This window comes from Pseudomonadota bacterium, assembly GCA_039193195.1.
In the GTDB taxonomy this organism is placed as follows: Bacteria; Pseudomonadota; Gammaproteobacteria; order Steroidobacterales; family JBCBZW01; genus JBCBZW01.
The window spans coordinates 57,672-115,342 of record JBCCWS010000006.1; the positions used below are offsets into that span (position 1 = coordinate 57,672).

Genomic DNA, 57,671 nt, shown 5'->3' on the forward strand with positions numbered 1-57,671 from the left:
CATTCGGGTGAACCGCGAAGCCGACATCCATCGCCGCGACGATGCACTCGATCGCGAGATCACCGGTGCTGGAGACGCTAACCTCGATGGCGTGTGCCGCGTAACCACCGAAGGTGAAATGGGTCGCGATACCGACGCCGCGCCCGGCGCCTCGCGCCCGCCCGTAATCGATGCGCTCAGCAACGAATCGGGTGAGCCTGGCAAGGCGCCCCGGATTGAAGGTAGGCCCGCCGTGGTTAGCACAAGGCAGCTCGCGAGGCTCGCCGAGCAAACGTAGCCTCAGGGCGAGCGGGTCCTCCCCGATCTCATGGGCGAGCTCATCCAGGAAGCTCTGTACGACAAACGCATTCGCCGTGTGGGCCGGCGCACGCCAGGATCCTCGCGGTACGCCGATCGTGTTGTGGTGATACTCGAGCTGGAGGTTCGGCACGATGTGACGGGGGAAGTCATCGGAGTACAGCTCCGCTTGCCAAAGGCGCTCATCAGGCATATCGGGGCGCCGGTAGTACTTCGAGGCGCTGACCAAGCGATGGGCCCAGGCGGTGACCGCGCCGCGCTCGTCGAGCCCGACCTTCAATTCGTGGGTGCCCGCCGGTCGGTAGAAGTCATTCTTGATGTCGTCCTCGCGGGTCCACTGCAGCTTGATCGGCCACCCCGTGCGTTTGGAGATCATGGCCGCTTCAGCCACGTAGTCGTTGGTCAGGCGTCGTCCGAAGCCGCCGCCCACGCGGGGGAACTCCACGTGGATCTGATCTCGCTCGAGCCCCGTCACCGCGGCGGCGGCGCGCGAGGCACCGCTCGGTGACTGCGTTGGCGCGATGATATGACAGCGATCCTCCTGCACGTGGGCGAAGGCGTTCTGTGGCTCGAGCGGCGCATGGCTCACGAAGGGCACTTGGTAGCGCCGCACCAGCTGCGTGCTCGCCGCGGCGAAGGCTTGTTCGAAATGGCCGTCGTCGAGGGCGAGCTGACCTCGGGTGGCAAGCATGCGATCGTTCTCTGCCCAGAACCGTTCTGAGCTATCTTGCGCACTAGGTCCGGGCTCCCATTCAACACGGACCGCGGCCCTTCCCTTGATAGCCGCCCAGGTAGACTCGGCCACCACGGCAACGCCGCTCGCGAGGATCTCGTAAGGCTCGCCCATGGCGGGCCCTTCGATCTCGAACACGTCCAGCACACCGCGCACCTGACGTGCTGCCGTGTCGTCGAAGGACCGCACACTGCCGTTGAGCCAAGGGCTTCGTGCGATCACCGCGTAGCGCATGCCGGCGACCCGCGTGTCGACCCCGTAGCGGGCCTGACCGGTGACGATCTCCCGCGTCTGCACGTTGTGCTGACGCTTGCCGATGATGCGGTACTCGTCGGGCGACTTGAGCTCAGCGGGCGCCTTGGCCTCCGGCAACTCGGCGGCGTCCGCGACCAGCGCGGCGTAAGGTAAGGACGTATCGAGGCGCTCGCAAACCACGATTCCATCCTCGGTGTGACACTCGGCAACGGGGACGCCCAGGCGGGCAGCACCAGCCCGCACGAGTCGTTCTCGTGCCGCCGCACCTATCTTTTTCATTAGCTCGAGGTTCGCCGTAAGACCGGTGCTGCCGCCCACGCCTTGGACGCCGTACTTCCAAGTGAATCCATCGTTAGTGCGCACCAGACCCAACGGCATCGGCGTCACCTCGACCTGCGCCCAGGGTACATCCAGCTCCTCAGCCACGACCATCGGCAATGCCGTGCGCACCCCCTGACCGATCTCCGGTTGGGACGACCCGATGCGCACGCGGTTGTCCCGGCCGATCTCGACAAAGAAGCCTAGCTGCCGCGCATCGTGCGCATCCCCGAGCACCGGTATGCCGAGCACGAGTGCCCCGCTCGCGCTGGCCCCAGCGATGAGAAACGCTCGGCGCGTCAATATGGGCGAGTGATCAAGGGCCATCGGTCGTCTCCGCTGGTCGAGCAGCAGCGGGGGACCGTTCAGTCTCTGCCGCCATCAGGGCAGCAGCTCGATGAATGCCCTCGCGGATGCGCGGATAGGTGCCGCAGCGACATCGATTGGTGAAGTGGCGATCGATGTCGCCATCGGTGGGCGTCGGCCACCTCGCGAGAAAGTCCGCCGCCGCCATGATCTGACCTGCCTGGCAATAGCCGCACTGAGGCACGTCCAAGGTCAGCCACGCCTCCTGCACGGGGTGAAGTGCGCCTTCCTTGGGGGCCAGGCCTTCAATAGTGGTCACGGCGCTACCTGCCACCTCGCTCACCGGCACCGTGCAGGCCCGCTGCGCCCGTCCGTCGAGATGGACCGTGCAGGCACCGCACTGCCCGATGCCGCAGCCAAATTTAGTGCCCGTGAGCCCCAGGGAGTCCCGCAAGACCCACAGCAACGGCGTGTCGCCGTCCCCGCTGAAGGTGATTGGAACGCGGTTGACGGTGAACGCAATCATCGGTGAGCCTCCGAGGCGACGCTGACGCAACCTGGTGTTGGACTTGCCCCTCAAGTGCCTGGTTCGCTTCCATTCACCCGCTTCGGCGTGCGTCAGTTGCCGCTTGGCCCGTCCGCTGCCGCGGTTAACCTGGTTGCTTAACGAGGCTAGCGCGAGGCTGAAGGAGGAGGGGTAGAGAAACCAACCACTGGCTTGCGCGCTAGATGCGCCGGATCAAGCTCATCCAAGCGCTTGCATTAGACGTCCTCGCTCATAGAACACGTGCACTGGGCGCCGGGGATCAGAACACACGCCGGTGATCTGACTCACATCTTCACTACTCTCGTAGGTGATCTCCATTGCCCTCACCATCGGAGTGCTTCTGCAGAAGAGCGCGTGTTTGCGCAGGGCCGAGGTACATGCCAACCGTGTATGAGATTGGATTCGAGGCCATCGCAGTTGGAGTCCAAGGCTCACGAGAGTTCCCAGACCCAGCAAACCCCACATCTTGGACTAGCCGGCTCTGCCTACCAAGCAGAGTCAGCGCTCCCTGCTTGCTGCAGCTGCTTGAGCTCCAGTGCGCACCAACGTCTCCCCCTGACCCAAACGGGAGAAGTCGAATACGATCGGTTGCTGATCGCGCCAGTCAATCGTATCCACACGCGCACCGGGAAGAGGAGTCGGCGGATCATTCCCCTCCTCCCCAGCCATCTCGACTCCACGACCGGCTACCCCCGTTTGCGTAGTTGGGTCACTCAGTAAACGGGGAACGCGTGTCACCGGATACTGGAGCCACTCCTGCACCACGATGCGTCCATCCACAGGGCGATAATCCGCAGCTCCCTCCTGCAGGCCCTCCTTGATGAGGGAGTAGGTGAGCAATCCGTGCTCCAGGTCATCTGCCTCAATAGCTACCTGATCTTGCTGAGCAGCTGCCAGCACGCGCATGCCCTTATCGTAGGACAATTGCCCAAGCCCCTGACTGCCCAAAGGGCCGGGCTTGAAGCGCTCTTGCTCCACAACGCGAGCAGAGTAGCAAGCGTCTACGACCAGCAGCATCTCCCCGGCATCTACATCTCCAAGCCATAGGGTCAAGTCGGCGCTGGAGATGGCCTGCGGGCGGAGGTCAGCTAGGCTCCGGCTGGAATCGTCACCAACGTTGCTCGGTATCAAGTAGAGCTCACCGTCTTCATCAGCGTAGCCATGGCCGGAGTAGGTAATCACAACAAGGTCGTCGGGGGAGGCACGGCGCAGACCTTCGGCACCTGACACACCCCTCAGCCGATCGCGCGCACGCGCGTCCCCGGACAAGGCCCGCAAGGCGTCTCGCACCTTTTCCTTTGTCGCATCAGCTGCTCCGTTCACTTTTGAAACAAGGGAGACGCTTACTGCCTCGTCGAACGCTCCACTCTTGCGAGCTGCCTCTCTCAGGCCCCTCAGCGCCAAATCCGCATCGTTGGCGGCGTGCTTCAAGCGCAGCCCCGAGTGTTCGCTATCCGACACTCCGATCGAAATCACGAATAGTCGCCTAATGCCTGACGAGCGTGCCTTCGGTAGAGCAAGCCTAGCCTTCGCAGACACGCTCTTAACGTTGTCTGAATTCAGCGCGTACGCGCTGAATTCGACAGACGCCCCCTCCACCGACGCGGTTGGAAGCTCCACCTGAAACTCCTGCGTATAATTTCCCTTGGCATCAAAGTCAAGGTTGCCCAGGCCTGCGGGTGCGTATGCGACAAGTCGATGATCACGAAACAGGCGCAGTGCAGCACCACCTGATCGATACTCCCTCCCTCCCACGACTGTACTCGCCTCACGTACGCTAACCTTGATTCTCGCCTTGCCTTGCCCGATCACGACTGCCTCGTCGATAGTGACCACTGGCAAGGCGCGATTGCGATTGTGCAATGGCGGCACTGCCACTAAAGACTCGCCAGCGACCAACTTCGGGAGAAGCTGAGGTTCATAGTACTCCCGCATATACAGCTCTAGCGGCCGTGAGCGGAGCGGCTCGTCGCTGAGTACCCAATGAACTTCCTCGATATCTTCCAGCCACCTAGAATCAAAGTGTCCTTCGGGTGTCACCGCCAGCCAATCCTCATCGTTTGGCACGACCACGCTACCGAGCTCCATATCCGCGTCCACATCGAACACTCTTATGCGGTTCTCTGCACCGCCGAGTGCCAGCAGACGACCAGTCGCGCTGTAGGAGAGATTTCCCCAGAAATCCGTGTACTGGGTTGAGCGACGCACCGAATCCGAATCTAAGTCCCAATGCTGAAGAGATCGACTAGTCGTGATCGTGAGCACGTTGCTGGTTGGTCTAAAGATGAAATCGCTAAGTGACGCATCTCCCACTGGCAACTCCCAGCGCATCCGACCAGAAGCCAACTCCCATACTTTGATACTCTGTTCTTCTACAATCGCTAGTGAACCACTGTCCCCGCTGAACACCAGCTTATTGCTAGCGTAGCCAAGTTCTCCGCCCTTAACACTCTTGGAGAAGAGCTCGCGCCAGCTACTAGTGTCGAGCACGACAACACGGCTCTCTGCGCCACGCCGAAACGGGTTGAAGCCCCCCGGGCTCTCCCGCATACCGAGGCGACGCCCGTCGGGGCTGAACGCAGCAGAGAATACGTCTTTGCGCTCCAGTAGGACTGCCCCGGTGAGCGGATCAACGACACGGAATTGGTTCTGCTCCTGCTCGTTGGTGAACAGCGCAAGCAGCCCCCCACTGCGACTGAACTGGCCGGCAGCATAGGCCGCCTCCGGCTTTGACCTCGAAGCGCTCTCGAGAGGAAACTCCTGGGTAACGCGACCTGAATCGAGCTCGCTTACCACTACCTTGGAAGACCCGCCCTTGCTCTGCACCTCCGCCAACAAACGTGCGTCGGAACTCACTGGCGAATAATTGAAGAACGAGCTTACCTGCGACACCCGACGCGGAGGCAAGCCGCTACGCAAATCCCATACTGCGGTGCCCCCAGTTAGCGTTGCGGTGATCAGCGTACTATCGTCGTCACCGAACACCGGCACCGACCCCATCGGCAGCGGCACGGGGAATCCAAACGAGAGATCCCGTTTGGAGACAGCGAGGGAAGAAACACGTTCTCCCTCGCGGGCGTGCCAACGGGAAACCGTTTTGAAGTCCTCGACCATGTCTAGGGTAGAGCCATCACGGCTAAACTTCACGGGGGCATTTAGCATCGCGTACTGTGACGCTTCGCGGAGAGCGGCCAACACGCCGCCTTTTCCTTCCTCTCCCACCGCATCGACAGGACTATTGTCCTCCTCAATAATCCCGCCGACTTCATACAGTGGAGTTCCGCCCTCAAGAAGCGATAGTACCGAGACCTTGCCATCTCCACGACCATACGCTAGCAACTCTCCGTCCGGCGAGAGTGCGATACTGCGAATTCCCCCCAGCAGTAGGGCACCGAAGCCGCCGTCCAAGACCTGCTTCGCTCGCTGCCCGAGATCGCATACCCCCGCCACCTGGTTGCGCCCCTCAATCGCCGCGGTGACCTTACTGTTTGCGGTGAGGTCCCCAAGCGTGTCCAGCACCCCCGTTGCCTCGAAGGGTTTGTCGCACACATTGCTCACTGGCGGCTTCCCGAGCATCCTGCCGTCCAAACCGTAGAGCTGCACCGAACCGTTGTTGCTCCCCAAGGCGAGCGTCTGCCCATCTGGGCTGAATTGCAGTTCTGTCACCCGACCAACCTTCGCCGTAAAGGTTCGGGGTGACTTGGCACCAACGGGCTCGAACAGCTCGACTTTACGCTCCCCTACGGCCGCTGCCACCAGCGTTCCATCAGGGCTCATTGCTACTGCCGCCACCGCTGCCCCTTCCTCCGCGGGGCGCACTAGAGTGCCCGTAGCGACCTCCCAAACCGAAACCCCCCGCTTTCCGCCGTGTACCAAATAGCGGCCATCGCTTGAATACACGATCTCAAATCGTGCGGTCATGCCGCCAAGGGTACCGCTTGGATCAGCTTCCTTGCTCTTCAGCTTTGTGGAGGTGAGGCGGCGCACGAGGGTTCCCGTCCTAACATCAAACACGCGTACAATCCCCGTTGAGCTCAGCGCTGCTAGCCGCTGCCCTCTCGGATCGAAAGCGATGCCGGTTGATAGTGGTGCTACTATGGTATTTAGTTCCACGCCCGTGCGAACGTTCCACAGCTTTACGACACCGTCTGAGCCCAGCGTCGCGAGCATCTTGCCATCCGGCGGGTAGACGAACTCGCTAACCAACCATGAGTGCGAAGTCTGCACGACCAGGCGAGGACCAAAGCCAGGCAGTAGGTCCTCAGTGTGATCTGGAGCGACGCTTTCCCCCAAACGGCTTGTGACCTGGTGCCCAACGTCCTTCGCTAGAGCCGTCAAGAGCTCCACACTGCCCTTCTTCGGCGGCGCGATGCTCTCCCGAAACACCAACCCTGCCGCCTCGCCCCCACGGTAGAGTTCGTAGTCCACACCCACCCGAAGCGGTTCGGAGACTTTCATGTCCAATCGGTCAGGGGTAACTCGGTTCACGAGCTTCTTGATTCGCGGTCTCCGTCGCTTCTTCTCCGTGAGCTCGCTGACCAGGACGTAGTGAAAGCCAGCTCTTGCGGCGATCGCGCGCGCCTGGTCCGTGTTATCTACTCCCTCCAGGAGCTGCGCGTACACGCGAGGGTCGTCCTCGAGTGTCGCCAGCAGTTTGTCGGCAAAACTGAATCCGATCTGGTGCGACTCTGCCAGCGGCGTGGCTATGGCGATGCTAATCCCGGGAGCAGTCTCAGCCATAGCCCCTACGGGTGAGCCACAAAGACACGTAATCACCAACAATACCAACGGTACACAGTACGATCCTTTCACCCCTGCCTCCCGGTTACTTACAACTCTGGTTGTCCGTGCAGGCCCGCCCCTCGCTTGCCATCAATACGTCCTGCCAGCCCTTCATGTCTCTGAACGAGCCCTAGGGCCGGTGATCGATAGCGAACTTGAACGCAACGCCTTCCATGTCGCCCACTTTGCCGGCTGCCGCTGCCGACTGCCGGTCCGTGTTCGCCATTGTCAGTCCCTTAGCTCGGTACGCATCTTCGAGTACGCCGGCGGCGGAGCGTGCGGTGAAGCTAGCTTTGCTACCCGCGTCGAACTCATCAAGCGCCTCCAGATCCGCGCGCGGACCATCCTCGACAAAAACGTAAAGCAGCTCGATGCCGGGATTTCCATCCAGGCGCAAATACGAACTGGCTGGAATACGCGTCAGCTGCCCGCCAACTGGGTTGCTGCCACCGGTCGCTCCCGTCGGGTAGAGGCGGCTGTGCCTTCCCTGACTATCTACTAAGCCGACGTACACCCAGACACCTAGCGGTGACATCACCTCGAGGTAGAACTGCTCGCCGCTACGCATAACGTCCATGCTCTGGATCTCTTCCCCGCGTTCGGTAAGCAGGCGTAAGCTCCGCACGGGAACTTCCTCGGCATGCTCAGCTTCCACATCAGGCGAACGAGCGGTCCACACCAACAGCAGTCCGGCGCTAAGCGCGAGAAGCAAGCAACTCAACGCAATGGTGACGATGCGTCGGGCCCTGGCCTCGGCGACCGGCTCAACAACACTGGGCGGCCCATCCGAGTGCAACTCGAGTCGCTGCCGCAGCCGGTGCAGCAGCACTCGATACTGCTGGTGAGCTACGTCACCACCCCATCCAGACAGATCGCTTGTCAGGAGATCTCGAAACCTTGGCGGTGCCATCACCCCATCGATCCTGACGGGCAACAACACATCTAGGTCTTGCGCAAGCGAGGCTTCTCCAAGCACCCAATTCGACTGTTTGGCCGCCTTAGACCACAACACCAATACGAGATCCGCCTCTTGAATCTTCCGCTCAATGAGTTGGTTCAACGAGCCGGTGTGAAAGTCGCGATCGAACTCGACCGTGAAGCCATCGCCACGCAAACCATCCGCCAAGCGATTCGCCATCTCTTGGTCTTCACCGGCATAGCTGAGAAAGATCATCGCCTTCGCTGTCTTTTACTTGCGGCAGCTACATGAGATCGAGCTAAGGTTAAATTTTACCATAAGTGCGCACAGAGGATACCCCGAAAAATGCCTATCGAATATGTTTTTTACCCATCATTCTCCGACACTCGAGATTGGCTAGGGAGAATGCGAACAAGCTATTCGCAAGGATGGCAGCATCGGGACCCTACCGAAACACACTCACATGGGTCTTCATCAGAAGTACAAGTCACGAGATCAGAGGCGAGATCCTCCTAAGCTGTTGCAGTGATGGCGACCCAGCGCGCCAGGGAACTTGTCGGGACGATGTTCGCCCACCGCCCAATAGGATGCATGGCGCGAGCGATCCTGTCGCTCGCTTCGGAGAGTGCGAAAGGGCCACTGCACGTGCCTGTGCCCGCCCATCCGGAGGGTGGACGTTTCACTTGGTCAACCAAGCGGTGATAATAAGCAGTGGAAAGACTCTGCCCATCGATCCACTACCCGACACCCAACTAGTGCGCGCTGGGGTGCAGACTTCGCATGCTGTGCCAACTCCTAAAGGACACGACAGCTATCAATCCCCCAGCGTGCAGCCGAGGCGACATGACGAGTGAATATCACGTGACAGTGGTGACCAGCCGCGAGCTCACGCCCTATATGCGTCGGATCACCCTTCACGGCGAATCCCTAGCCGCTTTCCCGCAAAACCGCCAGGGAGACTACGTAAAGGGCCGCTTTGGAGGTCTCTTCAATCGCGTATTGCGCTCATTCACCGTGCGCGACTTCGACGCCACGGCGAAGCACATTGTGTTGGACTTCGTCGACCATGGGGACAACGGCCCGGCCAGTGCTTGGGCACGCACGGCCAGCCCCGGCGCCGCCCTGACGCTGCGTGGACCCGGGCAGGTTAAGCGCCTCGACCCACAAGCGGACTGGATACTGATCGCGGGGGATCTGAGCGCGCTCCCCGCGATCGCCGCCAACTTGGAGCTACTTGGTGCAGACGCCTGCGGCCACGCGCTGATCGAAGTGCCGAGCGCCGACGCTGCGCTGGAACTCGTGGCTCCGCCCGACGTCGAAATAGAGTGGATCGTCAACGAGGATACCAACGCGCCCAATCGCCTCCTCGTCGAGCGGTTGCGGCAGGTTCCGTGGCAATCGGGACGTACTTCGGTTTGGTTCGCCGGCGAGTTTGACGGCATGCGTGCCGCGCGCAGCTACTTGCGCGACGAACGAGGAATCGATCGCCGTGAGATGTACCTAAGTTGCTACTGGAAGCTAGGCGCCACCGACGAGGGGATGAAGCGTGCCAAGCGTGCGGACGCCCAGTCCTAGCGACGCAGCGGCCCACGTCAGGACCGAAGGCGCCGCAGGAGTTCCTCCTCAGACAGCGCTTCAACCTCCTTCACCAGCGACTGGTCATCGGCAGGCGACGACATCAGCGTCTCCATCACCGCACCAACAACCCCCTCCGGTGCCCGCGACGACACCTGCACTGCCGGGTCCGTTATCTCCTGATGCACATCGGGCCCGCGCTCGCGCCTATCAAGATGTTCAACGCTATCGGTGGCCATGCCACCGCCATCGTCAGCCACCTGCTCGCTCAGATACTCCACAAGCGCCTCGACGGTGGGATGGTCGAACAGCAAGGTCGTCTGCAGGGCAACGCCGAGACTGCGTTGCAAACGTGCACGCAGCTCAACCGCCATCAATGAATCCATGCCGAGGTCCATCAGGCGGCTGCGAGGCTGCACCTGCTCCGCCTCTGCCAACCCGAGCACGGCGGCGATCTCGGATCGCAGGTGTTCTTGAAGTACGGCCTTCCGTTCGTGCGCATCCAGGCCGGAGAAGTCGAGCGTGGGCATCCCGCCGGTTGCTTCACCGTCGGCTACTAACGCAGCCCTCAACCGCTCCTCGAAGAACGGTCGCTCGGCGAGCGTATGAGTGGCGAAGCGCCGCCAATCCACGGGCAGCACCGCCACGTAGGACGCGTCGCACACCAAGGCCTGCGCTAACGCCCGCAACCCATCCTCGGGGGCGATTTCGCCGATACCTACCTGCGCCAAGCGGTCACCGGCCCGTTTGCGCGCTGCCGCCCCGATCTGACTCCACGCGCCCCAGCCGATACTAAGCCACGGTGCGCCAGCCAGTCTCTGACGGCTGGCCAGGGCGTCGAGGACAGCGTTGGCGGCCGCGTGGTTGGACTGCCCCGGCGAGCCCAACAGCGCAGCGCTAGAAGAGAAGGCGACGAACACCTCTAGTCCATCGTCGCGCGTCTCCTCAGCGAGGTTGATCGCGCCGCCAAGCTTAGGCGCGAGCACCTCGCGAACGCGCTGCGCATCCATATTCTCCACCGCGGCATCCGCCAGCACACCCGCCGCATGGATCACGCCGCGGATGCGGCCCTGCGCAGCCCGCAGCTGCTCGAGCGCCGATGCCAGTGGCGCGCGTTCGGCAACGTCGACGCTCAGTACTTCCACACGCACCCCGCTACGCTGCAGCGCCGCGATCGCCTCAGCGGCATCATCGCCAGGGGGCCGTCGTGCCAACAGCGCCAGGTGGCTTGCCCCCTGTCCCGCTAGCCACTGCGCAACAGCTATGCCAAGCCCGCCTGTGCCTCCGCTGATTACGTACCAGCCTTCCGATTGAATACCCGCAGGCGCGCCGACGCTGGCCGGTGCGGGGCGCTCGAGCACCACCTTGCCGACGTGCCGACCCGCCTGCAGGGTTCGCATCGCCGCCTCGCCCTGATCGTGTGCGAACACGGTCGTCGGGAGCGACAGGCGGGTGGCCAGATCTGGATCACCTAGTCGATCTACTAGCGTATCCAACCGCGGATCACCGGCGATCGCCATCTGCCCGAGATCGAAGGCAAAGTGGCTGACATCCGGCCGCTCGCGCGCGGCCGTGTCCGCGTCGATGCCGTCCAGGCGCCCGAGCTCTACGAAGCGCCCGTCGTGCGCGGTGACCGCGAGACTCGCGCGTGCGAGGTCGCCGGTCAGGGAATTCAACACTACGTCGGCGCCGCGGTCATCCGTCCAGGCGCGCACGGCGTCCGCGAAGGCGTCATCGCGTGAGCTAGCGAGGTGGGTGATGCCCTCGGCGCGCAACGCTGGCCACTTGGACGGATGCGCAGTGGCCAGCACTCGCGCCCCGCGCGACTGGGCGTAGCGGACGGCGGCCAACCCGACACCGCCGGCCGCCGCGTGGATCAAGACCACATCGCCGGGCCCTACCCTCGCCAGGTCCTCCAACGCGAACCAGACCGTTAGCCACGCGGTGGGCGCTGCTGCCGCGTCGGTCCACGCCAGGCCCGGCGGTTTGGCGACTACGTAACGTGCCGGCAGCGTGACATGGGAAGCCAGACTGCCAGGCGTGAAGGCCCCGATCACCGCATCGCCCAACGCCACGTGCTCCACCCCATCGCCGACGGCGCTCACGCGGCCCGCGCACTCGAAGCCGAGGGGGATGTGCTCGTCCCCGAGGTCCCCGGCGTATCCGCCCTCGAGCAGCCCCAGGCACTGCAGCAGGTCGCGGAAGTTCAGGCCCGTGGCGTGCACGGCGATCTCCACCTCCTGCGGCCTCGGTGCGCGACGTTCGAGCGGCTGCTCTGCCAGGCTATCGAGGCGTCCCGGTTCGGTGACGATCAGTCGGCTTGGATCACTCGCCGCGCGGAAGGCCCGCAAGCGCGGCACGAAGCGCTGCTCCCCGCGCAAGGCCACCTCATCCTCAGGGTCGTCCGCGACGATCTCCCGGGCGAGGCTCTGCGTCGATACGCCGTCGTCCACGTCGATCCAACGTACGCGTAGGCCTGGCTGCTCCAGACGCAGGGTGCGCGCAAGACCAGTGAGCGTGGCCTCGGCCGCTGCGCCGTTGCCGTTCTCGAGCGCATCGCCGCGATCACCGGCTGCCACCGCACCCTTGGTCACGAAGGTGATCCGCTGGTCGCGGCTTGCCTCCGCGCGCGCATCGGCGTGCGTCGCGAGCCGATCCGCCAACCAGGCATGTGTACACTCAAGCGCGTCCGCCAGCACCGACTCACATTCCTCAGCGAACCCGCCAGAACCGTCCCGCGGGGCCGCCATCACCACTGCGCCATGGCTGGCAGCTCCTGGCAATGTGTCATCTGCCGCTGCCGACCCGGGAATGCCGGCGAGGGCCGCCTCCAGCTGCGGCCACAGCCCAGCAGCCGAGAGCATGTTCCACCTACACGAGGCACTCGCGACGCTCGATGGCACCTGCGCAACGATGATCGCCTGCTCCAAATCGCTAGCGCGCGCTCCGCCTAGGCGTGCCACGTTGGAGAACCCTGCATCGCGTAGCGCTCGGGTCCAGCCCTCGGCATCTACGAGCGGATGCGAATCACGGTACTGGTCAGGCTCGAAGCACCACCACCCATCGGTCAGCCCGAAGGTGAGATCCAGCCAACCGAGGCGACGGGTGCCTTCGAGCAGCACCAGCCAGCCGCCGGGCACCAACAGTTCACGGACGTTGCGCAAGGTCTCACCGAACGACGGTGTGGCGTGCAGGACGTTCGCGGCAATGACGATATCGGTCTGCCGCACAGCGAGGCGCTGGGCCTGGGGCTCTCGGCTGATGTCGAGTACCTGCCCCTGCACGCGCCTGTATCGGCGCGAAAGGCGCTCCACGGCTGCTTGCACCAGCGGCGCGCCGATGTCCGTAAGCGTGTAGGCGCCACGCGCCGCCGGGAGTGCCGCCAGCACCGGCTCGCTCGTCGCCCCGGTGCCGGCTCCAATCTCGAGCACGCGTAACCCCTCGTCAGGCGACAGGGCGCAGAGCGCCTGCGCCACCACGCCGGCCACCTGCGCGTTCATCAAGCGCGGCCCGGCGGCCTCGCCGTAAATCGCGCGCAACTCGCTGGCATCACCGCCGGGAAAGAGCAGTTCCGCCACGGGATCGCAGGCGCCCGACAGCACCTCGGGCACGCGTTCGGCACAGCGTTCCAGGAGGCGGGATTCGACCTCGACCGCCGGCGACGAGACCCTGTCCGCAGGCACCTCGGGCGCCTCCGCCGCGAGTACCCGCAGGCGATCCAGTAAGCGCTGCGTCTTGGTGGATCGCGCGTGCCCAAGCGCTTCGATCTGCGGTACTAGCTGCTGGGCGAGCGTGCGCGACCGCGTCTCGAGCGCCGCCAATCCTTCACGATAGGCAGCCACTCCTTCATCGTGCGACAGCTGGTACTCAAACCCTGGCGCCAGTTCGTCGCACGCCGTGGACGGCGCCGGCAGGCGCGATAGCGGCCCGGCGAAGCGGCCACAGCGGACCCAATCGACGCGGTGCATGGCGTCGCGCACCTCGTCGCCATCGGCCGAGTCACCGAGACCAGGCACCGGCGCCAACTGCAAGCCGTCGATGGCCAGGACGAGGGCACCGTGTGCGCTACGCACCTCGAGCGCTGCCTCGCGGGCAGCAGTGAGGCGCACCGTGGCCTCGATGTGGCCTGTCCAGGTCTGATCGTTGGCGGGTGGCCAGTAGCGCAGTCTTCGCCAGCCCACCGGCAGGAGAGTTGACCGTTCGCGCACGAGCGGCGCAATAGCCTGCAGACACGCATCGAGGCGCGTCGGCGGCACCGGGCAGCGGCGTTCACTGCGCTGCTCGCTCGGCGCGATGCGCGCCACGGCCACGCGATCGGCATCCCCTTGTGTGCCGTGCACCCGCAAGCGCTCAAGGCCCTGGAAGGCGGAACCGTAGCGCAAACCGAGGTCCGCGAGATCCCTCCACAATCGGCGCACATCGATGGTCTCTTCACTGCCCGTGTCATCCGGTGACGCCGACGGCGTGCTATCGCGATCGAGGCTTTGCGCCAACGCAAGCAGGCCCGAGGCGTGCTCGGTCCACGCCGTGCCCTCGCCCTGCGCGCCATCCACCAGGGATGAGAGTACGCGCACCGTGTAGCTTTGCTCTCCTTCCTCCTCGACCACCGTGTGGAGCTTGACAGGTTCAGTCTCCGAGAGCGTCAACGCCGCCGTTAGCATCACGTCACGAACTTCAACCGCAGCGTCCGCACCCAGAACCACCCGACCGGCGGCCACCATCAGATCGGCAAACCCAGCCGCCGGCATCACCACGGCGTCGGCGACCCGGTGATCGGCGAGCCACGCAGGCACCTGCGCACCGATCACCGCTTCGAAGCGCCGCCCCGCCACCAAGGGCAGGTCTAGGGGGGCTCCCAGCAACGGATGGCTATGCCCCTTAGTGCGCGTCGCCACGCCCGCGGGGACCGCACGTTCGGCGAACCAATGGCGTGCCCGGTGGAACCGCACGCCCGGGAGCCGCCAAGCGCCTACAGGTATCGCCGCCATCGCACGCTCGCCGGTAACCGGCGCCCCCCGCACGAAAAGCTCCGCGAGGGTCTGTGCGACGCCGACGTCCTCGCGCGTCCCCTCGGGCAAGGGCGCTAGCCAGGCCGTCCGTTCGTCTTGCGCCGCATCGATGATCCCGCGCGCCAGCGTGAGCGTGCTCGCCCCAGGCCCGCTCTCGACCAGCGCCTCGATGCCTTGTGTTGTGAGGGCGCAGAGGCCTTCGCGGAAACGTACCGTGCGGCGCAAATGATCCACCCAGTACGCCGGCGTGGCCATCTCCGCCCCGCCGATCGCACCGGTGACGTTTGAGTACACAGGGCGATCAGGCGCGTGTAGGGTGAGGCCTGCGACAACCGCCCCAAAATCGTCGAGCACAGGATCGAGCAGCGGTGAGTGAAACGCATGGGAGACGTCGAGCCAGCGGTGCCGAACGCCATCAGCCGCCAGCGTCGCCGCGATAGGCTCCAGCGCATCGCGAGCACCTGACAGGACCGTTTGCTGTGGTCCGTTGTCCGCGGCCAGCGCGACACGCGGCTCCTGAGCAACAACATGTTCGCTAGCTTGCGCAGCACTCAGTGCCACCGCCAACATGCCCCCACCGGACGGCAACGCCGCGACCAGCGCCGCCCGCCGCGCGACCAAACGCAGGCCGTCCTCCCAGCTGAAGACGCCGGCCAGACACGCGGCCACGTACTCGCCGACGCTGTGCCCGATGAGTGCCGCCGGCGGCACGCCACGCGCCATCAGCGTCTGCGCAAGACTCACTTCCACGGCGAACAGCGCTGGCTGCGTGTAGCGCGTATCCGCGAGGGCCTCGCGCCCTGCATCGCCCGCCGTACTCAGCAGTTTGATCAGCGAGAAGCCTGCGCACTGCGCCAGAATGGCTTCACACGCGTCTAGCCGCTGTCGGAAGGCGGCGTCGCGCGCGTAGAGATTCATCCCCATTCCCGCTCGTTGACTGCCCTGCCCTGGGAAGGCGAAGGCAATCCGTGGGCGGCCTGGATCGATCGCCGCCAGTGCCTCCGAGGCCGCGGGTGGGAGTATCACGCGCGTATCCGCTTCGCCATGAGCGAACTTGCGCAGCGCCGTGATCGCTGTGGCCTCGTCACGAGCCACCAGCGCCATGCGCGCATCGAATCGTGGGCGACCCTGGTTGGCTTGACGCGCGAGCGCTTCGAGTGTGACCTTCCGAGTACTCAGCGCCTCAGCCGCCGCCGCGGCAAGCCCGGCTAGTGCATCGCGATCACGCTCGCAAAGCCACACCCCCACGGCCGTTGCGACATCCGTGCTGATACCCGCGACCGAGGTGCCCGCTGCTTGATCGGCAGGCGCCACGCACGCGGCAGCCGGTGCTTCCTCCAGCACCACATGGGCGTTGGTGCCGCCGAAGCCGAAGGAACTCACGCCGGCGCGGCGCCGGCGCGGGCCCCGCGGCCAATCGGCACTGTCCGCCTGCACTTGCAACGCCCCATCGGAGCCCTCCCCCGGCGCTACCAAAGGCGCGTGGGGATTCGGTGCCTCGAAATGGCACTGCCCGGGCAACCGCTCCGTGGCCAAGCTAAGCACTACCTTGATTAGCCCAGCGATCCCAGCGGCTGCCTCCAGGTGCCCGATGTTGCTCTTGACCGAGCCAACGCGCAGGGGCGCCGGGCGGTCGCCTTCAGGCAGTCCGAACACTCGTGCCAGCGCATGCGCCTCGATCGGGTCGCCAAGGGACGTGGCCGTGCCGTGCGCCTCTATGTAGTCGAGCTGGTGAGGTTGCAGGCGGGCGCGGGTGAGCGCGGCGCGCATCACCGCTTCCTGAGCGTGACCATTCGGCGCGGTCATCCCGTTCGATCGGCCGTCCTGATTGACTGCGCTGCCACGGATGACCGCCATTACTCGATCACCGTCGGCCAGCGCCTTCTCAAGAGGCTTCAAGACCACCACGCCACAACCTTCCCCACGAACGTAACCGTCGGCGCGAGCATCGAAGGTGCGGCAACGTGCGCCGGGCGACAACATCCCCGCCTCGGCAAAGACCTCCGATAGGTCTGGTGATAGCAGCAGATTGACGCCACCGACCAGCGCAGCGGAACACTCGCCACGCGCCAGGCTCGCGCAGGCCTGGTGGACGGCCACCAGCGATGACGAACAGGCCGTATCCACCGCCAGGCTTGGCCCGCGCAGGTCGAAGCGATAGGACAGGCGGTTCGCGGCGACGCTCATGGCGTTGCCGGTACCGGCATGGACTGGCATGCGACCTTCCGCACCGCCGCCGTCGGCGACTAGCAAGCGGGCGTAATCCTGCGAACTGATGCCGATGAAGACACCCGTGTTGGTCCCGGCGAGTTCCTTGGGCGCAATCGCCGCATCCTCAAGGGCGCGCCAGGCTGTCTCCAGCAACAGCCGCTGCTGAGGGTCTGTGTGGCGTGCCTCGCGGGGCGATAGGCCGAAGAGCGCCGTTTCGGCCGCATCGATGTCAGGAAGAAAGCCGCCCTCTGCTAACGTCGGTGTTCGCTCCGCCGCATCCCGCCAGCGGTCGGCAGCGGGCCGTGTGCTAGGCACCGGTCCAATGGCATCGCGCCCTGCCACCAGCCCCTCGAACCACTGCCAGGCGTCCTCGCCCCCCGGAAAGCGCGCCGCCACACCGATGACCGCGACGGCATCCTCAGCCGCATCCGTACTTGGTGCGTCGGGTGTAGCGCTTTGGCGTGCTGCTCCAGTTAAAGACAGATGGGCAGCTAGGGCGTCGATCGTGGGAAAGTCGTAGAGCAGCGTGGGCGGCAGATGTCGTCCCACCCATGCGCCGAGGCGCTCCACGAGCCGCACACCTTCAAGGGAGTCTATCCCATACGCTGCCCAGGGTTCGCCCGCCGTAATGGCGCCGGGCGCTACGCCGCTCGCCTGCGCCACCTCTGCGATCAGGCGCTGGCGCAGGGCCGCCAGCGAGTGGGGTGCGTCGTGCGTAGGGAGCGGCCCGGTGTCCTGAGCGATGTCGGCTTTCGGTACCGTCCATCGAGCGAGCTCCCGGAGACCGCCATCCACCAATGCGTCGCGGGTCGCGAGGCGCATGACCTTGCCGCTGGAGGTCCGTGGCAGCGCGCCGGGACGCAGCAACACCACCGCGTGGCAATCCACCGCGTGGGCATCGACGACAGCCCGCCGGATCGCCTTACCGATACGTTCAGCGTCCGTGTTGCGCCGGGCGGTTCGGGTCACCTCGGCCACGACCACGAGCCGCTCCCCGTCGCCGCTGGCACCTTCGCCCGACTCACCAGCAGCTGCATCGTCGAGCGCACCCTCGGGCACGGCGATCGCCGCCACAGCGCCTTGCTGAAGCGCCTCATCTACGCCCGTCACGCTCTCCTCGATGTCCGCCGGATAGAGATTGCGACCCCGCAGGATGATCAGATCTTTGCAACGTCCTGTGAGGAAGAGTTGCCCATCGTCGAGAAACCCGAGGTCCCCTGTGCGCAAGTATGGCCCGTCGGCGCTCGCCAGGATGGCGCCGAAGGCCTCCTGCGTGGCCTCGTCATCACCGTAGTAGCCGTTGGCGACCTGCGGACCACGCACCCACACCTCGCCCACACGCCCTTCACCGAGAATCTCCTTGCCCCACGGCGCCACGATCAATAGGTCATCGACGGCGGGCAGCCCGCACGCGACGACCTGTCGCCCCCCCTCAGCGATGGTGTTGACACGGCCCTGCTGCAGCTCCTGTGCGTCCACGCGCAGTACATTAGCGCCTGCGCCGCGCCGGCCACCGCTCACGAACAGGGTGGTCTCGGCCATGCCGTAGCAGGGGTAGAAGGCACTGGCATCGAAGCCCGCGGGGGCGAACGCCCGGGCGAAGCGTGCCAGTGTCGACGCGCGCACCGGCTCGGCGCCCGTAAATGCCAGGGTCCAGGAACGCAGATCGATCCCCTCGACCGACACGGACTGCGCTGCCTCGGCGCACAGGGCGTAGCCGAAGTCCGGCCCCCCGCTGGTCGTGGCGCCGTAGGTGGAGATCGCCTCCAGCCAGCGCAAGGGCCGCTGTACGAACGCGTTAGGCGACATGATGACCGTCTGCGCGCCGAGATAGATGGGCTGCAGGATGCCACCGATGAGGCCCATGTCATGGTACGGCGGCAGCCAGTTGACCGAGATCGTCTCCTCGGTGTCGCCAAAGCGCTCCGCTAGGGCGCGCGCATTGGCCAGCAGGTTGGCGTGAGAAATCTGCACGCCCTTCGGGTTCCCTGTGGACCCCGACGTGAACTGCAGGAAAGCAAGATCCCGCGCTGACACCTCGATGGGGGAGAACTCCGGGCTGGCGCTGCCTGTGGCCTCTGCCTCGATATCGAGCCAGCGCAAGGCGTCCCGCTGGGCGTGGGTGAGCTCATCGCCGGCCAGCACCCTGTCCCACAGCTCGTTGGTGGAGACGACCACTGCGGCATTTGCACGATCGCAGATCGCCCGTAGCTTCCCGTCCCCGCGCGCACGGCGCGGCGGTGCCACGGGGACGGCGACCGACCCTGCGTAAAGGCACGCGAAGAACGCCACCACGAACAGCTCACCGGGTGGGACCAGAATCAGCACCCGCTCGCCCCGGGCCTCGACCTCGCTCACCAGCCGTTCAGCGAGCTTGAGCACGCGATGCTCCAGCGCCCCCAAGGTCATCACGTGCACCTCGGTCTCGCCATCGGCCAGGAACCGAAACGCCACTCGCTCCGGACTACGCTGCGCTCGCTCCCGCAGCATCTTCACAAAATCCGCACTCACGTCGCCTGCCTCGCCACGGTCGGCGAGTCCTCCGGCAGAATCTGCCCATCCTCCATTCGCAAGATCCGATCGGCGCAGGCGAAGTACCGATCGTCGTGGGTGATGGCGACGATCGTCTTGCCCGCCCGCGCCAACTCCGGCAGCAAAGTGCGGTAGAACACGTCCTTGAAGCGCGGGTCTTGCTCGGCCGCCCACTCGTCGAAGAGGTAAATGGGTCGGTCTTCGAGACACGTGGCGAGCAGCCCAAGGCGCTTGCGCTGACCGCTGGAGAGGGCCGTGGTGGAGAAGCGGCGCCCTGTCACCTCGACCTTGCGCGTGAGCTCAAGCTGTTCCAGCAGCCCTTGCACCGCCTCGCCACCGCCCTCGTCGACCGCGGGACCTAACAGCTCATCGAACACGAAACCGTCGGCGAAGACGCCGGAGAACAGCGCTCGGTACTCATCCATGGAGACCGCGTGTGCGTTTGGAACGCCTGCGCTTGCATCCGTATCGTCACCAACCACCGCCCCGTCGCGCAGCAGCCGCCCCCCGGTGATCGGGTAGAGTCCCGTTAGCACCTTCGCCAGCGTGGACTTGCCGCTGCCGTTGCCGCCGACGATGAAGACCAGCTCCCCTGCCTGCAGTTCGACGTCGATGGGCCCGAGTGCAAAGGGGGATTCGTCGCCACGTGCAGGGAACTCGAACGTCACCTGCTCCAAGGACAGGCGCTGGAACCGCGGTCCGGCCGACGCCTCTGTCACCGACGTCTGCAGAGCACGCGGCGCCTCCTGCAGGTCAAGACCAAGGGCGTCAACGCGCCTAAGGGCTACGTTCGCTTGCTCCACTTCCGGCACGGCGTTCAACAGGCCGCGCAGCGGCGTGATCATGAACAGGATCGTCACTGCATACTTGATCAGCAGTGCATCGCTCACCGTGGTCACACCGGGTAGGACGAAGACAAGGAGTCCGATCGCCAGGAAGAACAGAGTGACGCCGAAGGCACCGGTGATCGCAAAGATCGAGGTGCCCTTGACCCGCGCGTCGCGGAAGCGCTCCGCATCCGTGGCGAACAGCTCGTGGAAGAAGCGCGCACGCCACGGCCTATGGAGCTTCAGCTCTTTGATGCCGCCGAGCAACGCACGGAAGTGCCGGTAGAGCGCATCGCGCGACTCGTGGGACTTGCGGATCCAGCCCAGCCCCCGCGCCAACAGCACGCGATAGGTGAAGCCCCCGAGGACGAGAACCCCCAACAGCACCGCCAACACAGTAGGCGAGAGCCAGGCGAGATAGGCGAGGCAGCCGAGCAGGACGAGCGCATTCACCCACAGCCCCGCCACCCACGGCGCGGCGCGCGACACGGCGTCCACATCGGCGGTCAGGGCGGCCAGTAGGCGCGGGGTGCCGATACGCTCGAGCGCGGGCAGAGAGGCCTGCAGCACGGCGCCGACCAGCCGACGCTGCAGATCCAGCACTACGCCCTGCGCCAGGCGCACGATCACCATCTGCGATGCCGCCGTCGTCGCCATCACCAGCAGCACAACCAACAGGAAACGCAGGCCCGCACCGGCGGTGGAAGGCGCCGGGTTCGCGATCGCCGTGTTCACCAGCGCTAGCATCCCCGCCGAGCCAACACCCGACGCCAGACCGAGTACGCCAGCGCCTACGAACGAACGCGGCGAATGGCTCAGCAAGGTGTGGACCACGTTCATCGCGTCACCGGGGCGCTCTGCCGGCGGTTTGTTGGGCAGCGAGCAGCCCCGCTACGACTGACCATCCATCTGCTCGCGCAGGGAGAGCGGCCGCATGTCGGTCCAGACCTCTTCGATCCAGGACAGCACCTCCTCGCGCGTTCCCTCCTTGCCGGCATCGCGCCAGCCCAGGGGCACCTCCCGATCGAGGGGCCATATCGAGTACTGCTCTTCGTGGTTGATCACGGCCTTCACCGGGGTGTTGTCTTCTTCGTCCATCGTTTATGCCTGTCCCAGGTACGGTGTTGAGTGGAAGTGGTTTAGAGCCGGAAACCGGCCGCGGCAAGGGTGCGCACCGTGTCTTGTACGGCACCCTCGATGATCGCCAGATCGTCGTCCGTGTGCGCTGACGAGAGGGAGCCGCAGTCGCCGCGCAGGTAGACGCCCCGTTCCAGGAGGTGCAGGCGCAGGAGCGGGCCGAGATCACTGCCGCCTAGGGGTACGAAGCCGAAGCGCGAGGCGAAGTGGGTCATCTGCAGGGGTGCGCCCTCGGCTTGCAGCCAGCCGTTGATGCGCTCGCACAGGTCTGCCGTGCGCGCATTCAGCTGCCGCTGGAATCCGGGACCGAGCCGTTCGAGTTCGCCGAGCACCGCACACGCGGCTGCCATCGTGAGCGGGTGGCCACCGAAGGTGCTGCCGGCAGCGATACGATCGCCCGCCAGCTCCCCGCCTGACGAGCCCATCCACGGACCTCCGTCGATACGGTCCATGAACTCGCCCCGTCCGGCCACGGCTCCCACGGGCAGGCCATTGGCCAACGGCTTGCCGTACACCGCCAGGTCCGCATCGATCCCGAAGACCCCCTGGCAGCCGCTGGGGTGCGCGCGTAGACCAAACACGGTCTCGTCGACCACAAGCGGCACGTCCAGCCGCGATGTGAGCTCGCGCAGGTGCGTAAGGAACGTGGCGGGGTCATCGCCCAAGCGCACCGCCAGCTGGCTCTGCACAGGTTCGACGAGCACCGCCGCGATATCGCCCCCATTGAGCGCGATGGCCTCCAACGCACTCGCTTCGAGGTAGTCGAGTACCAGCACGTCACCCGCAAGCGCCTCGGGAATCCCCGGCGGCCGTGCGCCGGGATCGAAGGGGTTCGGCGCGTACTGCATCTCATCCGCATTGCCGTGGTAGGCCCCGCGGAAGACGACCACCTTGCTGCGGCCAGTCGCGGCGCGGCAGGCGCGGACCGCCACGATCACCGCCTCCGTCCGTGTGCCCAGCAACGCCACGCGCTCGGCGGGAATGAACTGCTGTAGTCGCGCCGCGGCTTCGCCAGCCCTCGGCGACGGTGAGCTCAGGGCGAAGCCCTTCTCGATTTCCTTCGTCAGCGCGTCGCGCAGGAAGCCAGGCGCATGGCCGAACAGCGTCGCGCCGAAACTCATGGTCAGGTCGATATAGGCGTTGCCATCCACATCGTAGAGGCGCGCGCCCTCGGCACGGTCCGCGAAGACCGGGTAGGCCACGGCGCGCAGGGAGTCGCGGTAGCCGGCCACGAAGCGCTCATCGGCCCAACGGTCATGATAGGTTGCGATCAATGATCGAGAGCCTTTGGTCCGAGACTGGTGACGCTGAGTAAGCGCGTCCAGGTAACGCTGCTCTTCGGGCGAGAGCGATGACAGGGAGTCGTAGCGCAAAGCGTCCGCCGCAGTGAGCGGCAGCGTCGCCAGCGGCGCGTCGGGATCGCGTGCGGCGGCCTCTAGCAACACCTGGGCGTGCTGCAGGCGCAGGAGCATGCGGTCCCGATCGAAGAGCTCGGCACTGGCCTCGAGGAAGCCGACGATTTCCTCGCCATCGTCCAGTAGGGACAAGGTCAGATCGGTGCGCGCCGTCAGCCAGTCGACGTGCAGCCCCTCTACGGTCAGATCGCCCAGGCGGCCTTCGGGGCGGTCGAGAAAGCGCTTGTAGGTGAACATCGCCTGGAACACCGGCGTACGCGACAGATCCTCGGGCAACCCCAGGGCGTCGACCAGGCGTGTGAACGGCACCTCGCCGTCGGCGTGAGCTTCGAGGGCGACGCGGCGGACCCGTAGCATCAATTCGCGGAAGCTCGGGTTGCCCTCCAGGTCGATCGGTAGCACCAGGAAGTCGTTGAAGGGTCCAACGAGTTGCTCAGCTGCGGGATGACGTCGCCCGGCACTGGAGGACCCGATCCGCAATCGGTGCTGCCCCGAATACGCGTGCAGCCACACCGCGTATAGCGAGAGCAGCGCCATGTAGAGGGTGACCCCGGCGGTGCGCGCCAGCTCCCGCACCTTGGCAGTCAGGCCTAGCGGTATGCGGACCGGCAGCACGATCCCTTCAAAGGTCTTCACGGCCGGTCGTGGATGGTCGGTGTCGAAGGCCAACGGCTCGTTGGGCCCTAGGAGCCGTGCGCGCGCGGTGGCCAGACGTTCCACCGCCTGCTCGCTCGCGAGAAGCTCTCCCTCGAAGGCGACGAGATCGTCGTAGCGCAAGCGGTTGTCGACTTCATCCTCGGACGCCACCGAGGCGCCCGTGCCTGCCGTTGCCGCTAGGTAGTGCTGCTCGATATCGCGCAACATCACCTCGCGCGACCAGGCGTCGAACGCCAGCTGGTGGCAAACGACTATCAGCACATGGTGTTCGGGCTCAAGGCGAAGGAGGGTCGCACGCAGGAGCTGACCCAACGCCAGATCGAAGGGTTCTGCAAAATCCTCCTCAGCCCGCTCGCGTACCGCATACTCGCGCGCCAATGTGCTCCGATCGCTGAGATCCACAAACGACAAGGCTACCGTCGTGGGCCGCAGCACCCTTTTGCGCACACGCAGGGGCGATAGCTGCTGCACGTCGAAGGCTGTGCGCAGCGGTTCATGTCGCGCTTGGACCACGTCGAGGGCTGCCTCCAGCGCCTTCACCTCCAAGGGGCCGCGCAGGCGGCGCGCTGTGACCGTGTGGTAGAAGCGGTGCGTCGGCGGCACCTGCGGGTTGAGCGTGAACAGGCGCACCTGCGCCGACGACAGCGGTCTCTCCTGTGGCAGTTCGCCGCGGACCGGCGCGATCGCGAGCGCTGAATCCTCCACACCTACTGCCTCCACCCACGCGGCGAGCTTGGCAGGGGTCGCCTGTTCGAACAGCTTCACCACGGGAATGTCCCGGCCCAACACGCTGCGTAGCTGCGTGGCGACGCGGATCGCCGCCAGGGAGTGGCCGCCGAGTTCGAAGAAGTCCTCGTGGGCGCCCACGGTGTCTCGTCCCAGCACGCGGCCCATCTCATCGGCGATGAGCCGCTCCATCTCCGTGCGCGGCTCGACCGCATCGCGCCCGCCGCTCGCCAGATCTTGCGTGGGCTCAGGCAGCGCCCGGCGGTCGAGCTTGCCGTTCGCGCTACGCGGCATCTCGGTCAGCGGGACGAACAGGTCGGGCCGCATGTAGCCCGGCAACTCGTCCGCCAGCCAGACCTGCAGCGCCTCGAGCGAACCCCCGGGGGTGAGCACCACGTACGCGATCAACCGCACTGCACGTCCATCCGCGCCCGTCTGCACGCGCACGGCGGCGCTGCGTACCGTTTCGTGCCGCGCGATCGTCGACTCGATCTCGCCGAATTCGACGCGGAACCCACGCAGCTTCACCTGCGTGTCGCGACGCCCGACGAACGCGATACTGCCGTCCCCTCGCCGTCGCACGAGGTCACCAGTCCGGTAGCTACGACCGCCATCGCTCGCATGGGCATCGGGCAGGAAGGCCTTGGCGGAGCGCTGCGGATCTGCCAGGTAGCCGTGGGCGAGGCCGGCGCCCGCGATGTGCAGTTCACCCACAATACCGGCGGGCAGGCGCCGGCCGGCGCGGTCGAGCACCTCCAGACGCATGCCTGGCAGGGCGTGACCGATCGGCGGCAGTTCCTCCCATCCGTCCGGGTCGCCCTCCAGCCGGTGCGCGCACACCACGTGTGCCTCCGTGGGGCCGTACTGGTTGTCCAACACTACCCCGGGCGCCTGGGCCAACCAGCGTCGCATCGCTGGAGAGACGCGCAAAGCCTCACCCGCTGTCACCACCTCCCGCAGCGACCGGCTAGCCTGCGCCCGGCCGGGCGCGGCCTGCGCGATCGCGTCGAGCATGATGCACGGCGCAAACAAGCGCGTGACACCTTCGGCGTCGATAAGTTTAAGGATTTCGTTAGGATCGCGTCTCTGGGCCCGATTTGCGATGACCAGACGCCCCCCTGCAGCGAGTGTCGACAGCAGCTCCTGGAAAGCGACATCGAAGCCGACCGGTGCCAGCGCGAGGGTGACAGCACACGCCTCGGCACCCGAGCGTGCGTTTTGCCACTCGACGAGGCGCGCCAGCGTGTGGAGAGGCAACGCGACGCCCTTGGGCGCGCCGGTGGAACCCGACGTGAACAGCACGTACGCAGCTCGGGAGAGCGTGTTGTCTTGCATCGATCGTTGCAGCTCAATGCTATCGTTATTATCAGGTGCTGGATCATCCAGCAGCAAAATCGGCACAGACGCGCCCGTCGAGGCCGGAAGTACTACAGAAGCCAGGGCTTCACGAAAGGTACTGCTGGCCAACACTGCCGCCGGCGCGGCCGTCTGCAACATCCGCCGGCGTCGCCCCGCGGGCTGCTCAGGATCCAGTGGCACGCAAGTGGCGCCGATGTGAAGCACCGCGAGCAATGCCTCGACGAGATCGATCCCGGGCTCGGCTGCAACCGCGACACGATCCCCCGCCTCGACCCCCGCTGCGTGCAGCTGCCGCGCCCGCGCACGTACCCGACTGGAGAGCTCTGCGTAGCTCACGCTGACATCGTCGCAGGTCAAGGCGACGGCGTCCGGCTGGGTGGCGCCGTAGTGCAACACCCGAGGCAGGGGATCGCGTGCGTCGCGCAGCGCCTCGGTCGCGGCTGACGGCGCGGTGGCGTCCACGCCGTCGGCCAGCGGGACCCGTAGGGGAGACTTGTCGAGACAATCAGGTAGCGTCTGAAGCACGCGCGCGAACAGCTGCACGGCGCAGGCCACCGCCTGAGGGTCCGTCCCCGTACCCCCGAGCCCCTGCACGGCGATACCCGTTCTTGGCGAGACCATGAGCGTGAACGGATAGTTCGTCTTCTCGTAGTCCCCGAGCTCGGTGATGCGCAGCCCGCTGAAACGGCCCGCGGCCTGCTCCAGCGTGGCCAGAGGCGTATTGCCCACCACGACGATGCTGTCGAACAGCGAGGTGTCACCCGGCAATTCCGCCAAGCCGCGCAATTGAGTGAGCGGTGTGTGTTCGTAGCGCCGATCTTCGGCTTGGCGACGCTGCAGATCGCGCAGCCACTCGCGAAGAGTGGGCGACGCGCCAAGGTCGGCGCGCAGCGGCAGCGTCGTGAGGCACATGCCCACGGTCGGCGTCGCCTTCGCGCCAGCGATCGCCGTCGCCGCGGCCGCATCGCGCCCGCTCGAGGTCACGCCGAACAACACGTCGCTGCGCCCACTGAGGCCCGACAGGGCAATGGCCCAGGCCCCAAGGGCCATGGTGCCGAGGGTCACCCCCGCCTGGCGTGCTGCCGCCTCGACGCGCTCGGCTGCTTCGGCGTCCAGGGTGACGGCTTGCTTAGCTACCGCGGTGGCTTTGTCCCCATCGCGCGAGGCACGGGCCATCACGCCCGCGTAGCTTGGGGCCGTGAAGTCCCCGAGGCGTTGGCGCCAGTGTTCGGTCGCCGCTGTCTGGTCCGCCGCCATCACCCGCCTGACGTGGGTCGAGAACGGCACCGAGGGTGGCAGCGACAGCGGCTTGCCCTCGCGCGCTGCCGCCACTTCGAGCAGCAGCTCGCGCGAGACCACCGGCACGGACCACCCATCGAGGAGGATGTGGTGGTAGGTCACCATGATGCGTTGGCGCTGCGCGCCTAGGCGGTAGCGATGCAAGCGCACGGCGGGCGCGCGCGTGAGGTCGAAGCCCGCGCGCCTGTCGGCAGTCAATATCTCCCCTAGGCGCGCTGCCTGCTCAGCCGCCGCGAGTCCACTGAGGTCCTCATCCACCACCGGCGTTCGCACGCGGCGGTGAACCATCTGGTAGGGACGCTCTAGGCCCTCCCAGTGGAAGCTCGTGCGCAACACGCCGTAGCGCGCGGCTACGCGCTCCCAGGCCTGGGCGAGCTCGGTCGCGTCCAGTTCGCCCTCCAGGGTCCACCACAGCTGCTGCACGTAGGTGCCTGTGCCCGGGCTGGCGAGCGTGTGAAAGAGCATGCCCGCCTGCGCCGGGGTCAGCTCATAGATGTCCTCGACGTCGGGGGAATTCGTCATGAGGCGTCTTCCTCGCGTCGCTCATCGTGCGTCGCCGTCTGCGCGAGGGCCAACAGGCGCTCTAGGTCATTGGCATTGATCTGGGTGGCACTCACGGCAGTGGGAGCGTCGCCGCCATTCGCTTGCCTCTCCGCCGCAGCAAGCTCGCCAGTGTCGATGGGGGCCGGGCTCTCGTCGCAGGCCCGAACATCCGTGGGCACATCAGCCTCGACCGTCACCGCCGTGCGCTGCAGGATCGCCGCGGTGTTCGCCGCGAGCTCGGCAACCGAGTCGGCACGATGCACCTGTGGCGAGTAGGTGATCGCCAGGTGCACGCCCGGCGCGGACGAGGCATCACGGACCACGTCGATCTCCAACAAGGGATGGCGCCGTGCCTTGGGGCAGGACCACGGCGCAGGCACGGGCGCCCTCAGCCGTGACCAGCCCGCGACCTGATCGCCGATCGCTGGGCACTCGCGCACCAGCACCTCCGCCGCCTGATCGTACCCGTCGAGCATTCCGTCGACCGCGGCGTCCAGCGCTGCCCGCACCGTTTCCACCGTGGGCGGCCAGGACCCAAGCGCGGCATTGACCTGCACATCGACGTACCGGGTGTAGGCCCCCACGGCGCCCGTCGGGTACGCCACCGCGTCGCGCTCATCCACGGCCACCGCGAGGGTCGCCTGGGCCACCCCTTTCCACTCGCCGACCACCTCGGCAACCGCTGCCACCAATACCGGGAGAGACTCGGGCTCGCACGCCAAGGGCTGGCTTAGCGTCGCTACGCCGCCCGCACGCGCCTCGCCGAGGGGCATGTCGCGGGGGAGCTTGCTGTCCGTGTGGCGATTCGTCGTCGGCGCGGGCGCCTCCAGCGCTCGCAACAGCGACGCGTCGGCGTGCTCAGCGAAGCACCTGGCGCCAGGATCCGCGCCGGCGCTATCGGGGGTGGCAACCTCAGCGGCCGGGGCGTCGGCCGAGGCCGCGAGGTGAGCGATGAGATCACCGAGCAGCGGCTCAACGGACCATGCGTCAGCGACAAGACCGTGCACGAGTACGGCCAGCTCAACCGCCTCGTCCGCCTCCAAGCGGATGGCGGCGGCGACCGGGCCTGCCACCGGGTCCAGGGTCCGCGCAATCTCACGAAGCACGTCAGTGCGGGTGCGCTCGGGCGATAGGGTGTGGGTGGCGACGAGCCACGAGGCCTGCGCTTCGCTCACCAGGCGCTGCACCCAATCGCCTTGGGCGTGCGCGGCGCGAAGGCGCAGACACCCGTGGCGCCTCGTGCAGGCGTGGGCCGCTGCCGCAAGGGCGGCCTCACTGAGGGCCCTGCCCTGCGCCTCGTCCGGCGCGGCAAGCCCTACGTGTACGGGTGCCCCGCCAGCGGCCAGCCATCGGCGTTGTTGCGTTGTCCACGATACGATGCGACGCGGGCGCGCCGAGCCCCTGCGCTGCACCGACGCCACAAGCGCCTCGGGAGTTCGCGCTTCGTTCAGGGCCCGAACGTACTCCGTAGGTATCACCCGCGTCGCCGTCTCATCGTCGGACGCGCCCGCCGCCGCCGCACCGTGCTCGCCCTCCACCGGACGCAGCACCGCAGTGAGCGCACCGACGGTTTGGCTCTCGAAAAGATCCGCGGGATCGACGCCGAAGCCGGCCTCCTGCAGGAGCGCGAGCACCTGCAGGGCCTGCAGTGAATCGCCGCCGAGTTCGAAGAAGTCATCGTTACGACCGATCTCGGCGATCCCCAGCACCTGCTCCCAGATCTGGGCCACGGACTGCTCAAGATCGCCCGCTGGCGCCACGTAGGGCGTGGAGCGCATCGCAGGTGCCGCCTTCGCGACGGTCTCCGGTGGGCTAACCGCCCCGTCGGTCGCCACCGTGTGCGGCTCGATCGCCGCGGGGGTCGCACTGCGAAGGCCGAACAGATCCGCCCCCGGCACCGGATCGACCCAATGGCGCTCCCGCGCGAAAGGATAGGTAGGCAACGGCACACGACGGCCGCGCCCGCCGGCAAGTGCCTGTGCGAAATCGAGCTTGGCGCCACGCAACCAGAGCGCCGACGTCGCCTGCGTCAGCGGGTCGCCGCCGTTCGCATCCCCAGGCAAGGTGGGGACCACCGACAGCTCGCCGTGACGCGCAGCCAGTGTCGTCAGCGCCCGTCCGGGGCCTGCCTCCAGACCGATCGCGTCCGTCGCCTCCACAAGGCTCGTGAGCGCATCGGCGAAACGTACCGGCGACACGAGTTGCGCCGCCCAGAAGGCCGGATCCTGCGCTTGCTCGGCGCTCATCCAGCGCCCCGTGTGGGCGGAGACAATAGGCGTGTTCGGTGGCTGTCGCTCAACGCCCGCGAGCGCGGCGTGGAAGGGCTCGACGGCGGGCGCCATCGCCGGCACGTGGAAGGCGTGAGAGGTCGGCAGTTGACGGTACCGCACGCCCTGCGCATCGAGGAGTGCAGCGAAGGCGGTAATCGAGGGCTCATCGCCTCCGACCGTCACATCAGTCGATCCGTTGACTGCGCTGACGTGAACGTCGGGGCTCTCCTCTCGTGCCAGCAGGGCCTCCACCTCGTCCCGCCTAGCGCGCACGGCGAGCATGTTGCCCTTCGGTTGGGCGGCCAGCAGCTGGCCCCGCAGTGCGACCAGGTAGGCCGCATCCTCGAGGGTGAACACACCGGCGTGGGTCGCCGCCACCAGCTCGCCGAGGCTGTGCCCAAGCAGCGCGCCCGGGTGGACGCCGCGTGCGGACCACGCCCGCGCCAGGGCCAGTTCGAGCACGAACAGCGCCGGCTGGGCGCACTCCGTGCGCGCCAGCAGCGCTTCACCGTCGGCCGCATGGGGATCCAGCAGCAGCGTGCGCAGGCCCTGCGGCACATCCACTCCCACGCGCGCGAGCGCCGCTTCCATCGCCTGCAGCACCTCCTCGAAGGCCTCGCGAAACACCGCGTCGCTGGCGTAAGGCTGCGCGGCCATGCCGGGCGTCTGCGCCCCCTGGCCGGGGAACAGGAGGGTCACCGATGCATCCCGCGCCAATGCAGTGCGGCTATGAACGTGCTCAGGTCGTTCGCCGCGCAGGGCCCGAATCGCCTCCTGCCGATCGACACACAGGACCGCGCGGCGCAAGGCGTGCGCTCGACGTCCCGTCGCGAGGGTCCAGGCGACGTCGTCCAGCGTCAGGTCCGGCCGTCGCTCCAGCTGATCGGCGAGCGACGCGCCGATCTGCGCGAGGGCCTCCTCCCGGTGCGCCGACAGGGTGAGCCAGGTCAACCGCGCCTCGTCGGCGAGCGCTGTCGCCGCCCGCGCCGGCGCTGGCGGTGGCCCGCCGAGCACGGCGTGTACGTTGGTGCCCCCGATGCCAAAGGAACTCACGCCCGCTCGGCGCTGTGGCGGGGGCCGTGTCAACGGCTCGCACGCTGTGACCACCTTGAAGGGTGACTGCTCCAGAGCCAGGCGGGGATTGGGCTGCTCGAAGTGCAGCGTCGGCGGTACCTCCCCATGGGACAGGGCGAGCACGGCCTTGATAAAGCCCGCCACTCCGGCCGCGGCGTCCAGGTGACCGATGTTCGACTTCACGGTGCCGAGCCAGGTGGTGCCGCGCAGTGCCTGCTGCCCGCCGTAGGCCTGCGTCAGGGCGGTGACCTCGATGGGGTCGCCGATGAGCGTGCCGGTGCCGTGCGCTTCGACGAAGTCGATCTCCTGCGGGGCGACGCCGGCGCGGGCGAGCGCGTGGGAGATCACGCTGGCCTGGCCCTCGAGACCGGGCGCCGAATAGCCCGGCTTGCCGGCGCCATCGTTGTTCATTGCCGAGCCGAGCAGCACCGCGTGGACCGTGTCACCGTCGGCGCGCGCATCGTCCAGGCGCTTTAACACCACCATGCCGAGGCCGCTGCCGAAGACGGTGCCGGCCGCCTGCGCATCGAAGGCGCGGCAGCGACCGTCGGGCGAGTTGATGCCGCCGGGTTGATAGCGGTAGCCGCGGCCCTGCAGGGCGTTGACCGTGACCCCGCCCGCCAAGGCCACGTCCGCATCGCCGCTGCGCAAGCTCTGGGCGGCGAGGTGCACGGCGACCAGCGAAGACGAGCAGCCGGACTGAACGGTGACGGCGGGGCCGTCGAGGTCGAGATGATAGGCGATACGCGTGGCTAGGTTATCGATCCTGTTCGCGTGGCGCACGGCCGTCGCGCCCACGCTGGCTAGGAGCGCCGGCGAGGTGGCGAGATTGGTCAGGAAGTAGCTGCCGAGGCCGGCGCCCGCGAACACGCCCACACGGCCCGCCTCGCGGCCCGGGGCGATGCCCGCATGCTCCATCGCCGTCCAGGCCAGCTCCATCAGCAAGCGGTGCTGCGGATCCATGATCTGCGCTTGGCGCGGCGAGATCGAGAAGAAGCTGGCGTCGAACAGCTCGATGTCATCGAGTACAGGACTCGCCGCCACGTAGCGCGGGTCATTCAGCAGGCGCTCGTCGACGCCGGCGGCACGCAGGGCCTCGGTGTCCAGTCGCCGAACGCCGTCGCGCCCGCTGCGCAGGTGCTCCCAGAACGCGTCCACGGTGGGCGCTTCCGGGAAACGCGCCGCCAAGCCCACCACGGCGATGCGAGCGTCCGTGGCATGGGCGACGGGCGGCGTGACGACGCTTGCGCGGCCTGACGAAGCTGTGGGTGCCCCGTCCGAGGCGGTACGTGGGCCCGCGGCGGGCTGATCACCGATCCACCGCGCCTGCGCCGCCACCGTGGGATAGCGGAACAGTTCGGTGATCAAAATCTCTCGCGCGAAGCGGGACTCGAGGCGACTCATGAGCTGCACGAGCAGCAGCGAGTGGCCGCCGAGGTCGAAGAAGTTGTCCTCCACGCCAACGCGCTCGAGCCCTAGGAGCTCCGCCCATATCGCCGCGATATCGCGCTCGACGCGCCCACGGGGCGCCACGAAGTGCGTCTCTAGATCCGGCCGCTCCGCCTCCGGGGCCGGCAGCGCCTGGCGATCGATCTTGCCATTCCCGGTCAGCGGCAGCGTGCGCAGGAACACCCAGTGGCCGGGCCGCATGTAGACGGGCAAGTGGGTTCTCACCCACTCGCGCAGCGCACCGGACTCGAGCCGTTTGCCGGTCGACGGCGCGACCCAGGCAGCCAGACGCAGATCGGCGCCGGTCTGCTGGCCGGCGGGCCCCACGGCCACCTGAGCGACGTCCAGGTGCGCTGCGATGACCGCCTCGATCTCCTCGGGCTCCACGCGAAAGCCACGCACTTTCAGCTGGAAATCGGTACGCCCGAGATAGGCCAAAGCGCCATCCGCGAGACGGCGTACGCGATCGCCCGTGCGGTACATACGCGCCCCGGGGGCCTCGGCGAAGGGATCCGGTAGGAAGCGGGCGGCCGTCAAGACAGGCCGATTGTGGTAGCCCTCGGCAACGGTAGGCCCGCCGATGAAAAGCTCGCCGACGACCCCGTCGGGCACTGGCCAGCCGTAGCGATCCAGCACGTAGAGCCGTGCGTGCCCCAGGGCGTGGCCTATCGGCACGGCGCCGGCCGCCTCGGCGGACCCCGCACGGGCATCGCCCACCACCGCGCCGACGGTCGTCTCCGTGGGACCGTAATGGTTGAGTACGGTGGGCACGGTTTCGGCGACACGGTCCACCAGTGCACGCGGCAAGGCCTCTCCGCCACACAGCAGCACCTGACGCGGCAGGATCGCCCGCTGCGTTTGCGCGTCACCGGCGCCGTCGAGGAGCGCGCCCAGGTGTGAGGGGACGATCTTCAGGACGTCCAAGGGTGCCTCACGCAGAGCGTCTCCCAACACCCGCGCGTTACCCATGGCCTCTTCGCCGAGCAGGCGGATGGTGCCGCCGCTCACGAGCGGTGGAAACAGGGTCGTGTGCCCGAGGTCTGCGGCGAGCGTCGACAGGTTGCCCCACCGCGCGCCCGCCCCCACGTCCACCACTTGCTCGATGGCGCGGACGTATTCCGCCAGCTGGCGATGGGTCACGACCACCGCCTTCGGCGTGCCCGTCGACCCGGACGTGTAGAGGAGGTACGCAGGCGCCTCACCGGACGGCAGCGGCAAACTCGCCTCGTGGGACCTATCGGTTGGGATCGGTGCCGGCGGCACGCCATCCAGTGCGCGTTGGGGCCATTCGCCCGGAATTCGCGTGGTCAGCAGGGACTCGGTGAGCACGATCGCCGCGCCAGCGTCCTCGAGCCGAGCGCGCAATGCCGCTTGGGGCAGCGCCGGATCCAACGGTAGGAAGGGCGCACCGGCGCGCATAGCGCCGAGCATGGCCGTGATGGCGTGATGCGTTCGCGTCAGGACGATCGCGACGGGGCGGGTCGCACTGGCGCCGGCGGCGCGCAGCTCCGCGCCCAGGGCCGCGCTCGCCGTCTCGAGTTCGCCGTAGGGCACGCTCTGCGTATCGTCGACCACTGCGGGCGAGGCGGCGTGCTGGTCCGCCGCGGCGAGGAATCGTTCCAGGAACAGGGGCGCGTCAGCGATGTCAGCGGTCGGCGACGGCGCGGATGGCTCGACTAGCGGATACTCGCAAAGGCGTGCGCCGATGCCCTGGCGGTCGACGGCGCGCAGCCACGTCGCAAGACTGGCGGTCAGCGCCTCGACGGCCGCCGGTGCCACGCGCGCGACATCGATCTCGAGCGCCAACTGCGGCGCGTTGGCGGGTCCGCCGTCCACCAGGAGTAAGGTCCACGGCGCGTCCGTCGCCGCGACACGCACGTGCTCCACGACCCCGCCGCAACCCCCGAGGTCCGCATCGACCCAGGCGAAGGCGGGTAAGGCCGTAGGGCCGTCGCCTGGTCGCCACCCCTGATTGCTGTTCACGGGCCGCTCGCGGTAGCCGAGTTCGTGCTCGCGGGCTTGCTCGAGGGACGTGGCTAACGGTAAGGCAAGGTGCGCGATGGCATCGTCGCCGGCGATTCGTACGCTCACCGGTAACCACCGCGCGAGGGGCCCGAGCAGCGGCGCCAACTCGTCCATCGCCTCGCGTCCGCTCGACGCCACGCGAAGCGCGGGCTGTGCGGTGGATCCCGTGCGCGCGAGGAAACCCAGGAAGATAGCGATCCACATCGCCTCGGCGTCTTCCGCGGTCTCGCCGACGCGCGCCACGAGGGTCGGCGGCAGTGGGATCACAAACCGTTCGTAACCGCTCCCGCTGGCATCGGCGTCGTCGGTCGGGGCAACTCGAGGCCACGGCGGCGGTTCACCGCTCGGCTCGGCGAAGTACGCCCGATCCGCGCGTGCCTCCTCGTCGTCCTCGTCCTCCAGCCACTCGCGGAAGAAGGTGGATGCGCCGAACCAGTCGAGCGCCTCCTCATCCTCCACCTCGGGCACTGCCTCCGGTGCGCAGAGCGCCCCCGCGAGCATGACGGCGGAAGGCGTGTCCAGGGCGAGGGCTGAAGCGGTGATCACCAGGCGAACGCCATCGTCGCCGCTCACGCGCACCACGCGCAGCGGGAGCTCGCGCGTCAGGTCGAAGGGTTGCTGCCATTGCTGCGTGGCCGCCTGCTTCACATCGCCGTTGGGTAGATCGATGACCACGCCGTCGGCGGCTGGATCCACACTCCCCGGCGCCACGCAGGTCTGGAGCGGACGCCGCGCGCCCGCCCGCGGCACCAGTCGCAGGCAGAGAACATGGTGGTGAGCGAGGGCAAGCCGCACCCGCTCGATGAGCGTCTCCAGACCCAGCGCTTGCGCCGGGCGCACGATCAGCTGCACGCGCCCTACGCCGGCGCGGCTGTAGCCCGCCGCGATCGTTCCTGCCTCACCCGAGGCGTCCGCCGCGGGCTCAGCCAGGGCGATCGCATCGACCGCCTGTTCCTGCTGTGGCGAGAGCCAGTACCCGCTGGTCATGCTCATGGCGAGGTCTCCGGCGCGATCACCTGCCCGTCCGGCCCACGCATGCGGCCCATCGCCACGATGATGCGACGCTCACCGGTGAACGGATTGCGCCCGTGAGCCACGCGCTCGTTGTCGAGCAGCAGCACGTCCCCCCGTTGCCACGGGAACTCCACCCGCGCCCGCTCGTAGGCCTGATCCATCGCGGCGAGATCCGCCTCGCTGATCGGCGAGCCATCGCCATAGGTGACATTGCGCGGCAGGCGCTCGACGCCGTACTTGGCCAACAGCGCTTCCTTGACGCCGGCATCCAGGTAATGCGGATGATGCAGGGCGACCTGGTTGAACCACACCGGCCCACCGTGATCGGGATGGTCGGACACGGCGGGGCGAACGTCGGCGATGTGCAGCGTGCCGTCTGCATCCCACTGACACTCGGTGCCGGTGTGCGCGCAGGCCGCCTCGACCTCATCGCGCGATTCGGCGCGAAAAAAGTCCTGCCAGCGCACGTCCAAGCCGGCGGTGAAGGTCCGCGAGTAGCGCAAGCCTCGCGCCACGAAGCGCGCCCGAACCTCGGCTGGCAAGGCGTCGAGCACGACGCGACCGTCGGCAAGCGGCGTCTCGCCCCGCGTCTGTGAGGGCACGACGCAGCCGAACAGAATACGCGTGGGCCACGTGGTGAGGTGCGAGCTCTCGCTGTGGAAGCGAATCGCCCGGTCCGCTGGATAGGGCGTTGAGCCGTAGACCCGTCGGCTCACCTGAGACCGCGGCAGGTCGCCATACTCTCCGTACAGTTCCGTTAGCAAGGCGCGCCCCAGCGCTTCGAAGGCGGTCTCCTCGTGGAAGGGTCCGCCGCGCAAAAGCACGGCACCGTGCCGCGTGAGCGCGTCCTCCACGGCACTGCGCTCGGCGCGCACCCAGGCCACCAGATCAGCATCGTCGCCCTGCGCGTGCACGCACCAAGGAGCACTCGTCTGCGCCACGGCGCCCTCGCCGCGCGTGAGCCCCTCGATCGTCGCTCCAGGTACCACGGGCGAAGACGCCACCTGCGCCACCGGTCGTGCCGACGCGCGCTTGAGGCGAGCCTTGCGGCTCGCGGCCCGTCGCTGGGTCCGTTGCTGATCCACCATCTGTTCCTGTTCGGTGCGTAGATCGAGATCGTCGATCACGGTCTGGGGAGCGGCGGCGACCGTGCTGAGCAGCTGCTCAAAGCGCTGCCCCAAGCGCTCGATCCGTGCGCTGGAGAACTTGCCGGCGTCGTAGCGCCAGGTGCCGCTCAATCCCGCGTCTGAGCGACGGAAGAAAAAGGCGAGGTCGAACTTGGTCGTGGGTGCGGCCAGCTCCAGCACCTGCGCCTCCAGCTCGGCGAGCTGCAGCTGTACGGCGGGCAGGTTCTGCAGCACGAACAGCACCTGGATGAGCGGCGTGCGCCCGTCCTGACGGCGATCGCTCACGGCGCTGGCGAGCCGGGCAAAGGGAACGTCCTCGTGCGCGTAGGCCTCAAGGCAGACCTCGCACACCCGTCCGACCAGCTCGGCGAAGGTGGGGCGACCCGCCAGGTCCGTGCGCAACGGCAGCACGTTGACGAAGAATCCGATGAGCTTCTCCGCAGCCGTGTGCGTGCGGTGGGCCACGTCCGTGCCGACCACGATGTCGTCGCTGTCACCCTCGCGCCCGAGCAGCAGGGAAAAGGCGGCCAGACACACCATGAATAGGCTCGCCTGCTCCTGCGCCGCCAGCCTGTCGAGTGCGTCCGCCACGCGCGCGTCGACGGTGAACGAGCACTCCGCCGGCGTCGAGGCTTGCTCGACGTCCGGCGCCAGGACACGCGAAGGCATCCCCGCGAGCCGTTGGCGCCAGTACGTGAGTTCCTCCTCGACGGCGGCCTCGTCGAGCACCGTGCGCTCGTGGATCGCCCAATCGGCGTACTGCACCTCGAGGGGCGGCAGCACCTCGTCGAGCCCGGCGACCCGTCCCGCGTACAGCGCGGTGAGTTCGCGCGCGAGCACGCCGGCGGACCAGCCGTCGCTGGCGATGTGGTGCATGACGAGGATGACCACGTGGTCGCGCTCACCGAGGCGCAGCAGTTGCGTGCGCAGCAGCGGTCCCTCATCCAGGTCGAAGGGTTCACGGGCCACCTTACCTACCCACTCGCGCAGGCGCTGATCCCGTTCGCCCGCTTCGATGGTGGTCAAGTCCGCCGTTTGCACCGCCGCGGCCTGCTCGGCGAGCGAGGAGTCCGCGGGGTGAATGATCTGCACCGGCCGCCCCGCGACGGACGCGAACGTCGTGCGCAGCACCTCGTGGCGCGCCACCACGGCCCGCAGGCATGCGCCGAGGGCATCGCTATCGAGCGGACCGCTCAAGCGCAGGACCATCGGGATGGCGTAGGACGCATCCCCCGGGTTCATCTGATCGACGAACCAGAGCCGCTCCTGGGCGTAACTGAGCGGCACCTCGGCGGGACGGGGCAGCGCCCGCAGTGGCGCCCGCGCGACGCGCGACCCTCCCCCAGCGCTGGCGAGCCCACCCTCGCCCACGCGCACGGCGAGCGCTGCTGGCGTCGGCGCATCGAAGAGCTCGCGCAAGGGAATCTCGACCCCTAGGCGGTCCCGCATGCGCACGGCAACCCGCGTCGCCAACAGCGAGTGGCCACCGAGATCGAAGAAAGAATCCTCGACGCTCACACGTTCGAGCCCAAGCACCTCGGCGAAGATCTCGCACACGGTCGCCTCCGTCTCCGATCGCGGTGCCACGTAGGCCCGCGATGCGCCGCGCTGACCCCGCGCTAACGCGGTGAGCGCCCGGCGATCGATCTTGTTGTTCGGCGTCAGCGGCAGGGCCGGAATCGTCTCGATGTGCTGCGGCACCATGTAGGCGGGCAAGCGTTGCCGCAAGGTGCTGCGCACGTTCTCTACAATTCCTCGGGCCACGGCCACCGCGCGCTCCGCGCCACCGTGTTCGCCCGCACCGGTCGCGCTGGCGGGCTCCACGAAGAGCGTCAGCTGTTCCTCGTGCAGGATGGCGGCTCCCGCGGTGACGTGAGGTACGTCCGCGAGGGCTGCCTCCAACTCACCGATCTCGATGCGCAGGCCCCGAAGCTTCACTTGCCCATCGCGCCGCCCGCCAAACGCCAGGGTGCCGTCGCGCCGCAGGCGGCACACGTCGCCGGTAAGGTAGAGGCGTTCGCCCGGTGTGCGCGCGAACGGATCGGGCACGAAGCGGCGGGCGGTCTCGGCGGCGCGTGCTTCATACCCGCGCGCTACGCCCGGGCCGCCGATGGCCAATTCGCCCCACACGCCGGTAGGCACGGGTCGACCGCCGGCATCCAGCACGGCTACGTGCGTCGCGCCCAGCGGGGTGCCGAGACTGACGAGGCCCGTCGCGTCGCCTTCATCGTGGCGATGCGCCGCAGACCACACGGTGGTTTCCGTGGGCCCGTAGAGGTTCCAGACCGCCGCGCTTCGCGCCCGCACCCAGTCCGCCAGCTCGACGGGCAAGGCTTCACCGCCTATGAGGGCCGTCAGCTCCATCGCCCCCGGCCAAGCCGCGTCTCGCAGCAGGCGCCACGTCGCCGGCGTCGCCTGCATCGCATTCGGGGCGCTGCTCGCGAGACGCTTTGCCAGGGCGATGCCATCGGCCGCCTCGTCGGCGCTGACCACCTCTGAGCAACCGCCCACGAGGAGCGGTCCCCACCGCTCCAGCAGCGCGATGTCGAAGCCGAGGGTGGTCACGGCGAGCATACGAACGTCCGCGCTCCACTCCAAGCGCTGGGTCATCGCCTCGAGGAAGAAGCAGGCCGACCCGTGCGAGACGCAGACGCCTTTGGGCACACCCGTCGACCCGGAGGTATACAGAACGTACGCCAGACGCCCAGGTGTCGGCGCTTGGTCCGTCGCCGGCGATGCCTGCGTCCAAAGCGCCGGATCATCCAGGGCCAGCGTCTCCACGTTCTCCACCAGATCGCTCGCGCGTGCGCCGCTGGTGACAACGAGGCGAATGCGGCTGTTGGCCACCATGTAGGTCAGACGCTCGCGGGGGAAGTCCGGGTCCAGCGGGACGTAGGCGCCGCCCGTACGCCAGATCGCCAGCATGGCGACCCACTCCGCCGGCCCGCGTTCGGCTGCGATCCCGATACGCTCCTCAGGCCTCACGCCGCGGGCGCGCAGGATGCCCGCCAGCAGCGCCGCGCGCCGATCGAGCTCCGCGTAGGTGAGGAACTCACCGCCGATCCCCACCGCCGGCGACTGCGCGTGACGGGGCAGCACGTCGCGGAACCACGCATCGACGGTGCTCGGCCGTTGGGTAGGCGTGGATGCGGGCGCGCACACCGACACGGGCAGTCCCAGCGGTGCGCCCCGGACGCGTTGACTCGGATCCCGCGCGAGCGCCCTCAGCAGGTGGGTGAACCCAGCCTGCCACTCGACCACGGTCTGCTCATCGAACAGGTCCGTCGCGTACTCGAAGCTGCCGACGAGGCCACCGTCCGCGGCTTCCTCCAGCTGCACCGTCAGATCGAACTTCGCGGCGGCCGCCGGCGCATCGACCGGCTCGAAGGTAAGCCCCTCGACCGTCCTCGGCGACGGCGGCGTGTTGCGCAGGGTGAAGAGCACCTGGAAGACGGGATTCGCAGACAAATCTCGGGTGACTGGCAGCGCTTCCACCAATTCCTCGAAGGGCAGATCTTGATGGGCGTACGCGTCCAACGCCACCTGGCGTACCCGCTGCACGAGTGCGCGGAAGCTATCGACCCCATGCAGCGAGGTGCGCAGGACGATCGTGTTGCTGAAGAACCCGATCAGCTGTTCGAACTCGGCTCGCCGTCGGTTGGCGATCGGCGAGCCCACTACCACGTCCGTCTCGCCCGTCAGGCGATACAGGAGCACGTCGAAGGCGGCCAACAACACCATGAACAGGGTGGCGCCTTCCTCCTCCGCCAGCGCGGCCAACGCCGTGCCCGTGGCCGCATCCACGGCAAAGCGCAGCTGATGCCCGCGATGGGTCGGGCGGCGCAAGCGCGGTCGATCGGCGGGCAGTGGCAGCAACGACGGTGCGCCAGCCAGCGTATCGCGCCAGTACGCGAGCTGCTCCTCGAGCTGGGCACCCGCCAACCAATCCCGCTGCCAGGTGGCGTAGTCCGGGTACTGCACGGTCAGTGGCGCCAGCGGGTCGGGCAGGCCGCGGACGTTCGCCATGTAGGTCGTCGCCAGCTCCTTGAGCAGGATGGCGCGCGACCAGGCGTCGAACACCACGTGGTGGCAGACCGCTACCAGCACGTGGTCCTGCGCCGTCAGCTGCGCCAGCGCCACCCGCAGCAGCGGTCCGCGTTCGAGATCGAAGGGCGCGGCCGTGCGCATCGCGAGCGCTTGGCCGATGGTGCGCTCGCGATCCTCGGGCGCCACGTCGGCCAGGTCGATCGTCTCGACGCCGACCTCCGGCGCCACCTCCGCCGCCAGCACCCGCTGGCGCGGCTCGCCGTCCTCGCCGGTGACGAACACCGTTCGCAGGCTCTCGTGGCGCGCGACGATGGCGGCCACGCTCGTCGCCAGCGCCGTGGCGTCGAAGGGCCCTCGAATACGCACCGCCATGGGAATCGCGTAGGCGGCCCGCCCCTGCGGTTCGAGGCGGTCGAGCAGCCACATGCGCCGCTGCGAGAAGGACAGGGGAATAGGCGCCTCGCGATCGACGATCGCTAGCGGTGCGTCCGCCGTCGTGCTCGTGCGCGCCGAGGGCGCTCCCAGCACCCTCGATGCGAGACCGCGCACCGTGGGCGCCTCGAACAGAGCCGTCAAGGGCAGATCGACCTGGAACTCGGCGCGGATGCGACTCACGGCGCGGGTGGCCAGCAGGGAGTGACCGCCGATCTGGAAGAAGCTCGCGCCCGCGGAGACGTGCTCCTGATCGAGCACTTCGCCGAATATCGTCGCTAGCTTGGCTTCGGTCTCCCCCTCCGGTGCCACGTAGGGAATCTCCTCCGCCAACGGGGGCGGTGCGGGCAGCGCCGCCTTGTCCACCTTGCCGTTCGGCGTGAGCGGGAAGGACGTCAGCCCCAGCACCCGTTCCGGCACCAACCCCGCGGGCAAGCGTTCGGTCAGCCACGGCGCCAGCGCCGACGGGTCGACCTCACCGGTGACGTAGGCCACCAGCTGATCCTCGACCAGACAAACGGCCGCGGCGCTCACCTGCGGATGGGTCGCCAGACACTGCTCGACCTCCGCCGGCTCCACCCGCAGGCCGCGGATCTTGACCTGCTCATCCATGCGCCCCAGAAAATGCACCAGACCGTCAGCGTCCATGCGCACCCGGTCGCCCGTGCGGTAGCGTCGTTCGCCGGCGCGGCCGGAGAAGCGCTCTGCCGTCTGCGCGGCGGACTCCAGGTAGCCATGGGCGAGCTGTCGTCCGCCGATCCAGAGTTCCCCGGGAATGCCTCGCGGAACGAGCTGCCCGGCGACGTCGCGCACCTCGACGCGGTTGCCAGGCAAGGGCCCGCCGAGCGGCGGCGCCTGATCGATGGGGATCGCTTCGATCTCGTGCGTCAGCACGCCCACGGTCGCTTCCGTCGGCCCGTAGTGGTTGACGAGGCGCAGGGAGGGCGCTAGCTCGCGCACGCGGCGCACCAGCGCCGCCGGCAGGCGCTCGCCGCCGCACACGAGGATCTCTCGCGGCAGCACGTCGGCCGGGTCCTTGCCGCAGAGCAGCGCGGCGAGATGAGAGGGCACGATCTTCATCACATCGACCGGTGCGGTGCGCAAGCGCTCGGCCAGGCGATCAGGATCCATGATCCGCTCGCTGCCGATCACGTGCAGCGTGCCGCCCGTGGCAAGGCTCGGGAAGATGGCCGTGTGGCCGAGGTCTGAGGCGAAGCTGGAGACGGTCGCATAGGCCTTGTCAGACTCAAGTCTTAAGCGGTCCTCGATCGCACCGACGTAACTCGCCAAGGCGCCGTGATCGATACCTACCAGTTTTGGCAGCCCGCTGGATCCCGACGTGAAAATGCCGTAGGCGAGCTGCTCGCGGGTGACTGGGGCGGACGTGGCATCGGCGGTCGCCGAGGTAAGCGTCCCGGTTGTGAGCGCCTCGGTGTCAAGCTCGACCCGCCTCACGCCGTCATCGAAGGTGGTGTCATCGAACGCCGTGCCCTTGGCTACGAGCAGCGCGGCGAGACGTCCTTCGCGCACTCGCGTCGCCAGGGCGAGCTGGGGGAGTTCCGGCTCCAGCGGCACGGCAGTGCCGCCCACGCGCCAGACGCCGAGCGTCGCCGCCACCACCAGTGCCGATCGCGGCAAACAGATGCCGATGCGCGCCTCGCTGCCAAGCCCCTCGTCCCGCAAGGTCGTCGCCACGTGCGATGCCATGCGATCAAGGTCGGCACGCGACCGCATCGCGAATTCGTCCACGACGCATGGTGCATCGGGATTGTCGGTCAGGGTTGCCGCAAAGCGGTCCGGAATCAGTGCCGTGTTCGTAGGCGACGGCGCGGACGCCAGGGACACGTGCGAAGGTGAAGCGTCGGCGACCGGCACGAGGCGCAAGGCGTCGAGCGTCGATTCCTCTACCAAGGCACTGGTGAGCAGCACCTCGAACTGAGCCGCGATCGCTTCCAGCGCCTGCATGTCGTACGTCCCGGCGCATGCCACCCACGTCAGCCGCGCACTCCCCTCGCCCAGCGTCGCCTCCAGCAACACAGGCGCGGGTAACGGCCCACGGTCCCACTCGACGATGCGAAACGCGACGCCATTCGACGCGGCTTTGGCAGCGACCGAACCGCTCGCGCTAAAGGCGGCGTCGAAGGGACCTAGCGTGGCGCCCTCCTCGCCCGCGCTGCCATCGAATGCGTCGAGCCACCGTTTGTGCTCTGCTTCGAGCTCCGCCCAGCGTTTCGCATAGGTCGAGAAACCGGTTGCGCCGGGGGGCTCTGGCCCTTCCGCCGCCAGGGGTACCCAGCGATCGAGCGGACCCAACACATCGGCTAACTCAGGCGCTTCCCGGCCATCGAATTGCACGGCCAGCGACACCGCTGTGCCTGCGCGCCGGTACAGGAGAGCACTGAACGCCGCGCCGAGTAGCGTCGCGACGGAAACCGCGTGGGCGCTCGACCAGCGCGCCAGCGACTCGACCAGTGGGGGCGCCAGGGTGCGCCTGACCGTAAGCGCACGCGCCGCGCTGGCGTCTGCGCCGCGCACACCGAAGGTGCGCTCGGGCCCCTGTCGCGACGGCGTCGTTCGCGCTTGCCAGAAGCGCCGCGCATCCTGCGCGGCGTCGGACTCGAGCAAATCTTCCTGCCAGTCCGCGACGTCGAGAAACTGCAGAACGTCCCCGGCGCTCGAGCCCCGCTCACCCGCGTAGGCGCGAGCGATCTCTGCGACGAGACTCGCGAGCGTGGCGCGGTCACTCAGCAACCAAGGCAGCTCGATGATCAGCTCCGCCCGGCCGTCGCCGTGCGCAGCAACGCACAAACGCAACCGCGGCCCGCACTCACCAGTGCTCGTACCCTCGGCGTTCGCTGACGCCGCGGCCCCCTCAGCGAGCTCCGATGCTCGGGACGGCTGCTCCTCGTGCCGGGTGATCTCTAGGACAGCCGGCGCATCGTGCGTACCCTGCACCGGCCCCGTGAGTTCCGGCCGACGCACGATCGCCATCGCCAGCAGTTCGTAGCGAGCCGCCACCGCATCGATCGCTCCCGCCAGACGGTGCACGTCCAGCGCGCCGTCGAGGCGAACCCGCACGCCCATCACCGCCTCGGCCGCGTGCGCGGGACACCACGCCAAGCGACTGCGCTGCACTGGCGACAGCGGCGAGAAGTCCGTCTTAGTGCCCGCCTCTAGCTGATCCATCGCCTCGCTCATGGCTGCGCCCGCTGCCAGGTCATGGAGTCTCCAGCGCCCGCCATGCAGACCACCACCCGGCGCTCGCCCTCGTAGGCCTCGCGCCCGTGGCAGACCAGTAGGTTGTCGATCAGCAGCAGATCCCCCGCCTCCCAGTCGAAGCGCGTCGTTTCCTGCGCGAACGCCTCGCGCACAGCGCTCAGGTACGCGTCGGGAATCTCCCGCCCATCGCCGAACAAGGCCTGGCGCGGCAGGCCTGCGGCACCACACAGTTCCGTTAACGCCTGACGATCGTCCGCGGCGAGGGCGGACACGTGGAAAAGGTGGGCCTGGTTGAACCACACGGCCTCTTCGGTCACCGGGTGGGCGACGATGGCGGGGCATAGCTGGCGTGTGCGCAGGCGGGCGCCGTCATCGAGCCAGGTCGGCTCCATGTGATGCGCCTTGCAGTAGCGCACCACCTCCTGGCAATCATCGGTCTGGAAGACCTCTTGCCAAGGCAGATCAAGACCGTCGCCGTAATGGCGCACGTACATGACCCCCGCCTCCTCGAAGGCGCGACGCACCTCGTCTGGGATGCGCGCCAGCACCCGTCGGTTATCGGCGAGCGGTGTCGCCCCCGCCACGCGCGCCGGCTGCAGGCAGGCGAAGGTCAGTAACCGCGGGAACACGCGCGTGTACGCCTGCTCGCTGTGTTGGGGGATCACCTGGTCGGGTGGATAGTCGGTGGAGCTGTAGACACGCCCGGAGACCTCGCGACGCGGCGTCGAGCGATAGTCGTAGGTGAGCGTCTCTTCACCCGCCAAGGTTTGTGTCATCGCTTCGATGGTCGCGGTGTCCGTCACGGCGAAACCGCGCAGCAGCAGAGCACCCTCGCGGTGCAGCCGTGCGAGAACCTCTTGCCGCCGACTCGACAACCACGCCAGCAGCTGCACATCGGGCCGACTGGCGCGAAACAGCCCGGGCAACGCGGCGCCGTTGGCCATGGGTTCTGCGCGCACGAGCGCGTCCGCCGCAACGGACACCGTGCGGCGTCGGCGACCGGCTGACGGCTTGGGCATGCTGGGGCGCGCATCGCTCATAGCTTGCGATTCCCTTGGGCTGTGCGTGACCGCCGGCCCCGCAACCCCGCCAAGCCCGCGCGACGTTGATCGGCCAGGGCGAGGGCTGCTTGCCCGGCGCTCGCCGCCAGCCACTCGCTTAGCTTGCGCTCTGGTGTTGTCGTCATCGCCTGCAAGGCATCCGCCAGTCCGCGCGCCAGGCGGGCCACGGTGGCCTCCTCGACGCGAGCGGTGCGGTACTCGAAGCCACCGCGAATGCTCCCGTCGCCCATCTCCAGCAATTCGAGCTTCAGGTCGTAGCGAGCGGGCAGCATGCCGTTGGCGGTCTCGGCGATTTCCTCCGCGGGAACGGGCGTGATCGTCAGACCCGGGAGCTCGAGCACGGGGCGCGGCGCGTTCTGCAGCACGAACCAAAGCTGCCCGAGCGACGCCGGCACCTGGCCGCCCTGCGCCGCGTTCTCGGCAATGCGCGCGAAGGGCAAGCGCTGATGTGCCAGCGCGCCGAGGGTGACCTCGCGCGCTTGGTCCAGCGCTTGCGCGAGGGTCGCGTCCTCGTCGAGGGTGATCCGCAACGGCAGCGTGTTGACGAAGAACCCGATCATGTTCTCGAGTCGTGGATCATCGCGGCCCGCGGCGGGACAGCCAATCACGAGCTCGCGCCCCCCACCCGCGATCCGCAAGGCGATGGCGTAGGCCGCCAACAGCACCATGAAGAGCGTGGCGTCATGCGCCTGCGCCAGCGCATTGACCGCAGTGGCCTGCTCGGCGCTGAGCGCGATTGGCACCCGGGCCGCGAGGCGATGGTCCGTTCCCGATGCCGGTCGAGCGCCCGGCAGCGCTAACTGCGACGGCACCGCGGCGAGCGTGCGCGACCAATACTGCTCGTCCTGCGCGAGCGCCGCCGATGCCACGCGCTTCGCCTCGTGCAGCGCCCAATCACCGTACTGCAGGGGCATGGGCACCAGCGGGTTGGGCAGCCGCGCCCGTCGAGCCTGGTAGAGCGCCGCCAGCTCCTTGGCTAGGATCGCGATCGACCAGCCGTCGCTGATGATGTGATGCATCACCAGCACCACCACGTGCGCGCGCTCGCTCACCCGCAGCAACACGGTGCGCAGGAGCGGGCCGTCCGCGAGGGCCAAGGGCTGACCTGCCGCCGCCATCGCCGTCTTCGCAACGTCCGCCTGGCGGGCGTCGCCCGCCGTCGACGAGAGATCCACTTCCTCGATGTGCCCCGCCTGGCTCGCCAGCGCGCTGTCCGCGGCGTGCACATGCTGGTAAGGCCGGCCGTCGATCGACGGGAACGTGGTGCGCAGGATCTCGTGGCGCCGAATCGTATCGTTGAGTGCCTGCGTCAGGGCGTCTCGATCCAGCTCGCCCTCGAGGCGAAGCAGAAGCGGAATCGCGTAGGCCACATCGTTGCGATCCAGCTGCGCTAGGAACCACAGCCGCGCCTGCGCGGCCGTGAGCGGCAACGCCGTGTCCGCCAGCGCCGGATCCCGCCGCGTCAGCGTGTGCTCGGCCTCGCGGGCCGCTGCCGCTTCCACGCGAGCGGCGAGTTGCGCCACCGTGGGTGCCTCGAACAGCGCGCGCAAGGGCACCTCTCGACCGGCCCGTTGGCGCAGGCGCGACACCACCCGCGTCGCCAGCAGCGAGTGCCCGCCAAGGGCGAAAAAGTCATCGTCGGCGCCCACCCGCGCCTCGGCCAGGTCGAGGACCTCGGCGAAGATCGCAGCCACCGTCCGCTCGGCCTCCGTGCGCGGCGCCACCGCGGGCGACCTACGCGCGCGCAGCGCCCGGGCCTGCTCCGCGAGGGTGCGCCGATCGAGCTTGCCGTTCGGCGTGAGCGGCAGCCGCTCACGCGCCTCGATCTGCCGCGGCAGCATGTAGGCCGGCAGCGTCTCGGCGAGTTGCAAGGCCAGCGATGCTGGCACCACCGTCGCCGGGGTGACGAAGGCGACCAGCGTCTCGCCCTCCAGCACCACCGCAGCGGCGGCCACCTCCGGCAGAGCGCTCAAGCGCGCCTCCACCTCGCCCAGTTCCACCCGGAAGCCGCGCACCTTCACCTGACCGTCGCGACGACCGCCGAACTCGAGCGTGCCGTCGGCGCGCAGGCGGCAGACATCACCCGTGAGGTAGCGCCGGGCCCCGGGAGCACCGTGCGGATCGGGCACGAAGCGCGCGGCCGTCTCGCCCGCACGCCCCTCGTACCCTTGGGCGACGCCATCGCCGCCGATGGCCAGCTCACCCCAGACCCCGACGGGCACGGGCTGAGCCCGCTCATCGAGGACCGCCAGGCGAGTGGCACCGAGCGCCTTACCCAACGGTACGGTTGGGTTCCGCGCGTCACTCTCGAGCGCCGGATGATACTCATGAGCAGTCGACCAGACGGTGGTCTCGGTCGGTCCGTACAGGTTCCAGCCAGCCCCGACTCGCACGCTTAGCCAGTCGGCCAGGTCGCGGGGCAGCAAGTCGCCACCCGACAGGGCCGTTAGCTGCCGAGCGCACTCGCTGGCCTTCCCCGGCGCGGGCCACGCCGCCGCCAGCAGGAGGCGCCAGGTCGCCGGCGTGCCCTGCATGGCGTTGGCCTCGCTCATCGTCAGCTGCTCGGCGAGCGCCTCGCCGTCCGCTGCCTCGGCCGCACTCACCACTTGGGTCGTGCCGCCGGCGAGCAGCGGGCCCCAGCGCTCCAGCAAGGCGATGTCGAAGCCGAGGGTGGTCACGGCCAGGAACTTCACGCTCGCGTCCCAACGCAGGCGGGCGAGCATCGCATCGAGGAAAAACAGCGCCGCGCGGTGGGAGACGGCCACGCCCTTCGGCCGTCCCGTGGAGCCGGAGGTGTACAGCACGTACGCCGTCTGCTCGCCTAGCGGCGGGCCCGATGGCCCTTTGGGGATCGGGCGGGCGACGGTGACTTCGGGGACCGGGGCCGCGACGAGCGCGTCGAGGTCGATCGTCGTCACGGACGCGGGCCAGTCGAGCACCTTGCCGTCTCCCGCCGTCAGAACGACGTGGAGCTGGCTAGATTCGGCTATCCAGGCGAGACGATCGCGCGGGAACCCAGGATCCAGGGGCACGTAGGCCGCGCCTGCTTTCCAGACGGCGAGCATGCCGAGCCAATCGGCCAAGCCCCGCGATGTGGCGAGCCCTACCCGCGCCTCCGCACCGACCCCAGCGGCACCCAGCTGTGCCGCCAGCTGCGCCGCGCGGGCATCGAGTTCGCCGTAGGTCCACCCCTGCCCAGCGAAACTGATCGCCGGATGCGACGGCTGGGCCCTAGCGCGCTGGGTGAAGCGATCGCTCACGGTCTGCGCACCCTCCGCAGCCGGCGCCACCGGCGCCTCACCGTGCTGCAAGGCCAAGGGCAAGCCGAGAGGTAGCTCGCTCACGCGCAGGTCAGGTCGGGGCGCCGCGGCGTCGAGCAGCGTACGGTACGCCTCGCACCACGCCTGCACGGTCGAGCGGTCGAACAGATCGGTCGTGAACTCCACGTGGCAGCTCAGTCCCTCGTCCCCCTCGTGCCACGAGAAGGTGAGATCGAAGCGGGCGCGACGGTTGCCACTCGCGCGCGGCGCGATCCTCAGGCCAAGCGCCTCGAGGGGCTCGCCTCGCGGCGGCACGTTCTGCAGCAGCATCATCACTTGAAACAGCGGATGCTGGGCGGCGTCGCGTGGCACGGGCAGCGCTTCGATCAGTTGTTCGAAGGGCACGTCAGGATGCGCGAAGGCCCCCACGGCCGTCGCCCGCGCCCGCGCCAGTAGCTCCCGGAAGGTGGGATCGCCGGCCGTGTCCATGCGCAGCACGAGCGTGTTGACGAACAAGCCGATGAGGGCTTCCGTCTCCGGCCGCCCACGTCCGGACACGGCCGTGCCGATGCACGCCTCGCGCTGCCCCGCGAGGCGCGTGAGCAACACGGCAAGCCCCGTGCACAGAACCATGAAGAGCGTCGTGCCCTCCTCCGCCTCACTTGCCAAACGGCGCAGCCCTGCGGTGCTGGCAGGCGCCAGCGCAAAGCGGATCGAATCCCCTGCGTACGTCGGCGTCGCAGGCCTCGGCCGGTCCACCGGGAGCTGCAACGCCGCCGGTGCTCCGTCGAGTTGGCGCAGCCACCAATCGCGCTGCTGCGCCAGCGTGTTAGCAAACGATTCGCTTCGCTGCCAGCGGGCGAAGTCGCCGTACTGAATCGGCAGGTCGCCGAGCGGGGTGCGCTGCCCGGCGATGGCGGCGCGATAGCCGCTGACGAGCTCTGCCAGAAAGCACTGCGATGACCAGGCGTCGGACACGATGTGGTGGAAGGTGGCCGCGAGGCTCCAGCGATCGTCGCTCACGCGGATCAGCACCACCCGCCACGGCGGTCCGACGCTGAGATCGAAGGGGTCTTCCGCCGCGTGGATCAGCAGCGAGCGCAGGCGCGCCTCACGCGTGGCGTCGTCCTCGAGGGTGCGCAGATCATGCACCGCCAAGGGCACGTCCCCGGCCGGGGCCTCGCCCGCGGGCACGACGAGCTGCACGGCCTCTTCGCGGTCCGCCTTGTCACCGAGCGAAGGCAACCTAGCATCGACACCCTCCTCGCCACCGCCATCGATGAAGCGCGTCCGAAGGCTTTCATGGCGTGCGACCATGCTCGCCAAGGCGCTGCGCAAGGCGTTCGCCTGAATCGGCCCCACGCCGTCGATGGCCGTAGGGTTGTTGTAGAGCGCACTGCCGGGCGCCAGCTGCTCGAGGAACCACAGGCGACGTTGGGCGAAGGTGAGTGGCGCCACGACCTCACCGCTCCGGGCGATGGTCGGTGCCGCCTGCTCACGCCGCTGCTCGGCGAGTCGCTTTAAGAGCAGCCGCCGCTTCTCCGGGGACAGTTGGGCGAGGCGATCCTGCAGACTGCTCACGAGCGATCCTCCTCCAGCAGCCGCGCGGCTTCCTCGTCGCTGAGTCCTTCGAGCTCGGATAGCAAGGCGTCCAGATCCTCGCCCGCCGTGGTGCGCTCGAGTTCCGCCGAGATGACCCGCGCCGCACTCGCCACCGTGGGCGCCTCAAAGAAGCGCTCCACCGGGACGTCGAGCGCGAAGCGTGAGGTGATCTTCGACAGCAGCATGGTGGCGAGCAGTGAGTCCCCGCCAAGATCGAAGAACGGATCCTCCACACCCACCTGCTCAAGGCCCAGCACATCTGCCCAGATCTCCGCCACGGCCGCTTCGATCTCGTTTCGCGGCGCCACGTAGGCGGTAGCGATCTGCGGCCGCGGCGAGCGGGACGCCGGCCCGCCTTGCGCGGGCTGCGCGTCGCCGGCGCGTAGCCGATGCGACACTTCTCGGCGCCGCTGCACCAGATCGCGCGTCGACACGAAGGTGTGCCTGAGGTCGGGCACCGCCAGGATTCGCTCGAGGAGTCCCATGGCGTCGGCCACGGGCAGGGCTTGAATCGCGAGCCCCGCGGGACCCGATCGGCCCTCGTCCCACACGTCCCAGCTCACGCTGCGCCAGGGGTCGCCCTTGGCGGTGGCGAAGGCATCGAGAAAGGCGTTCGCCGCGGTGTAGCTCAAAGTGCCCAGACCGCCTAGGAGCGAGGCCAGGGACGACCACAGCACGACCGCCTGAGGCTGATGGGCGCGCAGCGCCGTCGCCAGCGCGCGAGTGCCCTCCACCTTCGCCCCTAATGGCGCGATGAGGTCTTCCGTCGTCGTGGTCTGCAGCGGAGTGCGCGAGGCCACGTTCGCCAGGTGCAGCACCAGTCCGAGCGCACCGTGGCGCGCGCTGATGTCGTCAAACAGTGCGGTGAGCGCCTCCGCGTCGGTGATGTCCACCCGGTGGTGCTCGAACACCTCGGCCTGGGCGGCCAGCGCAGTGAGTTCCTCGTCTGGGGCGTCGCCTGCCCGACGGCTCGCCACCACGACACGAACCCCGCGCTCCTCGACCAGCCAGCGTGCGATCGCCCGCCCAATCCGGCCGAGCCCGCCGATCAACACCACTAGCGTACCCTGCGCCAAGGACGGCGCCGCGGGCAGATCGAGGGCCTGGAGGCACTCACCCCAGCGGTGACGGCCGCGCAGGGCCACGATGCCCTCTGGCCGATCTACTGTCGCAAGTTCGCGATACAAGCGCCGTACCACCGCACCGTCATCGCGATCGACATCGATTACCCGTAGCGCTGGCTCGCTCACCTCCTGGGGCGCGACGCGCAGAGCGCCGAGGATGGTCGCCAGGTCGGGATCGAGGTCATCGCCGTCCGTTACGTCGGCAAGTCCTTGCGTCACGACGGCCAGCTGGTGAGCGGCGCCGCCGACGCGCTCCCCCACCCCGCCTGACGTCCCCCGACCCAACAACGTCCGTAGCAAGCTCGTTGTAGTCGCCAGGTACTCGGCGGCGGCGGATGCGGTCGACGACGGGGCTGCCTGGAGGGTGGTGCCAGTGATGTACACCATGCGCACCGATGCGCCCTCTTCCTCGATAGCGCGCACGGCTGACGCCACGCCCGCGAGGTCCTGAACAGAGCTCTGCTGCACCGGGAGGCCGGCCTGCTCCAACGCTGCCACTAGGCCGGTCGCCACGTGGCTGTCGTGCGCCACCACCAGCCAGTGTTCAGTGGCATCCGCCACGTCACCCGGCGGCACGCTCTGCGCCAGCCGCTGCCAGGCGGGGAGCCAGACCCGTCCCTCAGGTACGCGCGTGGGGTCCGCGTCCGTGGCGGCATCCACCGCGGACGTGGCCGCCGCGGTCCGGTCCACCCAGTGGCGCTCGCGCTGGAACGGATACAAGGCAAGTCCGGGTACGCGCCTGGCCTTCTCCTGGGAGTTGAACGGATCCAGCGCCACCGTGAGACCGCCGGACCAAAGGCCAGCGCTAGTCGTGAGCCAGGTACGCGCGTCCGCTACGCGATCCTCGGCGTTGACCGGCGCCAGCGAGGCCATGCGCCGGGCGGAGGGCGCCGCCTCGCGCGCCAGCGGCAACAAGGTCTCCCCGGTGCCCAGCTCCACGAACACGGTGCCGGCGTCGGCCGCCACCTGCGTCAGGGCGCTGCCGAAGCGCACGGCCTCGCGCAGCTGGCGGCCCCAATAGGCGGGGTCCGTCGCCTCCTCGCAGGTCAACGGAGCGCCCGACACGTTCGAGATGACGGCGCGGCTCGGCGCCCGCAGCTCGACGGTCGCCACCGTCTCCACGAAGGGCTCCACCGCCCCATCCACGAGCGGCGAGTGGAAGGCGTGCGAGGTCGCCAGCGGCTTCACGTTTAGGCCGAGCCCGGCCAGCTTCTCGGCCAGTGACGCGATGGCCTCGGTCGGTCCCGCCAGGGTCGTTGCACTCGGTCCGTTCACTGCCGCAACGACGACATCGCCAGCGCCCTGCACGTGCTCGGCGAGCGCGTCCGCCGACGCGCGCACGGCGAGCATCGACCCGCGCGGCTGCGCCGCCAGGATCCGTCCGCGTGCCGCCACCAACAGCAGTCCGTCTTCCTCGCTGAATACATCCGCTAGGCAGGCCGCAGCGAGCTCGCCCAAGCTATGTCCCAGCATGAGCGTGGGCTCGACCCCACGCTCGAGCCAGCATCGCCCGAGGGCGACTTCCAGGGCGAACAGCAGGGGCTGGGCGATGGCCGTATCGTCGATCGCCGCGGGATCGGGCGCGCCCGCCCGGGTGAACCAGGGCAACGGGTCCACCCCCAGCAGCTTCTCCAGGCGGCCACACAGGCGAACTAGGTGCTCGCGCAGGCGGCGATCGCTCGCCAGCAGCTGACGCGCGAGGCCGAGGCGCTGGGCCCCCTGCCCCGGCAGCAGCCAAACGACGCGCTCGATCGGCGCCACCGGCACGAGGGCACCCGGGGTCCGCAAGCGAGCCGCTGCGTCTGCCCCGTCCGTCGCCGCGATCGCACAGCGCGCGGCCATCACGCGCCGGCCTTGGCGTAGGGTTGCGCCCACGTCCTGCAGCGAGGGCGCTGGGGACTGCCGCTCCAGGGCGACGGCGAGCGCCTCACCGCGCGCGGCGAGCGCGGCCGGCGTCTGGGCCGACAGCGGCAACAGCACGGGAAGGGGCCCCTCGGCGGCGTTGGCAGCCGCGTCGGCGCTGGCGGACACTGCCTGAGCGTTGACCCGCGCGGTGCATTCGGGCGCTTGCTCGAGGACCAAATGCACGTTGGTGCCGCCGATGCCGAAGGCACTGACGCTGGCCCGCCGGGGCGCACCATTCGCCGGGCGCCACTCGCTCGCCGACTGGGGCACGTAGAATCGCTCGCCTAAGGCGATGTCTGGGTTGATCGCCTCGAACTCCGGCTGCGGCGGCAGCGTGGCGTGCTCCAAGGCGAGCACCGCCTTGATCAGCCCAGCTACACCGGCGGCGGCATCGAGGTGGCCGATGCTCGCCTTGATCGCGCCGAGCGCGCACCGCTCCCCCGGGGAGTCGCCGAAGGCCTTGCGCAGGGCGGCGATCTCGATCGGGTCACCGAGGCGCGTGCCCGTGCCGTGGGTCTCCACGAAACCGATCGTGTCCGGATCGACGCCCGCGACCGCCAGCGCTTCGGCCACCACGTCCGCCTGCCCATCCACCCCGGGCGCCCCGAAGCCGACCTTGACCGCGCCGTCGTTGTTGATCGCCGAGCCGCGCAAGACGGCCCGTATCGGATCGCCGTCGGCGAGCGCATCTTCCAAGCGCCGCAGCACCACGACGCCAACGCCGCTGCCGGGCACGGTGCCGCGCGCGCCGCTGTCGAAGGGCCGGCAGTGACCGTCGGGCGACAGCACGCCGCCCTCCTGCGCCAAATACCCCTGAGTGGTCGGCACGAAGATGGAGGCGCCGCCCGCAAGCGCGACGTCACAGCTGTGCATCAGCAGCGCCTGGGCCGCCAAGTGCACCGCCACGGCCGACGACGAGCACGCGCTTTGCACATCGACGCTCGGTCCACGCAGGTCCAGGCGGTAGGAGACGCGGGTGGTGAAGAAGTCCTTCTCCGTGCCGAGCGAGCCGAGGCGCAGACGATCGATCAGGTCCCCGTCCGCGTGCAGCGGATCGGCCCCGGCGAGAATCTGGTTAGCGAAGTAGCTGCTCGCACTCACGCCCCCGTAGATGCCCGCGCGAAGATCACCGCCAGGGGCGATGGCGGCGTCTTCCAGCGCCTCGAAGGCACACTCCAGGAACAGGCGGTGCTGGGGGTCCGTGAAGGCCGCCTCGCGCGGGCTCATGCCGAACAGGCCCGCATCGAACCCCGCCACCTCCTCGAGCACGCCGCGGGCGCGCACGTAGGCGGGGTCTCGCAGCTGGCGCTCGGGCACGCCGGCCGCCGCCAGCTCCGCCTCGCTGAGCGTGCGGATGCCGCGGCTCCCCGTGCGTAACAGCTCCCACAGGGCCGCCACGCTGGGGGCCCCCGGGAAGCGGCCGGACATGCCGACGATGGCGATCGCATCGTCTGGCAGGGCCGGTGGCACGGCCTGACTCACCGCCGCGCCTCGGACGGGTCGCAGTCGTGGGCCGCCTCATCGTTGGCGCTGTCGAGCGCCTTCGCAGGCGAGCGCGAGCGCCGGCGTTCGAGGGCCTCACGGCGGGCGCTGACGCGATCGTCCCGCTGCTGCGCCACCGCGGCACTGTCCTGCTCGGCCACGCCGCTGATGTGCCTGGCCAGGGTCTGCACCGTCGGGTAGCGAAAGAGGTCCACTAACTCGATCGACGCGCCCAGCCGCTCGGCCAGCTTCGGATGCAGCTGCACCAGCGTGAGCGATGTGCCGCCGAGCTCGAAGAAGTTGTCGTGCACGCCGACTCGATCGACCTGCAGCGCCTCTTCCCATAAGCGCGCCACCTCCCGTTCGACCTCGCCGGTCGGCGCCACGTGCGGAGCACTCGCCACGGCCTGCGCGGGCACGAGGGCCCGCAGCGCACGGCGATCCACCTTACCTCGGTTGTCTTGCGGCAGTGACGCCGGACCGACCACCCAGCGCCCAGGCACCATGTACGTCGGCAGCCGTGACGTGAGGGCCGCCCGAAGATCGACCGCCTCCCGGTCCTCGCTGACGACGAAGGCCACGAGCACGGTCCCAACGCCGTCGTTAGCCGGCACGTCGAGCACGGCTACCTCGGCCACGCCGTCGAGCGCCGCCACCGCGCGCTCCACCTCGGCGAGTTCCACCCGATGGCCCCGTACCTTCACCTGCCGATCCACCCGGCCGACGTACTCCAGTGCACCGTCCGGGCGCCGGCGCACGCGATCGCCGGTCCGGTAGAGCCGTGCACCAGGCACGCCAGACAGGGGATCCGGCACGAAGCGGGCCGCCGTGGCCGCGGGCATTTCGGCATAGCCCCGCGCCAGCGTCGGTCCGCCGACGTACAACTCCCCCGCCACGCCGACGGGCGCCGGCTCGCCGCGCGCATCGAGCACGTAGAGCGCCGCATCGCCGAAAGCTCGCCCGATGGGAACCTCGGCGCGCCGCGGATCCTCGGCCTGCTCCGACACCCGGTGGGCGCTGACGACGACCGTCGTCTCCGTCGGGCCGTAGCTATTGACGATCACAGGTGCAGCACGGCCCGCGGCAACGGCCTCGCGCCACGGCGCCAGCGCAGCGGGCACCAGGCGCTCCCCGCCAAGAATGACCAGGCGCACACACGCGGGCAGCGATTGCGCTCGTTCGGCCAGCGTACGCGATAGCTGATGCCAGTACGCCGTTGGCAAATCCACCACAGTGACGCCTGCCTCGGCGCAGCGCTCGACGAAGCGCGCGGCGTCCACGAGCATCGCGGCATCGCGTGGCACGAGACACGCGCCGGCCGTCAGGGCCCCAAAGATCTCCTCGATGGAAGCATCGAAGGCGAGGGAGGAGAACTGCAGCACGCGATCCTCAGGGGATAATGCGTACGTCTCCACCGCGGCGCGCGAAAAGCTCGCGAGCGCCTCGTGCTCCACCACCACCCCTTTGGGCGTGCCGGTGGAGCCGGAGGTGAAGGCGACGTAGGCCGCGTCTCGCGGGCCGATCCTCGGCCTAAGCGCATCATCGAGGGCCTGCTTCGAGCACGGCGCTTGGTCCAGATCCGGGCAGACCGCGACCTGGCGGTCCCCCGCTTCCAGCGACCACGACGCGTCGCCCGACATGAGCACTCGCGTCACGCCCGCTTGCGCGAGCATCTGCTCGCGACGTTCGCGAGGCACGCTCTCCTCGATCACCATGAACGCAGCGCCGGCGCGCAGGACGCCCAGCATGGCCCCGATCACGGTTGCTCCGCGTTCCAGAGCGAGCGCGACCACATCGCCGCGGCGCACGCCGCCGACGACGAGTTGTTGCGCAACCCGCTGTGCATGGTGATTCAGTTCGCCGTAGCTGATCAGCCGGTGACCGAGGGCGATGGCAGGCGCCGTCGGGACCGCCTCCACCCGTGCGTCGAACGCCGCGAGCACATGGTTGTCAGAGGTCGGCAGCGCTTCCGCCAGCGGCGTCACGCTAGCGGCTGCTACGGAGGCGGCAGCCAGTGCTTCACGCACGGGTGGCAGCGCAGGCACTGGTACCGCGGCTTGCACTTCCAGCGTCATCGCCTCGAGCGCAGCTGTAGGGGCGGCGGCGATCGCTGCCATCAGCGAGGCGAAGTGGCCGGCTAGCAAATCGCCGTGTGCCCCATCGTAGACATCATCGTGCAGTTCGATGAACAGGGCGAGTTCGTTCTTGTCATTGAAGTCGCTGACCTGCACCGAAAGGCTCTCGAAGCCGAGGCCCGTGTGCAGCCAACGAATATCGACCGGCGCGCCTGCAAACTGGTCCGTACCGGCGGTGTGCACGTTCAGCACGACATCGTAGAGGGGCGCGTCGACGGGGTTGCGCACCACCTGCTCGCCGTGGCGCAAGGCGGCCTTGACGGCGGGACCGGTGCGCGCGAAGAGACTCGCTAGTGAATCCTCCCCCGTCACGGTCATGGTGACCGGTAGCACGCGCATGAACAGGCCGAGGGTCCCACGCGCGCTCTGGCGGCCGCGATTGCGCCACGGCATGCCCACCACCACTTCCTCGACGCCCGCCGTTCGATGCAGGAAGGCGACGAGCACGGCGAGGAACAGGCGCAAGCGCATGACCGGATGGGGTCGCGAGCGACCCGACAGCTGGGCCAGCGCAGCATCGAGCGCACTGCCCACCAAGGCACCGATCGGCACCTCTAGCTGCCGCGTCGTGAGCCCCTGCTTGATACCCGTTGCCCCATAGCAGCGGGGCGCCTCCGGGCGCTGCGCCAGCAGCCCATCCCAGTAGGCGCGCTGCTCCTCCCAGGCGCCACCCACGCGCTGCTGTTGCTCCCACGCCAGATGCTCTCGGTAGGATGGGAGCGCAAGCGGCGCGTGGACATCGGAAGACTCGCCGAGCTGGCGATAAAGCGTCGACACGTGCTCGACGATGAACTGGATGGACTCACCGTCGGACACGATCTGATGCTGCACGAACAACCACGTGAAGCGCTCTGGGGACCGGCGGATCAGAACGCTGCGATGGGTGCCCTGCGTAATGTCGAGGGGCTCGAAGGCCAACGCGCGCACCTGCTGCGCGAATGCGTGGTCATCGAGATGCGCGAGGTCCAGCGTCGTCAGCGCGAGGTCCGCCGCGTCGT

At 68.2% G+C, this 57,671-nt stretch carries 15 protein-coding genes (2 of these 15 cut by a window edge); 1 reads left to right on the forward strand and 14 read right to left on the reverse strand.

The genetic code is table 11. The features are described 5' to 3' along the window. The 4 genes from AAGA68_08045 to AAGA68_08060 form a co-directional block, all read right to left on the reverse strand. Positions 1-1,930: the 5' portion of a molybdopterin cofactor-binding domain-containing protein gene (locus AAGA68_08045; GenBank protein ID MEM9385000.1), read on the reverse strand. The gene continues 296 nt to the left of window position 1, outside the view; only the first 1,930 of its 2,226 coding nucleotides appear in the window; the start codon lies at positions 1,928-1,930; its stop codon lies beyond the left edge, outside the window. Next, entirely contained in the window at positions 1,920-2,435 is a 516-nt protein-coding gene (locus AAGA68_08050) for a (2Fe-2S)-binding protein (protein MEM9385001.1), read from the reverse strand. The genes AAGA68_08045 and AAGA68_08050 overlap by 11 nt, the downstream gene beginning before the upstream one ends. Before the next feature lie 519 nt (positions 2,436-2,954). After that, the gene (locus AAGA68_08055) at positions 2,955-7,196 is read right to left on the reverse strand and encodes a hypothetical protein (GenBank protein ID MEM9385002.1); all 4,242 of its coding nucleotides are present in this window, start codon (positions 7,194-7,196) and stop codon (positions 2,955-2,957) included. A gap of 172 nt (positions 7,197-7,368) precedes the next feature. Continuing rightward, positions 7,369-8,412: a TIR domain-containing protein gene (locus AAGA68_08060; GenBank protein MEM9385003.1), complete on the reverse strand. Its 1,044-nt coding sequence runs from the start codon at positions 8,410-8,412 to the stop codon at positions 7,369-7,371. Between the two features lie 588 nt (positions 8,413-9,000). Here AAGA68_08060 and AAGA68_08065 point away from each other — a divergent pair. Next, a complete protein-coding gene (locus AAGA68_08065) occupies positions 9,001-9,732 on the forward strand; it encodes a siderophore-interacting protein (GenBank protein MEM9385004.1) in 732 nt (243 codons plus the stop codon). Between the two features lie 17 nt (positions 9,733-9,749). On the opposite strand, the gene AAGA68_08070 is transcribed toward AAGA68_08065, so the two are convergent. The 10 genes in view from AAGA68_08070 to AAGA68_08115 are tightly spaced (at most 51 nt apart) and all read right to left on the reverse strand, a layout consistent with a single transcriptional unit that may run on beyond the window. After that, the gene (locus AAGA68_08070) at positions 9,750-19,463 is read right to left on the reverse strand and encodes an SDR family NAD(P)-dependent oxidoreductase (GenBank protein ID MEM9385005.1); all 9,714 of its coding nucleotides are present in this window, start codon (positions 19,461-19,463) and stop codon (positions 9,750-9,752) included. Continuing rightward, positions 19,460-21,151, reverse strand: coding sequence for a cyclic peptide export ABC transporter (locus tag AAGA68_08075; GenBank protein MEM9385006.1), 1,692 nt, complete (start codon positions 21,149-21,151; stop codon positions 19,460-19,462). Before AAGA68_08075 ends, AAGA68_08070 begins: the two co-directional genes overlap by 4 nt. Positions 21,152-21,202: 51 nt before the next feature. Continuing rightward, positions 21,203-21,409, reverse strand: a complete 207-nt coding sequence (locus AAGA68_08080; GenBank protein MEM9385007.1) for an MbtH family NRPS accessory protein — start codon at positions 21,407-21,409, stop codon at positions 21,203-21,205. 41 nt (positions 21,410-21,450) lie between these two features. Further along, positions 21,451-27,426, reverse strand: coding sequence for an amino acid adenylation domain-containing protein (locus AAGA68_08085; GenBank protein ID MEM9385008.1), 5,976 nt, complete (start codon positions 27,424-27,426; stop codon positions 21,451-21,453). Next, on the reverse strand, positions 27,423-35,258 hold the full coding sequence (locus tag AAGA68_08090; GenBank protein ID MEM9385009.1) for an amino acid adenylation domain-containing protein: 7,836 nt from the start codon (positions 35,256-35,258) through the stop codon (positions 27,423-27,425). Before AAGA68_08090 ends, AAGA68_08085 begins: the two co-directional genes overlap by 4 nt. Further along, positions 35,255-44,083 (reverse strand): amino acid adenylation domain-containing protein, encoded by an 8,829-nt coding sequence (locus AAGA68_08095; protein MEM9385010.1) that lies wholly within the window; start codon positions 44,081-44,083, stop codon positions 35,255-35,257. The genes AAGA68_08090 and AAGA68_08095 overlap by 4 nt, the downstream gene beginning before the upstream one ends. Continuing rightward, on the reverse strand, positions 44,080-45,144 hold the full coding sequence (locus AAGA68_08100) for a TauD/TfdA family dioxygenase (protein MEM9385011.1): 1,065 nt from the start codon (positions 45,142-45,144) through the stop codon (positions 44,080-44,082). The genes AAGA68_08095 and AAGA68_08100 overlap by 4 nt, the downstream gene beginning before the upstream one ends. Then, positions 45,141-50,006, reverse strand: coding sequence for an amino acid adenylation domain-containing protein (locus AAGA68_08105; GenBank protein MEM9385012.1), 4,866 nt, complete (start codon positions 50,004-50,006; stop codon positions 45,141-45,143). Before AAGA68_08105 ends, AAGA68_08100 begins: the two co-directional genes overlap by 4 nt. Beyond that, a complete protein-coding gene (locus AAGA68_08110; protein ID MEM9385013.1) occupies positions 50,003-54,538 on the reverse strand; it encodes an SDR family NAD(P)-dependent oxidoreductase in 4,536 nt (1,511 codons plus the stop codon). Before AAGA68_08110 ends, AAGA68_08105 begins: the two co-directional genes overlap by 4 nt. Next, on the reverse strand, positions 54,535-57,671 hold the final stretch of the coding sequence (locus AAGA68_08115; protein ID MEM9385014.1) for an amino acid adenylation domain-containing protein. Its footprint extends 6,379 nt past the window's final position; the window shows 3,137 of its 9,516 coding nt (coding positions 6,380-9,516); its start codon lies off the right edge, out of view; its stop codon occupies positions 54,535-54,537. Before AAGA68_08115 ends, AAGA68_08110 begins: the two co-directional genes overlap by 4 nt.

What these genes read in the sequence shown, in the direction of transcription:
- AAGA68_08050 (MEM9385001.1), bottom strand. Translation starts at nt 2,435, where the DNA reads ATGATTGCGTTCACCGTCAACCGCGTTCCAATCACCTTCAGCGGGGAC.
- AAGA68_08055 (MEM9385002.1), bottom strand. Translation starts at nt 7,196, where the DNA reads ATGGCTGAGACTGCTCCCGGGATTAGCATCGCCATAGCCACGCCGCTG.
- AAGA68_08060 (MEM9385003.1), bottom strand. Translation starts at nt 8,412, where the DNA reads ATGATCTTTCTCAGCTATGCCGGTGAAGACCAAGAGATGGCGAATCGC.
- AAGA68_08065 (MEM9385004.1), top strand. Translation starts at nt 9,001, where the DNA reads ATGACGAGTGAATATCACGTGACAGTGGTGACCAGCCGCGAGCTCACG.
- AAGA68_08075 (MEM9385006.1), bottom strand. Translation starts at nt 21,151, where the DNA reads ATGAACGTGGTCCACACCTTGCTGAGCCATTCGCCGCGTTCGTTCGTA.
- AAGA68_08080 (MEM9385007.1), bottom strand. Translation starts at nt 21,409, where the DNA reads ATGGACGAAGAAGACAACACCCCGGTGAAGGCCGTGATCAACCACGAA.
- AAGA68_08085 (MEM9385008.1), bottom strand. Translation starts at nt 27,426, where the DNA reads ATGACGAATTCCCCCGACGTCGAGGACATCTATGAGCTGACCCCGGCG.
- AAGA68_08090 (MEM9385009.1), bottom strand. Translation starts at nt 35,258, where the DNA reads ATGAGCATGACCAGCGGGTACTGGCTCTCGCCACAGCAGGAACAGGCG.
- AAGA68_08095 (MEM9385010.1), bottom strand. Translation starts at nt 44,083, where the DNA reads ATGAGCGAGGCGATGGATCAGCTAGAGGCGGGCACTAAGACGGACTTC.
- AAGA68_08100 (MEM9385011.1), bottom strand. Translation starts at nt 45,144, where the DNA reads ATGAGCGATGCGCGCCCCAGCATGCCCAAGCCGTCAGCCGGTCGCCGA.